Here is a 44,257-nt window from a genome sequence, read left to right on the forward strand (position 1 = left end):
GAACACATGGTCAATCTATTCCGGCCATTAGAGGTATCCTCCGGTTTCGAACAGATTCAGGAGTTGGCAGAGTTTATGGTTCGGTTCATAGCTTTCTATGTAATTGCTGATGCTGTACTCATTGTTTCCAGCGGTGCACTGAGAGGGGCCGGGGATACATTCTGGACTATGGTGATTTCTGTTTCCATGAATTTTATGTTCGCGTTAACGGCATTTTTGATGTTTAATGTTTTTGGTGCCTCTCCAAAGGTTGTCTGGATTATGATAATTACCCTGTTCATTATATTTGGACCATTGCTCTTTCTGCGTTTCAGGTCGGGTCACTGGAAGAAGAAACTGGTTTTTCTCAATCAGGTAGAGAGTGAAAGAGAAATAGGAGTGACAGCGGAAAGAGTGCAATGATTCTTTTTCTCCGGTTAAAATCAGGTAAATCATCTTAATCAGATTAATCATAGTTAAAGACATTTCTGATCATCTTACTCAACGGTCAAATGGCATCACGGTTGCATTATTTATCAGGTAAATCATCATAATCAGGTTAATCATAGTTTAAGACATTTCCTAAACATCTTAATCAGAGGTCTGGGATGACAAAAGAGACAACGGATGCCAATTTCAAGAATGATGTGATAGAGTCAGAAATTCCTGTGATAGTAGATTTCTGGGCTCCCTGGTGCGGGCCATGCAGGATGGTAAGTCCGATTATGGACAGAATAAGTGAAAAGATGGCAGGGAAGGTGAAGGTTTTCAAGATCAATGTTGATGAAAATCCGGTTACATCAAACGAGTACGGTATAACCGGAATTCCCACAGTAATAATATTTAAGGATGGGAAAATAGAGAGGGAGTTTGTAGGCGTGCAGCCTGAGGATGTTTATATTAGTGCCCTTGCCGCCTGAAAAACATTACACAAACGGTATCTCTTCGTGAAGGAAATACCATTGTTCGCAGGCTAACCTGACCATGTTTTCCAGATGATGGTACATCATATCGAGCATACCATCACGGTCAGGTGGAAGCTTGAACAGCTCAAGCTTATAGCTGTCATTGCCGTCTCTTATCATAAAAGCGGTAAAAAGATCCACAGTTGCATTAGTAAATGCCAGAAGCTTGTCAAGTCCCGAGCCACCGTATACTTTTTTCCCGAAAAGAAAAACCGGCTTTGAGTATGGTGTCTTCTCATCAAAAACCGAAACCAGCACCTCTTTGCGCCTGATTGCAGCCGCCATTTCAAGCGCTGCTGCTGTTCCGGGTTTGCCGATCTCTATGAATTTTATTGGCCCAAACAGCCCGCTTTCCTCCATGTGCCTTGACTGCTGCGCGGCCATTCTGGAAAACTGCTCTGTTGTAAAACGCAATGCGGCATTGAGCGGAACCTTGTAAGTAGAAAGAGATGGAACCAGAAACTCGACTGCTCCAAAATGCGCTATTGTCAGAAGAATCCCATTTCCACTCTCGATTGATTTACGCAGAATACCAGCGGCATCAGAGCAATCCACATGCTTTTTCAGAAATGAGTGGTAGAAGTCCGCTCCTCCGCACAACGGAAGGAGTTTTTCATAGTAGTGGAGTATAACATTGATCTTGATTTTCTCTACAAGCTCTGCGGTAAAAGGTATCTCCAGCTTGCGGAGATTCTCTGTTATTAATTCTACCTCACCGGGATTTTCAGAATACCAGCGTTTCCCCCTGTCCAATACTTCTCTTTTAAGCTCTTCGGGATTACTGCCGCTAATATTCCTGAGCAATTCAGGAGATTGTATGTACCTGCTAAGACTCATCAATGTGCCATTTCATTCAGGGACTTGGAAACTGAATCACTCAAAGAGAAAGACCTCAGGGTGTCACCATGCTGTTTGTCACTGTAAAAGGATTTCCACAGGTAATAAAAACCATCCATTAGTTCTTTTTCAGTGAAATTTTTTGGCTTGAAAACGATGTTGCCGTGGTTCCATCGCGAGTAATCCCTGTGAAGAATTCTGTTCTCAGCCTCACACTGTTTCCCGAAAGGTGTTCCCGGGAATGGTGTGATAATGTAGAATTCAGCAAGATCAATTTTACTTTCGTAGGCGAATCTGAGTATCTTGTCGAAAACCCCTGAATCCTGATTATCAAATCCAACACCGAAAGAGGCAAAGAAATGTATACCCGCATCTTCTATCATTCTGACAAGATCGATTCCTTTCTGCCACTCATCTTTTGTGCATTCCGGACTCAAAAGGCGGGATGATACTCTGTCGAATCCAAAGATCGTATAGATCGAACTGGCGCCGCCTTCCCTGAGCTTCCTGTAGAATTCCGGATCAGGCATCATCATCATCGTTGATGCAAGAAAGATGTTAACATTGAGATCTTTTGTCTGTTCCATCAGCTTCAGCAGGAAAATCGAGTACTTCTTTCCGGGCAGCATGATAGTGTCATCGGCGATGTAGAACTCCTTATAGGGCATCCCTTTTATATCTTCGATTATATTTTCAACAGGGCGTAAACGCACAGAAGTTCCCTCTTTTCCGGGAATAGGGCAACCTCCGCACTGCACCGGACATCCGCGGGTAGTCAACACAAGATGTGCATCCCACTTGTAAACATCACGGGGAAATATGTCCCGCTTGGGAACAGGGAATTGGTCAAGAGAATAGGGGATACTGTGGGTGTAGAACTTTTTAAGTGATCCTTTTGCGCAATCCTCCAGAATTTCATTCCACACCGGTTCAACTTCCCCGATACAGACTGAGTCGGCATGGGTAATTGCCTCATCTGGAAGAGCCGAAGGATGGATTCCTCCCAATATGACATTCTTTTTTCTCTTCCGGAATTCATCGGCGATTTCATAAGCGCGCTTTGCCTGGGGAGTAAAACAGCTTATGGCAACCAGATCGACATCCTCATCGTAATCTATTTCCTGGCGTATATTATCATCAGTTAAATTCAACTGGACTTCGGGAGGAGTAAGGGCAGCAATGATCGGGATCGCCAGTGAGGGAGGCATGGTATAATTGCCTACCAGGTATCTTTTCAGATGAGAATCAAGCTCATGATGACCTTCCAGAAACTTGCGGAAATGTGGATAAATACATCGTACTTTCAAATCACTGACCCGTTTTGCCATAAGAATCCTTGATGTCTTGTTTCAACCACTCTCAATAGCAGTGTTGTTGAGCACTGATGAGGTTATCTATAGATAGCATCTTAAAGGAGCAGATTTAAATAAAAATAGTATGGAGTACGGGAAATTGCGAGATTGTTGTTTTGAAAACCCGATTTTGGTTTGTTCTTGGACTCTATTGCACCGGTTCAGGAGTAGTGGCAGAGATTCTCCCGCAAGCGATTTTCTGACCGGCTGGCCCTGTCTGGAAATTGTCCGGCCCGGAGAAAATGATTATGGAACGACCCAGAACTGAGAAAGACGATCCCGGAACAACATCGAGACAGGGAACTTCAACCTCCACTTCTGCTTTGCCATCTCCATTGGCTGTTATGTTTGGAAGGATACCTGCCCGTTTCTGGCTTGGTGAGAGCCATGGCTGGCCATGGCTCTGTGCATTGCCTGGATCAAAATCGGTAAGGACACTGCCGGAGTCACAGGTTCCGTTCATGATATGCATGGCGTATGTACTCTCAGGAAGTAATCCCTCGATCTCTCCGGTGACTACAAGACCTCTCCCCTCAACCAGATTAAAGTAGAGTGTCCCCTTGATAGTGTTTGGAAGAAAACCGGTTATTTCTGCTCTTGCAAGTGCCTCATCAGGTGATGATCCCCCATTTCCGTCACGGCGCTGGAAGACAGTGCATTGAACTGCCAGTATCAAAGCTGTAAGCAGCATTACTCTGAAATGGTTCATAGTTTTCTCCCTGTAGAGAAGGCCTTTTTGATACAGAAATTAGAAATTGCAAATGGAGTGCCTGAGATTAATGCTCAGCCCTTGCCGGGGATAATAAAAACAGTCCATAATCGTAGTTGCTTTAGAATAAAAGGAACATTATATTAAGCACCTTACCTTGAAAAACAGGAGATACAGAGCAAATGAATACCTTGAAAACAACTGTTCTGCTGGGAGCTCTTACAGGCCTTCTGGTTGTCCTGGGTAATTACCTGGGAGGATCACATGGAGCAACAATGGCTCTTATTATTGCAGGAGTCATGAATTTTGGTTCCTGGTGGTTTTCCGATAAAATTGTGCTGGCAATGTACAGGGCAAAAGAGGTCTCGAAGGGTGATGCGCCGGTACTTTACAATGTCGTTGAGAGGCTGGCGGAACGCACCCGGATGCCAATGCCCAAAGTTTACATAATCAATAGTGAATCACCAAACGCTTTTGCAACTGGCCGCAACCCCAGTCACGCATCCGTGGCAGCGACTGTGGGGATCCTGCGCCTGCTGAGTGAGGATGAGCTGGAAGGGGTCATGGCTCACGAGCTTGCCCATGTTCAGAACCGGGATACTCTGACCAGCACTATTGCAGCCACAATAGCAGGTGCGATTACCTGGATTGCGCACATGGTGCAGTGGTCCGCAATGTGGGGCGGGATGCGCAGAGATGATAACGATCGCGGCGGAGCCCTGGGAGCGCTGGCTATGGCCATACTGGCGCCACTAGCCGCAATGCTGATCCAGATGGCAATCTCAAGATCCAGAGAGTATGCTGCAGATGAATCAGGGGCAAGGATCAGCGGGAAACCCCTCTCACTTGCAAACGCACTCTCCAAACTCCAGAGAGGCTCTCAGATGATTCCCATGGCCGGGGGAAGCCCCTCTACAGCCCACCTCTTTATAGTTAATCCGTTCCGTGGCGGGATAGCATCACTTTTCAGCACTCATCCGCCAATGGAAGAGAGAATTAAGAGGCTCCAGGCCCTTGCGAGGCAGATCTGAGCATTTCTGTGTGCCGGCCATTCCGGCACACTTGAGTTCCCTCATAAAAATTCCTTGAGACGAATGCAATTTTTTACTGCGAACCCGCCGATGTCATTGTTGAAATAGGCATAGACAGATAATTCCTTTTTTAATTGCTCCCGTATCCATTCCGCCCAGGAACTCAGGCGATCATCCGGATAGTCTCCTCCATATCGGGAATCGTGCCCGTGAAACCGGATGTAAACAGTATCAGCAGTGATGATTTTATCGGTGGCCAGACCAGACATATCATGAATACAGAAAGTATGTCCCCGCTCTCTTAACAGAGCGTAGGTTTCCTCTGAATACCAGGAGACATTACGGAACTCAAAGGCAAATGCCTGGTCTGATGGTAGCCGGGCTGTAAAATCATCGAGACGTTTTAGATCGCTCTTGAGATTGGGGGGGAGCTGGATAAGTATGATGCCTGTTTTCGGTTTTAAAGGTTCCATTGAAGAGAAAAACCATTCCAATTCCCGGTCACAATTTTTAAGTCTCCTGACATGTGAAACCAGACGTGACATCTTTACAGCGAATCGGAAATTTGCCGGTGAGCGGTTATACCAGCCAAGTGCTGTTTTTATTGTGGGGATCCGGTAAAAAGATGCATTGAGTTCTACAGTATCAAACCTGCTGCTGTAGTACTCGAACCAGCGTTTTTTGGGAACTGTATCCGGATAAAAGACTCCTTTCCAATGATCATAGGTCCATCCGGACGTGCCAAGATAGCAGGCCATGGAGATTAGTGGGGCAATTTGGGGACCACGAAATTTATGGGGAGGCTGAGTCCATAACTCCCCCACAGATGAAATCAGAAAAGAAGGAAAAAGGGTGGGTTTTTAGAACACTTCTGCCCCGGAAGAATCCAGAGCTGCTTTGTTTTTGGGGTTTCCCATGGCGTTCATAATCCACTTATACTCTTTATAGCCGCCTGGAAGCCCTGCACGGACACAGATCCTGTCCTGTGCTGCTGAGAAAACCTCCTGATACCGCATTCTTCTTTCCGGTTCCTCTATTTTGAAGGAATCAGAATACATCGTAGTCAATGAATCCAGAAGCGGGTTGCATGACAGCCAGATTTTTATCTTCTCTGCAGAGATGACAGAATCCCGGGGAGGAACGAAATTAACCGGCTTTGTTTCGCTCTGAACACTTAGAGTCTGGGGAGGAGTATCTGAAGAACTCTTCTTCTGCTTACATCCCGGAACTAACATAAGAACGACCAGGATGAGGGCTGCAGTAAAAGGCTTCATTCATCTCTCCTTTTGAGAACGGATGGTGCATATTAAAGAATTTTATTTAAATTTAATACTGGGAGTATCTGTATAACAATCATATCCTTTGATTTCGCAGCAGAACAATGGCAAAATTCACCCCTGGGGCTAATCTGTAATTGTTTCTGTTATGAAATGAATTTGGGAAACAGTTTTATGAGGCCAAAAAAACACCTTGGGCAGCACTTTCTGACCTCAACGAGGTATGCTGAAAGAATTGCTGAATCGGTTCCGGCCGGCTCCGGTGAAAATGTGCTGGAGATCGGGCCTGGACAGGGTGCACTGAGTGTTTACCTGAAAAAGCGTTTCCCGGATTTTCATCTGGTGGAAGTTGATCCTGAGGCGGTTGAGAGGCTCAGAGAGAAACTTGGTGAGGGCAGGCATGTCATTCATAATCAGGATATTATGGAATTCGATTACTCCACAGCCGGATTTCCGCTTCATGTTGTCGGAAATCTTCCATACTCAATCGCAGCGCTGATACTAAAGAAGACACTTTACTATGGAAATGATATTCTTTCCTGTACTTTCATGGTACAACGAGAAGTTGGTGAGAGGATCGCATCGGGACCACACAGTAAAACCAACGGGTTTCTGACAATTTTCTGTGCGTTTTTCGGAACCCCCAGGATCCTCTTTCATGTTCCACCCGGGGCTTTCTTCCCCAGACCTAATGTTGATTCAACTGTATTTCAGATAATAATCGATGAAGATCTTGAAACGAAACTTGAGAGAGACAAGTGGGAGACTTTCTTTGCATTCGTCAGCAGGGGATTTTCACAGCGAAGAAAGACCCTGGCCAAGGTTCTGGGAGATGGTCTGATATCAAAGCAGGATTACCGCCGGATTTTTGAGGAATCAGGAATAGATCCCCTGTCCCGTCCCGAGGACCTCGATGTTAATCTGTGGCTGAAACTGTTCAGGAAATCACTTTCATTAAAAAAGGAACCTGTCTGAGCATAAGGAACTGGTGCAGTTTTCATTTTCGCAAAAAACGATACCGGATTCCGGGTTTTCCGGCATTGTTTCTCTTTTTTGCCATCTCCTTTCCTGTATTGTCGCAAAGCAATTACTGGCCTCTCATGTTTGCTGTTCCGGAAAACGAACCACCACAAGAAGATTCTTCATATCTGAAGCTGTCGGATCAATTTTCATACTATGAGATACTCACAAACAGGAGCACAATAAATTTTCAGAGAACCGGCAACAATTCTCAATTAACACAACTCAGTGATTTCCTCTTTACTTACTATAATAGTAATACAAAAATCCAGTCCTACGATTTTTCAGGAAAGATGCTCTGGCCCGGATATCCTTTCCCGGCTGACAGCTTTGGAATCGAGTGGACACCAGTGGCTTCATACAAGATCAGGGAAAAAAGTAGTTCTTTTCATTCCATGGTTGATGTGGGGCCTGTGCTTAAAACCAATTTTAAAGGAATTCCCGTTGAGACAAGGGCTGGAATCGCGGCTTATGGATGGAATGATAATATAAGGGGGGGGCTGCTGGGTACTGACTGGGAAGGGTATGACAGTGATCCGGGATACTTCTGCGGGGTTAGTCTGGGAGATCCATCCCGGCCTGTAGGAAACCTTCCGCTCTTTATAAGTTTTCAGGGAATAGGTAAACAAATCAGGAACAACGGTTTGGGTTTGATAATGGGATCTGCTCTTTACAAAAACACTCTGCCCAGTGGCGATTCCATTTTCATCTATGCAGGAGATTCCCTGCTAAATGGCAAAGATGTCTACCTGCGTACTAATCTGGGAAGCGGGGTTTATCAGAGCTCGCCCTGGCGTATCCGACACTCTCTGACAGCCTCAGGTGGGCTAAGGGCAGCACCCAGGTTTGGTTTTGCACCGGCGATGTACTATCTCTACGGGCTTAACACCGTGGATTATCCCAAGGAGCCAAAATCTCTCAATAATCTTCTCAATACTTCCCATACCCTGAACTTTCAGCTTTCCAGCCTTGATCATTATTTCTTTGACTATATCGGAGGGATTGAGTTAACATGGGGAAATCTGGACAAGTTATACAAAGATGACAATTCCAGCGCTTTACTCAATGCCGAGGAACTTCCCACTCACATCAATGATTACCGATATGATAAAGCATTTACGGATCATGAACTCACAATCAGACTGCCGGAAAACCTGTCAATTAGCTATGAGCTTCATGCTTCCAAAGATTCTAAAAAGTATAAGGTTTTACAGACGATCCTGACAAAAGACGGGGATACAAGCAACCAGGATGAGAGTGACCTTATCAGGATTATGCACAGGGCCGCATTCAATGCAGACAGCCTCTCATATTTTTCCCTCAGTGCCTGGGGTGAATATGCCAGAACTTATTTGTACTATTTCAGAGAGATGAACAGCGGTAACAGTAAATCTAAAGATGAATACCGGGTGGGGATGGATGCCGCCTTTGAGAAGGGAAGTATCAGGTTCCATGAGCGGCTGTTTGCTGAATCTGAAATTACCGATTTTAAATTCAAGCATGTTCATAAGAATGATCCGCCCCCTCTTTCCAGGAAATTTTCATCAACTTTGTCAGGGTGCTGGAAAATAAACCAGAAACTGCTGACACAAATTTCATGGAATCAGATCTACTATGATAATGGCGAATGGTACGGTGCGGCATATTTCGATGCAGATTCAATCGAGAGAGTGGATTATTATGCTGTCAAGAAAAAGAATAATGATTACAGTGTCCTGGCCCTGCTCAGAATGAATCACAGTATTATTGATTTGACTTTGGCAAGCTCTTTCAGTAACATTTCTCAATATGTATATCAGCATAGTTATGACAGATATATTGCTGAAGACCTGAGAACCATTGAACCATTTCTGGAATTCAGGTTTCACAACGGCTGTTTCGCTGCGCAAGGGAAGATTGGAAGGATATTCAGCACTCTTGATGGAAAAAAATATAATTTGAGGAGAAACTGGGATATTTCCTTGAATGCAATGGTGGAGTTCAGATGAGAATTGCGATCCAGATTACCTTTTTAACGGTTGTCATAGCTGGATGCGGTATATTCACACCCAGAAATCAGTTTGAGGAGCCGTTGTTCATCATTGAAACTGACCGTTTCAGCTTCTCAAAGCTGCTTGAGAACTCAGGTGAGAACTTTACAAGCCTGCATCTTGATGAGGTTTTCTCTGAATCATTTACATATAAAGATATAAACTCCAGAGGTGGGCTGCCCTATGATAAAAATCAGATAAAGGACAAGCTCAGGCAGATTGAGAGTGAATACCCTGAGATCCGTATCGAATGGGTTGACAGCAGTTTTACCAGAAAGGGAGACAGTATCTTCCTTGAACAGACCGGATACACTGTTTTCCTTGACAAGAGCAGTACTGTACCTGATTTTACCGGTAGTTCCAATTTTGCACTGGCAAGAAGTACGGGGTGGCAGATCTGCAGATGGATCGACATGCCATCGGGTAACGAAAAATCATTTTTTGCACCACAGGAATAGAGAAGAAATGGGCAGGAAAGTTTTCCGGATACTTCTTTTTCCGTTTTTAATTGTGATTCCAAAATGCTTCAACCCTTTCTTCCCGGAAACTGGAAAGCCTACTATGGAATTGTATAACAGATCTAAACCTGACGGTGTCATAAGTCAGTTGGTGGAATCTTATGAATCCAGGAGAATTGATCTTTTTGAGCAACTTCTGTCTGAATCATTCCGTTTCTATGTTGCCCCTTCCTTTAACACCGGCAGCTCCGTATTTGTGACAAAGTACAATATAGAACGTGAAGCTCCTGATATTAATTTGCAATATATTGATAATTCAGAAAGTTATTTTTTCTGGACCAAAGAACCGGAAAAAGAAAGCCACACAAAACTCTTTAAAAATGCAGAGCAGATTAAATTTGCAATAGAACCGATAATAACAAGGAAGAGATTTATCACTGATGAAAATGGTGACACTGTCAATGTTGAACTGATGGTAGAAGGCAGTGAAATGGAGATAAGGGTAAAGAACAGTGATACTGATGTTGAATTGTATACTGTTTCCATTGAACAACAGGTGTTTTATCTGGAGAGGGACAAGGAGCGGCTCTGGGTAATCGGAAAGTGGTATGATCTAAGCACTGCGCCAAATCTTGATTGATGATCACTCTTTCCCGCTTCCCTCTGATGTGCTTATCCCCTTGAATTGCATCATCAGATTGCAGAGATGTTCTACCAGTATTTTACTTTTTCCGGGCAGAACAGCCTTTGTGCTCTGAAGCAGTATCATATCCTCTTCTTCAAACGTTCCCAGCACAAGAGAACTGATCAGGTAAACTGCTGTACCGGTGAAAATTGATACTACAAATCCGGGTATTCCGCTGTTCTGATTGATTATAAGCTCCATCACTGTTCCCATTATTACAGTGGACAGGGTGATTTTTGCAACCGAAACTACAGGGTATTTTAGACTCATCAGTCTGCTGGTGTAAATCAGCCCGCCAACCGATGCCAGTACGGTGATAATCCCGAAACAGACCGCCGCACCCACTGCTCCGTAAGCCTTTATCAGAAGAAGGTCCAGTGCTATGTTTATCAGTGCCAGAACAAAACCGTATTTGTAAATAAAAGCCTGTTTCTCGAAACCATAAAGGATAGCTGATGCGGGGTTTGAGAGGCTTGAGAATATTGAAGCTGCGAACATTATCTGAAGCACACGCTGTGCTCCGATAAATTCGTGGCCGTAAAGGTAATGGATAATCTGATATGCGAGTATCATACCCGCAGCTCCAACCGGAAATGAAAAGAAAGCAAGATATCTTGTCGAGAGGAAAAAAAGACGCCTCATCTTTTCCTTATCACCGGAACCGAAATATGACGACATGGTGGGAAAGAGGACACGCCAGAATGTGGTGGGGAGTATGGAAACAAAGCGCTGGGCTACATTGTAACCCAGATTGTAATACCCAATCTCGGCAGCAGAACAGAAACGCCCCAGGAAAAAGTTTTCGCTCTTATCCCAGATTATCTTGTCACAAATCAATATCGCGATGACACTCTTGTTATAGGTCTGTATTCTCTTTTTGATCTCTGATGAAAGACTGTCAGGTCCCTTTTCAAGTGCACCTTCACGTTTAAGAACTATGTAATAGAAGATTGCGTTGATGAAAGAAAAAACAAGCATCACCATGAGCAGGCCCTCTATCCCTTTGCCCATAATAAGAACGATGATTTTAGAGATAAAGGAAAGTGGTGTAAGGATGAGGTTGGAGTATGTGAAATACTCAAATTTCTGAATACCCTCTATTGCAGCCGAAAGAATTGCTGTCACCATTCCCGGCAGAAGGCCCAGGGCAGCAAGAAAAAACAGGAACGATTCCTCCGGAGAGAAGAAAAAATCGGCGATTTTTGAACGGAAAAACACAAGAACCACTGTGGTGATTACAGTAATGACAATCTCGATTTTTAGGACATAGTAAATTATAGGTCGAAGGTTCTTTGTCTCGCCCCGCCCGTCGTACTCGGCTACAAACTTTGTAATAGCATGAATAAGCCCCATCCCCAGCACCCACGTCATGGTACCGGAAATCCAGAGCACAAGATTGAAGATACCGTAATTTACAGGCCCGAGCTGACGGGCTATCCAGATGGAGATGATCCATGATGTAAACATCATGAATACAGTGTTAAACAGTATAAAAAAAGAGTTTTTTATGAGCTTTGAACCATGTCCCATCTATCTGTCCCTTAATGCCTTTTCGTAAATTCTTTCCAGAGATTCGCAAATTGTGGAGGTGTTAAAATGGCTCTGGACTCTTTTTCTGGTAGTGTCACCCAGTTCTTTTGCCATTTCCTTGTTATCCAGTATCTTTTTGAGCACTTCAGACAGATCTCTTCTGCTGCCTGACTTTACAAGTAAACCACTCTTCCCATGCTGGATCATCTCCGGATACCCTCCGCAGTCAGAAGCCACAACCGTTAACCCGCAAGCCATAGCCTCAAGTGCAGCATATGGAAAATTCTCCCATAATGAAGGGAAGATTGCAACCGATGATGCAAGAAGATGGCCCTTTACATCGGAAAGTGGCAGCCCCTCTATCCATTCTACTCTGCCGTTAAGCGGCGCACTGTTGATCCGCTTTCCGATCAGTTCTCCGTAAGATGTGCCGTCTTTCATTGTCCCGTATGCTCTGCCTATTATTTTCAAAGCAGGAAGAGAACTGCGGCTTTTGCAGAGCTCTTCATAAGCATCCAGAAGTATATGAACACCCTTCCTCATCTCAACTCTGCCGGTATAGATCCACCCTCCGCCACTTGTTTTGTCATACTGATCTGCTGGGAGAGAGTTTGGAATAACTTCTATGTCCCGCAGTTTCCAGCGTTTCTTCATAATATTAGCAAGCGCACACGAAGGACTGGTTACCAGTTGAGCTTTGCGGGTTGAGTGTTTTTCCATCAGCGTAAGCAGTATCGGATCACCCGGGGCTTCTTTGATCTGATCAAACTCACTGATCAGCTGCCAGGGGGTGTGGAGTCTTGTTACCAACACTCCTTTTTGCCCTCTTATGTGGAATCCCTCGGCTCCGCATTCGGGATGCTCGATGATATCAAAACTATGACCATTTCCCTGAAGCTTCTGAAGGGCTTTTGCAACTGATTCTGCCCATGCAAGGCGTTCAAGAGAGTGGGGTATCATTTTATAGCATAATTTCCGGAATGGAAAGAATGCTTTTCCACGGGGGAGATTAAAATCCAGGAGAGGAATACGATGCACAATGACTTCATTTGCAAGAGTGCGGGAGTACTCTCCGGTGATGCTCCTTGACATTACATGAACAGTGTGACCCCTGGCTGTCATTCCCTCGGCAGTGTGTTTTGTGTAAGTGCCTATGCCGCCAAATCCGGTCTGAGGAGGATATTCATTTGAAATGTAAAGTATCTGCATCCTTCTTATCGTCTCGCTTTTCTTAGGCCTTTTTTTCTATCAATCAAAGATTGATAGAAATCGATGGTTTCGGCGGCTATTTTTTCAGGTGAGCAGATACTTTTTATCTCCTTATACGCTCTTTCCGCCATCTCTCTGCTCTGTTGCGGGTTTTCCATAAATGATTTCACACACCCCAGAAGTTCATCGATACTGTCAGGAGAGAAAAGCAGGCCGGTATCCTTGTGCCGGATTATCTCCCGGACACCACCTGAATCGGATGCGATTACAGGAAGTCTCGCCGAGATCGCTTCGAAGAGCCCATAGGGCGCATTCTCGAAAAGTGAAGGGAACAGAAAACATGAGGAACGGCAGTAAAGAGCACTGAGTTTTTTTATTGGGAGTGGTCCCAGAAACCACACCCTCTTGCGCTCTGAATCCCTGAGAGTTCTCTCAATGGCCTGTCTGTAACTGTACGCATCACCAAGCTCTGTTTCCCCGGCAAATGTCACATTGATTCGGTTATCGATCCGGAGAATTTTATTCAAACTTCTTAACAGAAGTTCGGCGCCTTTTCTGAATTCCAGACGCCCGGCAAAGAGGAAATCAAAACGGTCGGTTCTATGTGATTTTTCGATACGGTCGAAAATTTCCGTTGATACGGGATTGCGGATGATCCTTATCTGATTTGAGGGTATTTCAAAGTCCCTGCTGATTACCTGTGCCAATGCCTCACTGGGACATCTGTACCCATCTGCCTTTGTAAAAGCTTCCCTTTCGAAACGGTGCCATTTTATCCGCTCTTCGGTAATTATCATATTATTAAGCTTGTCAACCACCTCCGACGGAGTATGAAAATTAATGACAACCGGGAAAGGAAGAGAGCCTCTGCATTGGCAGGAAAGTCCGCTGTAGTCGGGAAATTCCGCTATATCCAGGCCGAATCTTTTGTGGATCGAAAGCAGGGTGTTCTTTATATGTCTCGACTGCCCCTGTTCCCAGACTATTTTGCCGGTTCTGAATCTGTCTGTAATACGTCTCAGACCGGGTGCAGGAATAAATCCGAAATAACACAGACGCACTGAGTCAAGCAATGGATCTGTAGCTGTGCTTTCTCTGACAAGTACATAAACTGTGTGCCCCATCGAAGCCAGAGTGTTTGCCATCAGATATGTGTATGTGGCGATACCTCCATGACCTGCTTGCGATGGAGAGGGGTATTCCGAATTTACAAGCGCGATGCGCATCTTTGATTGACTCCAGAGGTATTCATCCCGGATGAAACCGAAGGATAATATAACAACAGACACTCTGATAAGATATCATGACCTGGAGGCCAGAATAATATATTCTATAATTACTTATCCTGAGAGTCGAGTGTACGAGGGTACGACATTACGACATTATGACGCTACGACAAACATGACACTACGACAATATGACACTACTGGGTACGACAATAGGAGTATACGGTACCGATACCAATACCAACCTCAAATTTCGCAAGTTGGGTAAGTTAATCTGGCTTTAATTTTACTGGTGGAGAATGTATTCCGGATTTCCATTTCGTTTCTGTGCTTGTAATCGTAAATAAGTAAAACCGCAGGGTGGACTGATACGTTCACAGTAATGTCGTTCTGTCGTACGCTCGTGTTGTCGTACTTTCAGAGTCTGACCTTTATTCCTCGAGATCTCAGGTATTCCTTTATCTGCCTGATACTGTACTCTCCATAGTGCAGTATCGATGCTATGAGTGCAGCGTCAGCATGACCCTCGGTGAGCACTTCGTAAATGTGTTCCGGTCTGCCGCCTCCACCAGAAGCTATGACAGGTATGGACACAGCATCAGCTATCATTCTGGTAAGTTTTATTTCATAGCCCTGTTTTGTCCCATCTGCATCGATTGAATTGACAACCAGTTCTCCTGCGCCCCGCCTCTGGCCCTCCACTGCCCACTTAACAGCATCTAAACCGGTTCTGTAACGGCCCCCGTGGGTCACAATCTCATATCCGGAGGGGATCTGCGCAGTAACAGGTACTGCCAATACATCCATTGAGAGCACCACTGCCTGAGCACCCAGGGCAACAGATGCCTCATTGATCAGGTCTGGATTGGCTACAGCAGATGTATTCACATTGATCTTCTCTGCCCCGGCCAGACGCACCTTTGTGCAGTCCTCCACAGTCCTCAGGCCTCCTCCTACTGAAAACGGGATAAAGATGCAGGATGCAACCCTGTCTACTACATCTATCATGATATCCCGGTTGTCGCTGGAGGCAGTGATATCATAAAACACCAGTTCATCGATACCCTCTTCATAGTACTTCTGGGCAGTTGCGACCGGATCACCTATATCCTGAGTGTTTACAAACTTAATACTCTTCGCAAGCTTGCCCCCCCGGACATCAAGGCAGGAGATCACTCTTTTACTTAACATGGTGAACCATCCCAGGATGAAAATGATTTGAGAATCTCCAACCCTGCGGGACCGCTTTTTTCCGGATGGAACTGAGTGGCGATCAGATTCCTGGTGCCGATAACAACCGGAAACTCTGTCCCGTACTCACAGAGCGCAATGATTGTACTTTTATCCGCTGGCTGAGGGTAATAGGAGTGTACGAAATAGAACTCATCCTGCGGTTTTACATTTCTAAATACCGGATGATCTCTTAAGATCCTGATTGAATCCCATCCCATGTGGGGAATTTTCAATGATTTGTCTTTGAGGTCGAACCGGGGACAGTTCCCTTCAATAAGTCCGATACACTCTGTATCACCCTCATCGGAGTGTCCCAGAATAATCTGAGTTCCAAGACAGATTCCCAGCAGAGGGATTCCTGAGAGAAACGCATTTTTCAGAGCAGTGTCCAATCCGCGTTCTATGAGTGTTTTCATGGCCGAAGAGGCATGACCCACCCCTGGAAAAATGATGCGTTCAGCGGTAAGGAGTTCCTTCGGATCGGCGGTTATTTGGGATTTGATACCGGAATAATCGAGAGCTCTTTTTACTGAGGTAAGATTTCCTGCCCCGTAGTCAACAATAGATATCATAGTGTCCTTATGGATAATAGTGAGAAGAAAAATAAATTTTGGTGGTTGGGGGAAAGAATACGAACCTGGGGGAATACTATATCTCAGATATGAAAAAGTGAATTAATCCGCTAAATCACAGATTCGACTCCGGGGTGAAAGAGTGACTTAAGTTTAAAGTCTGAGAACCATAATCACGGTAATTCTTTAATCAGGTAAATCAGGGTCAATTGTACTACCGATGTGAAACCTTTTATTTTTACCCTTTATTGTTACTTATTCAAATACTCTCCGCTTCCGGGAAAAGACGAGCAGATGAAACAATATCGATACTACCTCTTTGATGCAGACGGGACACTCTTTGATACCACGGGTATGATCTGCAGTTGTTTTAAACACACAGCGGAATTCCTGGGAAGTGCCCCTCTCTCCGACACGCAGATTATCTCCAATATCGGTTTGACACTTCGGGACCAGATGGAGATTTATTTCGGCAAAATGACAGACCAGAAATTTGAATTTCTCAGGAAATATCATATGGAATACCAGCTCTCAATTTACAAACAGTATCTGAGGCTTTTCCCCGGGGTTGGAGAGGGGTTAAAAGAACTGAAGGAAAGGGGAAAAAGATGCGCGGTTGTCACATCGAGAATGAAAAACACCCTGGAACTCTATCTCTCTGAAACAGGGATACTTCACTTTTTCGAGTATCTCATTACCCCCGAGGACACATCGAGACACAAACCTCAACCCGATCCGGCAGTAAAAGCACTGGAACTTCTGGGGGGCAGGCCGGAGGAAGCTCTCTTTGTTGGTGATTCTATATATGATATCGAGTGTGGTAAAAACGCCGGGACCGATACTGCTTTTGTTAAGTGGAGTCTGACAGAAATCTCGGATCTGACCATAAAACCGACTCACATTATCAGTGATATGAGGGACCTATGCCTGATATCGTGAAAAAGCTCTTCAAACCAGTATCAGTTCTTTTTATTCCATTGATTTTTTCCTGCGGCATTCTGCCTTTTGGTGCTGAAAAGGATGATATTCCGGAACAGTATCGATTTGCTGCCTGGGTATTAAGGAATTATTTCATTTTCCAGGAGAGACTGCCAACTGACCTGTATGGTTTCTCTTCTCCGGAGGAACTTTATCTTTTCGTAAATGAACCATACACCAGATTTTATTCAACAGAATTGGCTGAGAGACTCAGGAATTTGATAAATTCCGAAAGTGAGGTGGCGGGAATAGGTCTACTCATGGATTCGGTTTACAATGGTTATGTTATAAAAGATGTCTTTCCCGATGCTCCGGGAGAAAGAGCCGGACTGCTTAGACGGGATACTGTTATTGAAGTCAGCGGGCAGAGTACAGTCGGAATGACCTGGTATAGTGTTCAGAATCTCATCAGCGGTGATATCGGTGCAGAGGTAACTCTTGGGATTAAACGCGGGGATACCATTATTAATAAAGATATCATTTTAGATTTTTTCAAAAGCCCTACAGTATTTGTAGATACCATTGATTCAGCAATAGCATTCATGCACCTGAGCATGTTTATAAGTGAATCCAATACACCGGGAGGATCGGCGCAGGAGTTTAAAAATGCACTTCGTGCCACTGAGTGGGCTCAGTACACCATTCTTGACCTCAGGGGAAATCCCGGAGGTCTGGTAGATCAGTGTCTTGAGATTGCCGGAGAGATGGTTTTGACTAATTCTCCGGTGATAAGATCGCAGGAGCGTAAAATGGATGACAGGTATAATTCTTATGCAGTTGATACAGTCTATTCAACCAGTGGTGGTGGCTCAGCAGCAAACAGGCATTTAATAATCCTTGCTGACAGCCTCTCTGCCAGTGCATCGGAGATATTAATCTCCTGTATCAAGGTAAACCGCCCGGAGGTTATACTTATTGGAGATACCACATACGGTAAAGCCAGAATGCAGGTCTGGGTTGACGGTCCTGACCGTGTAATTGCGATAGTCACAAGCGGTCTTCTGTCACCATCTCTTAACGGAATTCCTTATGATACGGTCGGGATTCCTCCCGATATCCCGGTCGAACCTGGTCAGGATGCCTTTGATGTGGCGTTGACAGTTATAAACGGTACTCTGGCAAAGTCAAAACGAATGGGTAAACCCGGCAGGTATTATACAGACGGGAAAAAACCCGTCTCTGTTCCTCTTTGTATATTACAAAAATAGTGTTCTTAAACAGGTACAACCGACCTATATCAATTCGGAATTTGTGGCGGACAGAATGATTAAACTGGAATCTGTGACAAAGAGATACGGGAAACTTACCGCGCTTGAAAATGTTTCTCTGGATGTCAGTAAAGGAGAATACCTGGCACTGTTAGGGCCAAACGGTGCCGGAAAAACCACGATCATAAGAATTCTTCTGGATTTCACCAGACCCGATTCCGGAAGAGCATTTATAAAGAAAATCAGTTGCCGTCTGCCGGAGGCCAGACAGGGTGTGGGGTATCTGCCTGAAAATATCAGAATCCCTCTTTACCTGAGCGGAAGGGATTTTCTCAGAAGACAGGCTTACCTGTGTTCTTTACATGGGAAAGCTGCTGAGAGCGCAATCGACCGGGCGCTTGAGCTGACCGGTATGAGAGTGCACCAGAAAAATCGTGCCGGCACCTATTCCAAGGGAATGATACAGAGAATCGGTCTCAGTGCTACGCTTCTCTGTTCTCCGGACCTTCTTATACTCGATGAACCTGTCAATGGTCTCGATCCCATTGGAATAAGAGAGTTCAGGGTAATACTGGAAGACCTGAAAAGCCAGAAAATGACTCTGCTTCTGAACTCACATATACTTTCGGAAGTAGAGAGACTGTGCAGCTCAGCAATGATCCTTAACCACGGGAAAGTTCTTGCCAGCGGGTCCATTTCCAGCCTTGTCAGAGACGGTGAAACTCTGGAGGATGTCTTTGTGAGGCTGGTCAAGTAAAGTTTGACAGGCATTTTACTGATCTTTTTGGTCGGTATCGACATCGGTATCGGTATCGAATACTGTGCACTACCTGATCTATCCACCAGATACTACATAATCCCTGGCTTTACTTTACAACTATTCTGATTCCGATACCAATACAGGGTTAAACTGTGCTACCTGATAAATCTCTCACAGTATCGAAGACACCCAGGCTCCAATTGCTACTATATAAAAGACCCCGTCGGCAAGCAGATTGAACAGGGCCGGACGGCTGTGGCGGATACGGGGATTCCACCTGATAAAAGATGAGGCGTAGAAAAGCGTTGGGATCTGAAGAAAAAACCTGATGGTATTCTGGTGTCTGTAAGTGCTGGGACCGATAAACGCCGGAAAGACCAGCAGGGAGACAAGACAGCACCAGATCATAAGGTGGATTGTTTTGCGTGCCCTCTTCTCTCCGAAAATAGTTATCAGAGTTTCTCTTCCCATAATCCTGTCTCCCTCGATATCTCTCAGGTCAAAGATCAGAGAACGGAAAAAACCCAGTATGAAAATCCAGATAAAGGTGGCAATAGATACTGGCCGCAATTGGATGTTTCCATTCAATACCTGTGGGATGAAAGTCAAAACCGTTGCCCAGGCAATGGCCACAAAAATATCCCTGGAGGTAGGAATATCTTTGAGTTTTTTATAATGCAGTATACTCCTGAACTTTGCAGGCACAATTGTCAAGTGGTAAACCGAACCGGCAAAGCAGGCGAAAAACATCAGATAAAACAGAATCGGACTGATAAGAAGACTCATAACCAGAAGAGAAAGGATGCTTATCCCTGAGAGCAGCAGGAGAGATTTTTTGTGCAGTTGATAAAAGTTGTATCTTGAGAGTCCATGATGCTGGGTTGACTCTATGCTTGCAAGGCTGTTCCAGAGATACATCGATAAAAAGTAAAGAAAAGACAGTACTGCTCCGGGGAGGCTGAAAGAGATTCCCTGCAGTGTGCATGAGGCGTAGTACACAGCAACCGCACCAAATGCTACAAAGATATTCATGTTGGCAATAACATCGAGAGAATTCCAGATCATGTTGTGGATATTGTGCTTTCTGGTTCGGTCCATAAGCTGCAGGTAATCCGTAACCTGTTTTATCATCCAGTTCGGCGTTGATGCTCCTGCTGCAACACCCACTATCTCACAATCCTGAATTGCCTCCCAGTTTATCTCCTCCTCGTTTTCCACCAGTTGAGTCGGTGTTCCGCAGGAGCTAGCTATTTTTGCCAGTCTCTGGGTGTTTGCGCTGTTTTTTCCCCCGACCACTATCATTGCGTCAACATGGCCGGCCAGGTCGGCCACTTCAGCCTGTCTCTGGTCTGTGGCTGCGCAGATTGTCTTCTTTATGACAACTTCAGATGCAGGAAATCTATCTTTTATACCCGATGCGATTCTGTCAAAGAGTGATCGGTCAAATGTTGTTTGTGAAACAAGACAGATTTTTTCACTTTCGGGAATCCTTTCTATGTCTTCAACACTCTGGATCAGAAACCCTGCATCTCCGGCATAACCTGATAACCCGATTACCTCCGCATGACCTTTATCACCGGTGATCACAATTAGGAAGCCCAGTTCACGAAACCTGGAGATCACCTTGTGTACTGTTTTTACTTTTGGACATGTTCCATCGATTATTGTATGTCCGACTTTTTCATACCTGGACTGGATTTCCGGGGGAACCCCGTGAGCCCTGATCAGGAGTTTTGACTTTTCCCCTGGTTCCTGATTCTCCTCCAGTGCAGTTACTCCGCGCTGGCGCAGCATCTCAATCGTCTGGGAATTGTGGATCAGTGGGCCTAAAGTCTTTATCTCTTTGGATGATCCTGATGAATTCTCCAGAGCAAGATCAACAGCTCTTTTAACTCCCATGCAGAACCCTGCAGTTTTCGCAACTATTATCTTCATCTATCTGTCTTCTTCTCCGGAGTAGTCCGATTCTAAACAGAAATTACTAATTTGTTAAAAATAAAACAGGAATCATGAAAGTAATCTTCTAATCTAATCTAATATTCAAATTCAGAACTCAACCAAGGTAATTCCTTAAAGGCTTCTTCTTCCAAATTTCAATACATCCTTTAATCAAGAAAATCATGGTTTAAGACTTGCCATTTGCCATTTTTACATTATGCCCCCAATCATAACAGCAGAAAATATCTGGAAATCCTTTGGTAAGTATTCGATTCTTGAAGACCTTTCATTGCAGGTCGATGAGGGCCTTGTGTATGGACTTGTAGGTCTCAATGGGGCGGGAAAGACCACGCTTCTGCGGCTGCTGCTTGGAAATCTGAGAGCCGACAGTGGAAATATCTCGGTAAGGGGGTTTAACCCCTGGGAACACAGGGAGGAGTTTTACCGTGGTATTGGAGTGGTGCTGGAGCATGATGGTTTCTGGGGGAATCTGACAGTCCGTGAGAATCTCTCCATCTATGCGGCGGCAAAAGGCATTTCAGCCGCAGAAGCAGAAAGTTACTTTGCTGAGTACTGGAAAGACACCGATATCTTTAACAGCAAAAAGAAAGTCAAATATCTTTCAAGAGGTCAGAAAATGCAGTGTGCCATCTGCAGAGCCTTCCTGGGGTGGCCAAAGGTTTTATTTCTCGATGAGCCGGTGGTGGCTCTTGATATCACCGCATACGATCACTTTTGCCGGATGGTCAGGGAGGCTCGTGACCGCGGGGCAGCGATGATTATCAGTTCTCATCAACTGGAGATTATCGATAAACTGTGCGGAAGAATCGGAGTCCTCCGCGACAAACACCTGGTTGAACTCAACAGGGAGATTTGTTCCCAATGGGCTGTGGTAACTGATGACTCGCCGCAATGGAAGTCTCTTATAGAAAAGGCCGGGGGACTCAATATCATCTATGATGGGTATTGGCGTTTTGAAATCGATCATCCTGATACAGCTATTCCTGAACTGATCAGCTCTCTTGTGAGTGCAGGATGCCGGATCAGGGAGGTGCGGCAGGAAAGAGACAGTGCTATTGGGGATGCTGTGAGGGGTATTTGCGGAAACGGTGGAATATCTGCATGAAAAGCATATTGCAAGTATTAAGGAAAGAATGGATGTGCTTTATAGGGTCGGATCGGGGAGTCTTTGGCCTCTATGCAATCCTGGTGCTCTCCTGGAGTTTTCTGCTTGGATCCGGAGATGATTCCGGTATCAGATTAGGGGCGTTGTGGCTGGTTTTTTTCTCTGTAGTTGTATCTGCGAACTTTTCCAGCACGGTTTTTATTTCCGAAAGGATCACCGGCGCACTTGAGATACTTATTACATCCGGGCTGTCCAGAAGCAGTATTCTTTTCGGGAAGATGCTCTTTGTGATCATGATGAGTCTGATAATTGGGGGTATATGCCTGTTACTGGGGCTTCTATGGCCACGCTTTCTGTTTAATAGCAGCGGGGGAAGTGTAAATGCCGCTGATTTTCTGATCTATGCCGCCTCAGTATTTCTGAATGTATCTAACAGTGCTTATCTCTCTGTCAGAATATCAAACCCCAGACTGCTTCATTTTGCAAATCTTTTTCTTCTGGCGGTGATCGTATCTGTTTACATGGCAGTGAACTCGGTTTTTCCTCTTTCACCTGTTATACTGATACTGGTTCTTCTGGTAATGGGTGTGTTTACCTCTATTCTGGCCAGGCGTGAGTTCAATGGTGAGCGGATACTGCAGCAGGTGATTTTGTAAGTAGTAGCTGAAGTAAAATGGTATGCTATTTGCATTTTGTTATTGTGCAAAGCATCTTCGGGTGCAGTTTAAAGGAGGAAAGTTATGCCTAAAAGAAAGATAAATATCAACACAGCCAGTAAAGAGGAGTTGATGTCTCTAAGGATGATGGGGGATACCAGGGCTGAATATCTTGTGGAAAATCGTCCTTACAGGAACTGGGATGATGTGAAAGAGAAGGTACCCAGTTTCTCAGATCAGATGATTGATGATTTAAAAAGGAGCGGAGCAACACTGGACTAAGATCGCAAAAATTTTTCAAAGCAAAGGGGGCAGCAATTGCCCCTTTCCTATTTATTAGACAACTTTAGATTAAAAACACTTTCCTTTCTCCTGTTTTATACACCTTCCATCAGAACAGTGATAACAGATCTCGTTTGGAAGTTTATCCTCGGCGAAAAAGAGGCGTATGTTTTCCAGGGTGGTCTCTGCAATAGAGGTAAGCGCTTCTTTGGTAAAGAACGCCTGATGAGCAGTGATAAGGACATTGGGGAAGGTAAGGAGCCTTGCCAGGACATCGTCACTGATAGCTTCTGCAGAGAAATCCTCGAAGAAATAATCTCCCTCTTCCTCGTAGACATCAAGACCGGCTGAACCGATTTTACGGCTTTTAAGCCCTTCTATCAGGTCACGCGTATTTATCAGCTTTCCTCTCCCGGTATTTATAATCATTACCCCATCTTTCATTCTGGAGATAGTATCGGTATTGATCATGTGTACATTTTCAGGGGTTAATGGGCAATGGAGTGTAATGATATTGGAATTTCTGTACAATGTATCCAGGTCAACGTATTTTGCCCCGTTCTTTTCCGCAAAATCATTATCAGGATAAACATCATGACAGAGAACCTGCATTCCGAAGCCTTTGAGGATTTGTATCACTATTTTGCCGATCTTTCCTGTACCTATCACTCCGGCTGTTTTCCCGTGCATATCGAACCCAAGCAGATTATTAATTGTGAAATTACTGTCACGAGTTCGGAAATAGGCCTTGTGAGTTTTGCGGTTAAGAGAGAGCATCAGCGCTACAGCGTGTTCTGCTACTGCATAGGGGGAATAAGCAGGAACCCTCACTACGTGGATCTTCCCGAATGTTGCTTTAAGGTCTACATTGTTGAATCCGGCTGAGCGGAGCGCAAGCAGTCGTATTTTGTGCTCCATGAGGCTGTTAATGATAAGTTCATCGATGATGTCGTTGACAAACACACAAACCACGTCGAATCCGCTGGAGAGGGTGACAGTATCTTTGGTTAGATGCCCGGGGATGTAGTGGATTTCGTATCCATACCTGGGATCTTTGTTTATGCGATCAAAAAACTCCTTGTCGTAAGGCTTGGCATCAAACATGGCTATGCGAAGTTTTGCCATCTTTTTCTCCTCCGGTTGTCTGAAATTGATTAAAAGAAAAAAGATACATTGCAAAAACCGTACACAACCGTAAAAATTGATCTGCCCTGATGTAGAATTAATTTATTAAGCGTTTAATCAGGGGGTTGCGCTGAGATAGATATTTTAAACATTTTAAATTTCTGTAACAACTATATTTGGATTTACCGGGCATTTGCAATGATTCCTTTTTTTTCGATGAATTTTAAATAATTTGATGATATCCTATTTGCACGATTAAATGCCTTTGAAAGGAGCAGTCGTGAAAAACCTGAAAGTAATTCATCTTTCCTGGGCCCTTTGTGGCCTTTTTCTGTTTTATTGCGCTAATCCGGTGGATTATCCGCTTAAATGGCGCACAAAGTTTGAGATTCCTGTCACCAATGAATCTTTTGTAATAGGGGAGGAGATGCCCGGACTCTTTGAGTTCGACAGCACTATGGACATCCTCAAGGTCCTGAAAACTTATTCTACAAATATCAAAGATCTTGTTCCTGATACGATTATTGGCGATACAGTTGTCTTTTCAACTATCCGAAGTGATACCTCCAGTTTTGAAAACCACCAGGATTCACTTGGGGAAAAGCTTTACCATGCCTCTATTGGTCCTATTCCTGTTTCCGGAGCAAGAGAGCTTGGTGTCACATTTCCAATCCCTGCAGCAGCAGGAGCATTTTCGGTTCCGGTAACGATTGATATTGATAGTGTTTACCGCATAGTCTTCTATGATACTTCAGTGAATATATTGAACATCACTCTTAAAAACCCCTCAGCATCATCTATCAGCAATGTTTCTATAGCAATAGCCGGGTTGGGATCTGATAACGTGGGATTGATTCCAGCAGGAGGAACCCGCACTGCACAGATCGATGTCAGCGGCAAAACTTTGTACGATACGGCTGTTGTAACAATATCCGGCAGTACAGATGGAGCAGCAGGAAAGTCTCTTGATATAGAGATGTCTCTGAATGGGCTTCTGGCTTCCAGTTTGACGGTTAATGATCACCTTATCAACCTTTCAATGAAATTTTCAAATGCTTACAGATTGACAGACACGGTTGATATTGACTATATAGACGTATCTGAAGGTGCTTTTGCATACTCTCTCACTAATCATACTAATCTGGAACTGAGGCTTAAGATGATCCATGAAAATGTGTGGATCAGATCTCATGTGGAATCCAGAGGAATAATCAGTGTAGAAGACCTTGTGAGAGCCGATTCGAATTACTTCTGGGGGGATTTAAACCAGAACGAGACAGTAGTTCCGGCCAGACAGAAAACCAGTTTCAAAAACCTGGATCTCTCGGCTAAACGACTTTTTCCAGAATGGGATAGAGAAAAGAAAGAATCGGTCACTATTGTAAATTATCATGTAAGTACTTCCACTCCCAGGGGCGACAAGATTACCCTGAACTCATCCGATTCACTCATATTTTCTATCAGCGCACGATCTTTCAAATTTGAAGATTTTGAAGGCACAGTAATGGAATCCTTCAATAAGGACGGTGATACGGTAATGATCCCGATTGAACTATCCTTTTTAGGTAATGCAATCAAAGATTCATTGCGTGGAAAATTTGTACTTCATGAGGTCATTGGAGATGTACAGGTACAAGCCGGGATGCCGGATGAAGCGTTTGTTGACACAATGGTAATTGATTTCCTGTGGTACTGTCCTGATTCAGTTCAGGTTGCAGATTCCACAAGAACCATTTTTAAAAATGTCAACACTGACTCTTCCTTCATAAGATCGATCAATATCACCAGAGTAACAAATCTCTACCCCGACAGTATCGCAATATCTACCAGACTTCGTATACCTGCAGGTACAAGGATGAGGGTAGTCAATGATTTGAAGGTTACTGATCCTGATTTCAACAGTTTCATTGGACGGATGATAATACGCATAAATACCGATTACCGTCTCAATGCCAAGCTGGACTGGGAGGTGTTGGATACAGTAAACATGGACCTGGGGAGCGGAAGGTTTGAAGTTCCTGAGGTGCTCGATTATGTAGGCAGACTTGAGGATCGCCTCGCAAGCTTTAATATGTATGTTTCCAACAATTCCAATCTGAATCTTTACATATTTGCGCTTGTCGCACCAGAAATACTCATCGATTCCCTTGACTCCATGGAAACCAACCGGTTCTACAGCCTGTTATTCGATGAAGGAAAAGCGGAAGAAGAGGGATATGTAAATCTTTTAGGCACTAAGGGCATTTATATTCCACCCAGAAATGCAGATTCAGTTTTTAATTCGATCATCTTGAATGATAAACAGCTTGAGACCATTCTGAGTTCAGATTCATGCGGATGGCGCTGGATGGTGAGATTTATGGAACAGGAAAGGGATGCAATGGTTGATACAGATTTCATAAGGATCAATTCCTGGCTCCATGTTGAGGGAATAAACAACGCAGACTCATTACTGATATGGTAAATTCAAACAGAGAGGCTGAAAATAAATGAAACCGTCTATTTTATCATTAATAATAGTCCTTCTTTTCAGTGTAGCAGTCCTGTCTGATGTGGATAATAATCCGATCAGTAATGGAAACACGCAGACCCGTAATGCGCTGGGACGTACGTTTGAGGGTGCGATTCACAACCCGGCAGTTCTTGGGGTGGAGAGAATCCCGAAAGGCGGTATGCCATTTCCCGCGTCGAACTTCGGAATAGGGGTCTGGAGTGATAAACTGTGTCTTACACCTTTAATTGGTGCTGATTTTAACAAATACTCCATCCTTACCAGTGAAGTGCTTACAAGAAGTTTTGACTTGTACGGACTCAGCGAGTCGGAAGTTTCTGAAAAATTGACAGAAGAACTCAAAGGCGGAACCCGCGCCTACGCAGGAGCCAGAGCATCACTGCTCAGCTATGCCTGGAACCGGTTTGCTTTTGATATCACTACGCACATGGATGCTGAAATAAAGATACCGGAAGGTTTCTTTTATACGATTTTTTCCGAAACTAAGGGTTTACTGCAGGGTAACAAGCTCGATTTCAGCGGACTTCGGGAGGAAGCAATCTGGGCAACAGATTTTACTTTCAGCATAGGATTACCTGTTTATGTCCCGGCTCTGCATAACTTCTTCAAACTTAGATACGGGGCCGGAGGTTTGAGTGTCAAATATATCATGGGCCATTCAATTTTGAAATCTGAAACAGAAATGGGGTCCGTAGAGTATAGTGAGATTACAAATGACATCGATTTTAACGGTAACATCAAAATCAAGTCTGCAGGTACAGGTTTCTATGGCAACTGGGATTGGGACAGCCCTTTTTCACAATCCATTCTCCCTGTGTCAGGTCACGGTATTGGTGTAGATCTGGGAGGTATTCTTTACGACGAGCATGGGACAATGGTCATAAATTTCCATAATATCGGAGTCTTGTTCTGGATGAAAGGTGTAAAGGAAGTCTCTTATGAAATAGATAAAGATCATTACACCGCCTATGACTATTTAGAGAAAGACGATGATGATTTTATTGAGAGTGATGATTCCCTGAAAACCGGTAATGGTTTTGCCACTCTTCTTCCTTTCTCAGTTAACATAGGGTATGCCTACTCCTGGGATCTTTCCAGACAAAAGAACCAGAAGCTGAGATATCTTGCTGAATACGCAAACGCCAGCGCCAACTACGAGCAGCAGCTCTCAAGAAGTCCGGGACGCAGGATGATTCCCAGGCTCTCAATTGGTGGTGAAGCTGGTACCCTGAGAGGGTATTTGCCTGTAAGGCTCGGTCTTATTTTTGGAGGACCGGAACTCATCGCTTCTGCAGTAGGTGCTGGTATCGATTTCAAGTACGTCTCCGCAAATGCCTCATACAAGGCAGTTGGATCTCCGTTTCTCATCCCTAAAAGGGGTATGGAGCTTGCCGTCGGGCTCAACTTCGCCTGGGGAATGGAAGTTGACACAGACAAGGATGGTATACCGGATAATGTCGATAAGTGTCCCAGAAATCCTGAGGACCCCGACGGGTTTGAGGATAAAGACGGGTGTCCGGATTATGACAATGATAACGACGGTATACCGGATTCTCTTGACAATTGTCCCAATGTCCCTGAAGACAAGGACAATTTCCAGGATGATGATGGATGTCCGGAGTATGACAATGATGGAGATGGTGTTCCGGATTCTCTTGACAAATGTCCTAATCTGCCGGAGGATATAGACCTGTTTGAAGATGACGATGGGTGTCCGGATTACGATAATGACAAGGATGGAATCCCGGACACAGTTGATAACTGCATCTCGGAACCGGAAACATATAACGGATACAAAGACGATGACGGATGTCCCGATACTCTTATCAGGCCGTCTGAGAAAGAAACAAAGGTGCTCAACACAAAACTGCGTGCAATCAATTTCAAAACAGGAAGTGCTGAGTTGCTGCCTGTTTCTTTCGCCGCTCTGGATTACATCGCGGATTTCCTCAAGCAGTATTCTCACCTGCGCTATGAGATTCAGGGGCATACAGATGATCAGGGTTCCGATGAGTACAACCTGGTGCTTTCTGCCGCCCGCGCCGGTACTGTCCGTGCCTATCTGTTGTCAAAAGGTATCCCGGAAAGCAGTATCCTGGCTATCGGCTATGGTGAAACAATGCCCATAGCGGATAACAAAACCGCCAACGGACGAGCCCTTAACAGACGTGTTGAGTTCAAGATAATCGAGAGTGAGGAAGATTATCAGATGCTCAAGACAAGGGAAGAGGTGTTTAGAGACAAAGTGAAAAATTCTAAAATAAAAGGCACCCGCTTCTAAAACACTCTGTGCGGTACAGGAGAGAATGATCCTGTGCCGCATCTATTCCTTAAATACAAAATTGTGCAGGGAAAATTATCTGTAAACAGAGGAATTACACCGGATTGCCCGGGTCAGTCCGGGCTTGAACTCTTGCTGAGGTGGGTATACCAGTAATCGTAAATATCATCCAGAGTTTTTTCAAAAGGGATTCTGCTTCTCCATCCCGTCTGCCCGGTTAACCTGCTGTTGTCACCAATTACCTGGCCACGAGTCCCGTGTATCTGAAGTTTTTTCTCCTCGGTGCGGATTTCAATTTTTACCCGGCTTTTCCCTGTCAGGTATTCAAGAATCCAGTTAAGGGTATAGCCTTTTCCGCTGCAGACGTTGTATACTTCTCCCTTTATACCCCTGTCAAGTATCTGATGATAAGCTCTCACCACATCCCTTACATCTGAAAAGTCGATTGTGGACTGAAGATTACCGACAAAGATAACAGGCTCCGATAAACCAAGAGAGATCCCGGCAACCTGTTTTGCCCAGTCGGAACATACAAAGAGGGAAGACTGCCCCGGACCGGTATGATTGAATGATCTGGTAAAGCGGATATCCATTCCGAAGCGCTTTACATATTGCATCCCGATCAACTCCGCGCAATATTTTGATACTCCGTAGAAATCCACCGGATCGGGGTTGGATTCTTCCGTAAATCGCTCAGTGATTGATTCACGGCTGTACTCCTTTGAAGACCCGATAAGCAGAGTCCTCACATCAGGATTGCCCCTTCTTACGGCGTCAAGTACAGAAACCGTCCCTGTAATATTGACTTCGAGAGAACTCCTGGGAGATTTGTCCGCTTCCGGAGGAAAACTGATTGCAGCCAGGTGATATACTTCGTCAGGCTTGATACTGGAGAGGTAGTCGCCCAGTCTGTCTGAATCGAGAATGCTAATCTGACTGTAGTTGACTCCTGTGATGGAACAGGATGGATCCTTGTCGATACCGTAGACCTCATAACCGTATTCGATCAGGTACTCCGAAAGCCATTTGCCTGCAAAGCCGGTGATTCCGGTGATCATTGCTTTTTTATTCATTATCATTTTTTATCTGCTCTTCTCAGGAAAACTTAATTTTTTTTGAATACCTAAAAATAAATGTAACTTTCACATCATCAAAATTTCAGTCCGAAAAGCTTGCCCCATCACCTTTTCCAATTCTTTCAGAACTGTTTCCACTTTATGAGACCGAATGCAGGAGTGATCACAACTTCTGTCAAATCTTTCAGATGGATGGCAGGGAGAACAGGAATGAGAATTGGATAAAACTGATACACTCCTGCCTTTTGGACTCCACACCAGAGGGTCTGAAGGTCCGAACAGAGCCACAACAGGACATCCTGAAATTGCAGCGAGATGTGTGATACCGCTGTCATTTCCAAGATATCCATTACATACTGAAAAAAGACATGCCAGAGAGAGAAGGTCCCGATTGGCTATGATAGAATCCTGTTCAGGTAAACAATAACCCTCTTCAGCAGGCCCTGATATCCAGATAATAGAATACCCAAGCTTCCTGAGCCTGGATGCGCAATCCAGAAAATTCTCCAGAGGCCAGTTTTTTATTCTGCTGCCGCTCCCGGGACCTATGGCTATTGCAGGCCTGTTTGCATCCAGGAGGTTGCGGGCTCTTCTCAAGCCATCTGATGGAAGTTCAAGCCTGAACTGATTACCGGGCTCTGTGAGACCCGGAAACAATGATGAATGAAAATCTGAAATGTGAATGCGAGAGTCAGGGAAAGGGTCCTGACGAAGGAGGAGCCTGGGTGCAGCTTTGATTGCGTGACTAACAATAGGGGAATCGGCTTTTGCAAACAGTACGATTCTGTTAAACATCTTTAAAAAACTGACTGTTTCTTCGCTGCAGGTTTCCAAAAACAATGAGATGAAACTGCTGCTTCCGGCATCCATGGTTTCATCAAAAATACCACAGGCTTTTCCCAGTTCTCCGAAAGGCACTCTCCCCAGAAGAGTGATTCTCTGAATCTTTTCTTGCCTTTTCCAGAGATAGACTGATGGCAGAATGTTAAGAAAATCACCAAGGCCGCCGTTGTGATAAATCAGAGATGGCATTTCTACATTCCCGCGTGGTATTCAGTGATTATACCTGCTATCTCTCCGGGCAGAATTCCAAGCGAAACGTCTTTCAGATAAATTCGCTTGGAACCAGCTTCAGGATCTCCCAGAAGCATACAGAATGCCATGTTGAACCTGATAAGATTCAGTGTGACAGAATCAGTGTCCAGAATAAAGCGACTGCTGATTTTGAGTGGCTGCTTGTAATTGTGCATACAATTGACTGCCGCAGAATTGGTTTGATCATTACTTTTCAGAAGAAGACCGTGTGTACGGCAGATAATGGGTCTGCTGGAATATATCCGGCATTTGTTATCTGTGAGAAACACACACCCGGAGCGGTTTGTCTCCTGGGAACCGTTGGAAATATGGAGTACGGTTGAGATCGCAAATGCTTCCAGGTAATTCACTGAATCAAGTTCACAGCAGGAACTGCACCCTGCTTTATAGTTGATATGCTCGGGGTGATCTCTGAGTGCAGCATCCAAGAATCTGTCACAGTAAAGGCACCAAGTTCTGTAGTTTCGAAGGATCTCCGACAGCATGCCCAGAAATACCCTGTTCAATCCAGACCCATTGTAATCTTTCCGTCCATAATTACAAGTCCCCGGAAAAACTCTCCGGCTGATCCGGCGGACTTGAAAGGCCTGGGGCCTTTTCCGGTGCCGATATAAAATCCGACCTGATAAAACAGATCACCAGGTTCAACTGACTGCTGCTCCACATGCACTGCCAGCATGTCAACTCTGCAGTTTTTCCAGAACGGTGGGGCGTTTTTCTCACCACCGGGCAGGTAATAGATCCCTTTGGAACGTCCCCATACAAATTGAAAAACAAACTGGCTTTCGACACTGGCCCAGAAAGACGGGCCGTTTACTTCCCTGAATTTTCTCTGGAATGAACTGAAAGACTCCCTGAGTGAGCCGCTGAGGAACTCAAGATTGTTGTTTGTCCAGTGATCATTTACAAGGTATACAGGTGAGAGGTACTGCTCATGGATGAAGGCTGGGGAATCGGCTGCTATCCTGTCAAGAACGATCATCCCGTCCTCACCCCAGGTAAGCACCCGTATATCTCTGTGAAAAATCTTTTTTCCATGCAAATCGAAATAGTTGATCCTTCCCCAGGTGTCAAAACCATCACGAAGAAGTTTGTCCTCGTGAAAAGCAACTTCCCAGGATTTTATTGCATTTTCCGCGGATGGGACACCGAGAAGTGATGCTTTGAACTGGGCTATCAGTTCGGGTTTGCTGTGGATATTGAACCCGATGAGGGGGTGGTTACCGATGGCTTTCCAGGCAACAGAGCGGATCGAACGAATATTTCGCCTGTAACAGACCTCTACATAGGGGTAGATATGACGTGTATCGACCGCATTCTCGATCTGCCCTGGAGAGAAATTGCGCTGCTCTTTTGAAAGGGGAAGGCATGCCAGTAAAGAGAGTTCAAGCCCGACCTGGCTCTGGAACAGTAGTTCCCATCCTTCATGATTCTGTTCGAGTCCGAAAACCCAGGGACCCTGATTTTCCTGGTCATTCAGAAGACATGTATCCATCCATGAAAGAAGCCGCCCTGTAAGATGCAGTGCGCGGGGATCGTTGTGCCATAGTCCCCAGGCCTGGGCGAATGGTCTGGGCATGAACATGGGCATGTCATGCCCGCCAGGGGTAAAGATTACTCCGGTTGGAAGACAGAACCTCATCAGTATGTCAAAGGTTCGTTGATGGCTCTTGCGACAGAAGTATTCCGGCCACTCTCTGTTTTGTATAGAATATGCTGCCATCGCAAGGATTACCCAGGAACTGTAAACCAGAACTTCAGGATGAAAAAAACCGTGATTCTCAGCAGTCATATCAGGGAAGAGGTTCTGTGTGGTTACTGTTTTTGAGATGGAACTTCCGAAAAAATGGCTGTGGTCGGTTTTATCATGTATGCTCGATGCAATGTTCAGGGACCATACTTTTTGAGCTTCTTCCCATTCAGGAAGATTCGGGTGTTCGGGGTTGAGATTGATTGCCCATGCAAGTACCATCGTATCCTGAGCGTTCTCCTCTACCTTGGTGTCAAATTCACATCCGCTTGGAGGAAGGGTGCCGATGAACCGGTCTGCTTCAAAAGCCAAAATCTCCTTAATTCTTACAGTATGCTCCTCATCGAGAATATCGCGGCACAAAACACCGATAAGTCCCAGAAGAGTAGCCCATAGACTGCTTCTCCAGTTTTCTCCCCATCTTTTCCGGTCCAGAAACTCTTCAACATCCAGTGTACCGGTCAGATGAGTGTCGCATGCCCATTTGACACCTTTACGGATTCTGGAGATGAGTTCTTCTCTGGAAAGGATTGCGTTAATCAAATCACATTCGTTCAGGTAAATGTAGCTGCCAAGGAGGCATAATACATTCAGATGAGGACGGATGACGTATTCGATAACCGGCGATGATGATCTCACAGAGCGCATGTTGAAATTTTGCGGATCCGTGCTGCCGAAAATACCCCTGCTTTCATCCAGATCGTGCCATGACTTAAGGTAATATGGAACGCTTCGGGATAAAAGACGCAGTATCTTTCTGGGTTCTATTTTGTCTGTAAAGTTAAGCATTGTCTTCTGTCATTATTCTTCAGGCTTTTAACGGCCTTTCCATTGGATAAACAGTGATGGAGTTATCCGTTGCGGTCTGCCTGATTTTTCTGGCGAATTCTCTTGCAGTGTTGGAATCGTAAAGAACAAGGAATGAGTCACCGAAAAAACGCGGAAGTCTGTCGCCTTTAAGCCAGTTGAGATGGATGTTTACCTGTTCACGTAGAAACGACGAATCGGAACCTGAATAACCTATGCCTAAATATGCCACCTTGATTATCCTGATTAGAGGATTTCCTTGATTTTAACTAGAGAAAAAGAATTACTAATGTCTGGTATCCGGAATTTCTACCAATAGAGTGCAGTTTAATTCAGATACTAACTCTAATTACCTCAAGGGCTAGAAAACAAAATTAATAAAAAAAATGGCGATTTGAAAGAATTGGACTTCTTGTAATCCGCTTTATCCGGAACAGGTATTACGGATCGGATGCTCTGAGATTGTTCTGGAATTCAAGCTGTTTTTTCAGGCACTCTAACTCTATCTCTTCATCGGGGCCGGTATTGGAATCGGAATCGATACTTTTGCTCTGTATTACGGTGTGATTTCACTGGAAAAACACAGAAGTTTTTAAGGGTGGGGATTTCCCATCATTTTCAGGGGAAATGCAGCATCTTCAAAAGCTCTTTCTGTACCGAATATGGGAATGAAGTCTTCAAGATTGTATTTCAAAAGTAATGGTTCTACGGTACTTGAGGGATCGAGAATAGCAAAGAATTTGTTTCCCTCTGTGAACTTTTTATTGTAGAGCAGAAGATTCTGACTTGCCGCTTCATCAATGGCAACAATATCCGTCATTTTGACTGCTATTGCCTTCCAATGGCCCACATAAATCTTATCCAGTTCTTTATCCAGGTATCCGATAGTCTTTTGATTGAGTGTACCTACCAGTTGCAGCACAGCGAATCTGGTCTTGGAGTAAATATACGCATCCAGAAACCCAGTTTCCGGTGCGGGTTTTTCTTTTACACTGGCATTTCTGGGTTTATGATCAGGACTTTTTCCGGTTTTATTTATTCTGGTGCTGACTGTAATTACTGTTTTTAAAGGCAGGTGCAATGTTGCAGCAATGCAATGAGGATCAACCTTTTTTTTGATCATCCTGTAGAGCCGATGATATATCTCGTCGGAAAATTCATTATGCCTGCTGGACACAGAGCCCCCGTAAGAGTAAAAAGCATCTTATTTATCTTACATTTTAATCTGGATATCGTCAATACTGCTTTCATGCAGGAAAAATGAAAATAGAGATAAAATAATGAGATGGCTGTCTGTTCTTGACAGGTTGAGCCTGACAGTGTATTTTCTCATGGAGTTTTTCGAGGGGCTGTAGCTCAGCTGGGAGAGCGCGACGTTCGCAATGTCGAGGCCAGGGGTTCGATCCCCCTCAGCTCCACTTTTCTTACATGGTTTATTCCTGAATCCCTCAGGTTTTCTGAAAGCCTCCTGCGCGAACCAATTCACTTCTTTTTCAAAGCATTTGATACCGCATTCAGAATCGCCTTACTGCTGTAGGTTGCCCCTGAGATGGCATCGACCCGAAGGCTCTGAGCTTCGATTACACTCTCCCGTATCTTCTCTGCAGGTGCTCCATTGCCGCTTTTATGCTCTATGTATTCGATGGAGGTAATCTTGTGGTCCTTGATAGTTACTTTTACTTTCACAGAGATGGGAAATGCCTTGAATTTTCCCTCATAGGTGCCATCTGCTACAACTGTCAGGTCTACATCCTCAACCGGTGTGGCCAGAAGCTTTATGAGGTTTTTCTGCACCGATCTTTTAAACAGCTTCATGCCTACAAATGAACCTGCGAGAACCACAACCAATGATATGAGGACAATGAACAGGGCTTTATCTTTCATAAAAGGCCTCCAGACCTGTAATGAGTTGTAGTTTTAACCGGAGTCTTTTATCCCGGCGTTTTTTCATTGTCAGGAAAACAACTGACTTTAACAATCTACTCTTTTTTTCCGGTCTCTTCAATGGCTCCTTTGTTGTTCCCGGAAAATTCAGGTCTGAAGTGATCACATAAACGGAGGAATTCTATTCATCCGCTCGGCTATTACATCGTAAACATATCCACGAGCTACTCTTCTGACCCGTATCTGTATGCCGTGGAATTCAAATCCGAAAAATTCCTTCGGTTCTGAGCCGTTGAAATGTGATTTTACCAGTTCATCTATTGTCTGTTCAGACTCTGGCAGTTCACTGAAGGCTTTCTCTCTTATTTTACTTATGTGAACCGCGCCGCCGATCCTCCACCTGTTCTCCGACAGCATCACCATCATTTCAGGAGGCCGGTCATACTCGTCTTCAATCTCTCCAACCAGTGACTCGATTACATCCTCAAGTGTAACCAGCCCGGTCGTATTCCCTTTGCTGTTCTGGACTATTGCGATATGCTGATACTCCCTTATCATCCTCCTTAATATTGCATTGACATGCATCGATTCCGGAATGAACATTATCGGCCTGCAGATTCCCTTCAGAGTCGGGTTTTCCGGTGTAGCATGGAGAACTGTCACCAGGTCTTTGAAATTGATATATCCCAGAATTGAACCTGTTTTATCGGCAGACAGAAGAGGGTAGCGTGTGTGCCTGTGGACATGTGATGAAAGGAAAGCATCTGTCAGGCTCATGGATTCATCCAGAAACACAACATGATCCTTTTCAACCATGATATCCCTGGCTGTCGATTTACTCATCTGAAGGCTTCTTGATATTAATGATGCCTGTTCCTGGGAGAGCTTGTTCTCCAGTGCTGCGGCGCTGGCGAGAAGCGAAATCTCAGTTGCTGCAGAGTCGGGCCTTTCTTTTTGCATTTTCCGGGCAAATGGTCGGTTCGCCATTTCAGAGAGCAGTATAAAAGGATGGAACACCTTCACCAGCACGAAAAGCGGCAATGCACTTATCCTGGCAAGCAGGGTGTTATACCTCACACCAAGGGTTTTTGGCAGAATCTCGGTGTACTGTATCATTGCTACAGAATAACACAGAGAAAACAGAATGATCCATCTGGAGTCAAAAAGCTCGCTGAATTTGGCTCCTGATACTGCAGCACCTATGGTGTGAGCCAGTGTGTTGATGATCAGAATCACTGCTATGGGTTTTTGAATATCGAGCTTGAACTTTCGCCAGATATCAGCGGTTTTAGGGGACTTCTGGCCGATTTCCGCTATATCTGCATTGGAAAGACTCAGGAGACATGCTTCCATCAGGGAACAGAAAAAAGAGACACTGAGAGATAAGAGAATCGCCAGGACGAGAATTAACAATTTTCCTCCGGATTTCTATGGTTGAGATTACAATAAATAAAAAATATCAAAATTGTGGTAAATGTATGAATATAAGAATTCGGGGACGGTTTGATGTTATCCACTTGATTTCAGCAGGCTGTCAGCGTTGTGTTCAGTTTTCCAGTAAATTTTACAATTAATAACCCGGTGTGTCCAGGGAATTTTTTGAGTCTGGTCTCTGTATCTTGATTATCTGCCCTTTTGATCCGGGTTAGCTTGCTCAGGTTTAATATACATCAAACCCGCGAATCATTTGATACCATATATAAACGGATTAATCCTCTGATTATTGCCGTGTTATCAACTGCTTTCAAGTTCTGAGGAGATAATTCAGAACAGAAACTGTAAAAAAATGCTATTTTACTATATACACCTGTTTAGTAAGGAGTCGGTCGGTTTTATGCGTGAATTGTACCGCTTTGGAATCTCTCTTGAGAAAAGTTTGATCGATGCTTTTGATAAGCACATCAAATCCCGGAAATACCATAACAGGTCTGAGGCCATACGTGACCTGATTCGTGAAGAACTGGTACAGAAAAAGTGGACCGAGGGCGGTGTTGTGGCCGGCGCCATCGTCATGACTTATGATCATCATAAAAGAGAACTGGTTACTAAGATGCTGGATATCCAGCATGACTTTCAGGGTACCATCCTTTCTACTCAGCATGTGCACCTCGACCATCACCACTGCCTCGAAATTATTGCGGTCAGAGGGAAAGCCAGAGATGTCGAGCGGCTTTCAACCAGCCTTAAAGCGCTTGTGGGTGTAAAACACCTCAGTCTCAGTATTTCCCAGTCAGGCGATGAGGCTGATTGATACAAGGAGAATAAGGGGTCTGATTGTCAATCCAGAAAAGAATGGAAATCCGAAATGCTTTCAAGATTGTGTTCTGAGGCGTACTGCCGTATTCCGTCAAAAACTCTTGATGCGATTTTGGGATCGATAAAGTTACCTGTGCCTATCTGAACTGCGGAGGCCCCGGCAAGAAGGTACTGGATCGCATCATCGGCGTTGAGAATTCCACCCATACCGATGACCGGAATTGTCACCGCGCGGCTGACTTTGTATGTCATTGCTACTCCTATGGGTCGAATGGCCGGCCCGGAGAGTCCTCCGGTTTTCATGGGAAGGACCGGACGTTTCCTCTTAGTGTCTATTACCATTCCGACCAGTGTGTTAATGCATGATACGGCATCAGCCCCGCCATCCTGGGCAGCTCTGGCGATTATTGTAATATCTGTGACATTCGGGGATAATTTCAGGATAAGGGGTTTTGAGGTTAGTTTTCTGAGGCTGTTGGTAAGTTTATAGGTCTGGTCTGGATCAGTCCCGAACGCCATTCCTCCATGTTTCACATTCGGGCAGGAGATGTTTACCTCATATCCCCAGATTGAATCGCAGGTTTCCAGCCTCGAAATAACCTCACAGTACTCATCCTGTGTCGATCCGGCAACGTTTGTCACCAGGGCGCATGGAAGTTTTTCAAGGAAAGGGACCTTCTCACTGAGGAAACGTTCTACTCCGACATTGGCCAATCCGATGGAGTTGAGGATGCCGGCAGGAGTCTCTACGATCCGGGGAATGTCATTGCCTCCGCGCGGATTGAGTGTGACTGCTTTTGTGTAAATTGCACCTATACAGGAGAGATCAATTAACTCCTCATACTCACTGCCATATCCGAAAGTACCCGATGCCACTCCCACCGGATTGGGTAAACGCTTATTACCGATTTCTACGCCGAAATTCATTGATTTATCGCTCATGTTAGCTGCCAGTCCAGTTCCAGGCTGTTAAAAACCGGGCCCTCTTTGCAGGCGCGTTTATATCCCGGAGGATCGATGGTTTTGACCGCACAACCCATACATGCTCCTACACCACAGGCCATGATCTGCTCAACTGAAACAAAACAAGGAATCTGCTTTTTTAACGCGAAAAGATGGCAGGCAGCCAGCATCGGGTGTGGTCCGCAACAAAAAACAGCCGAATCCGGGTCAATCTCATTGGCAATGGAGTTTAAATAGTCTGCTGTGGTGCCATGAAAACCCTCGCTGCCGTCATCTGTGCAGATAATCGGATTCTCTCTGGTGAAAGAAACAGATTGTGGTATAAGAGTTTTTGAGCGGCATCCGAAGATAAATCTGGTGTTTATTGCGGAGTTTCTAAGTGTGGCAGACAAAAAGAGGATAGGTCCCAGGCCTGTTCCACCTGCTATAAGGAGTGCTTTGCTGCCGGAAAATGGGGGAAAACCGTTTCCCATTGGGCCAATAACATCGATAACTTCACCAGCTTTTTTTGCGGACAGGATTTCGGTTGCACACCCGCGTACCTGATAGATTATCGAGCAGGTTCTTTTCAGTGGATCAAATGATGAGATTGCGAAGGGTCTGCGAAGCAATGGTATGGCAATATCAGAAACCCGAATAGTGAGAAATTGACCCGGACTGGGAATCTCTGCTGCTTCCCAGGCCATTTCCATTTCCAGAAAAGCATCATTTACAGGATGATTTTTGATGATTTTAGCTGAAAACTGCTCCATACAGAATCTTTATGGGTTATAAAAAATGGGAATTGAAGTGCTTGAATATTGCGGAAGTGATGATGCAATATTTTCGCTTTCAATGTTTACTGAAATATAAATCAGGGAGGTAAGGATAGAGCTTGTAAAAAGGATGATTTGCCGGTTGGGTAATACCTTCCAACCGGCAGGATGGTTAAGTCTTTTTAGGCTGATAAGTGCCGCAATCGGCATGGTTGGCGTGTGTGATAACGTGGATTCCGGACGCGGTGCATTCAAAGGCGTCATTATACTCACAGTTTGATATTTTACATGCGCCTACTCCGCCGTTTATGTCGGTAAAACCTCCCTTGTTCTCTGCCGGAAAGAAGGTGTCACATGAGGCCTCCAATTCATCACCTACTGTAATTGCAAGTGTGTGACACTTTTTACCTTTGTTGTACACACAGTTGATAGCTTCACAATCAATTATTCTGGACATTTCTGTAGGCATAATGCTCCTTTCTGCTGAATGGATCCTGAGTTTAAGAAAGATGCAAAACTCATGCCGGAATAGATTGTCTAAGCGGTTCAATTGGCATCAGGAAAGAAAAAAAGCCCATTATAAAAGTCTTAAGGCAGGGATTTATATGCTTAAAATCTATTTTATTAGTTAAAAAAGGTTTTCCTAGGATAAAGATAGCATGTATATTTCTTTCAGTCCTGAAATTTCCAGATTCATAAATTGAGTTTTGGAGTGAAAACAACCTGTTCGGGTGTTTCTAAAAATTCCGGACTTGATATTGATTATTGTTAAAAAAAAAGGCAAATAGCTTTGAAACCGGAGGCTTACAGATGAGAAACGGTGGAGTATCAGCGTCACTCTTTTCAGTTCCTGCTTTCCTGGTATTGTTGGTAGCCGGGTTGCATGCTGATGAAACGTTTAACAAACTGTTTGATGAAGGCAAGTATGCTGAGGTGATCAAGTATGCTGATGAAAAACTGCCGATTGCAGACAGGAATGCCTCGGTTTGGGCAAAGCTTGGAGTGGCACATGAAGAGCAGAAACTCGATGAGAAGGCCTTAGCCTGTTATCTGGTGGCCATTAGAAACGATGCCAAAAATTATGAGGCACACCTGGGTGCTGCCCGTATCTATAACAACATTGGCCAGCCTTCAAGTGCTGCTGATCTGGCTAAAAAAGCCATGGAACTCAAATCCACTGGTGAAGCCAGTTGGGAGTACGCGCGCTCCTGTATAGCTCAGAACAAAACCAAAGAGGCAAAGGCCGCACTGGAAAAGGTTGTTGAGACCGACAAATCAAATATCGTTGCAAACAGGGAACTGGGCAGCATTTTCTACGGAGAAAAGAATTATGAAAAAGCCCTGCCCCTTATGAAACTTGCTTATCATGCCAAACCTGATGGAGAAACCGCCTACAAAATAGCGCAGATCTTCACGACACAGAAATCGCCCGATTCGGCTATCGTCTATTACAAGGAAGCACTGAAAGACAAAAAACTGGAAAAACCCGAAGCTGGTCTGGAACTGGCCCGGCTCTATTTTCAGGCAGGAAAGCACAAACAGGCTGCCGAGGAGTATGAAAAGGTCGATCAGAAGCTCTTGACAACCGATGATCTTTACGACCATGCGTTCTGTGCCGAAAAAGCGGGAAAGGACAAGAATGAAACGGGAAAACTGTACGAAGCTGCTGTGCAGAAGTTCGGTGCATCAAATGCCAAAAAGGCTCTTCTGGCAAAAGAGAAAGTTGCCAGGTGGAAGCTGGATAAAAAAGAGTATAAGGATGCTCTTCTGCTTCTTCAGGCAATTTCCAAAGCCGATCCCGGCAGCAAAGTTGTCAAGGGTGTCACATTTCTTATGGCTGAAGCCTATGATGGTTCAGGCGAACGCTCAAAAGCCATTCCGCTGCTGGAAGCTGTAATCGCCAAAGAACCTGATAATGTTGAAGCTGTTGCCAGGCTGGCTGATCTCTACAATAAACAGAAAATGTCCGATAAAGCCCAGGCACTTTATTCCAAGCTTCTCTCTCTCCAGCCTAATAATCCTAATGTTTATCTGGCTCTGGGAGAATACAGCCTTAAATCAAAGAAGTACGAGGATGCGCTCAGGCATTTCCAGAAAAGCTTTACACTTGAAAAAACTGCACGTGCCGCTGAGGGCATGATGCTTTCTGCGTGGGAACTGAAAGATTATCAGTTGGCCAGCGATGCTGCTGAATCAGCTCTCCGTATCGATGGATCGATGCGCCAGCCACAGATCACCCTCTCAAATATCCATATTCAGGAGAAGAACTATTCAGCTGCTATCAAAATTCTCGAAAAATTGCTGAAAGATAAACCTTCAGATTTGGATATTCTGAAAAAGCTGGCTCTGTGTTTTGAGAAATCCGGAAAAGCGGATAAACTGGCAGAGATCGATAAAACAATTGCCGCCGCTGATAAGAAAGACACTGTCTCCAGACTTCGTTATGCCAAATACCTTCAGTCCACAGGTGATAATGAAGCGGCTCTTGGAATGTATAAAGAGCTTTCCACGCTTCTGCCAAAAGATCCTGAAATCCCATACAACTTGTATCAGATCACTCTGAAGATGGGAAAGAAAGATGATGCAGTTGTTCATCTTACAAAGTATGTACGGCTTAAACCTCAGGATGCAAAAGCTCAGCGTGATCTGGGTAACATGCTTTATGACAAAAAGGATTCTGATGGGGCCCTTGCTGCATATCGTGCTGCCCTGAAACATGACCCGGCCATCAAAGGGTTTTACAAAAAATATGCTGACCTGATTCTGGCCCAGAAACCCAAAGCACCGGTGAAAGGACAGAAAAGTGCGGAAGATGAGGTCATAGATGTACTCAATTCTGCTGTAAAGGCAGGTGAGGCTGATGAGGAGATCTATTCCACCCTGGCTGAAATCTACCAGAAAAAGGGAAACTTCGAACAGGCCTCCCAGATGTATCATAAAGCCCTTCAGTTGAAGCCTCAGAATCCTGAAATGCTTGCTGCTCTGGCCTTCTGCCAGGAGAAAGCGGGCAAGGTTTCTGATGCGATTATCTCTTATGAACAGGTGATCGCAATGAACACCTCCAGTACAAAAGAGATGAAAGCTCTCGGTGATCTGTATATGAAATCCGGGAAAAAGGAAAACGCCATCTCTACCTATAAGAAATTCCTGGGGGTATCTCAGGATTCCAGAATTGCTTCATTGGTGGGAAAATCGGAGTTTCAACGGAAAAATTACAAGGAAGCTGTCAAGTACCTGGGAATGGTCACTGGTGCGGATGCCAGAAAAGCGGATCATCTTTCAGATTACGCTATGTCAGCTTACAATGCTGGTGATACCAAAAAGGCTGAAGAACTCTTTACTGCTCTTATGGCTGTGTCTCCGAAAGACCCTGAGCCGGTAAAGATGCTCTATGAAATTGCCCAGAAAGCTAATGACACAACCAAAGCTGTCGAACATCTTAAAAAGTACACAGTTCTTAAGCCCTCAGATGCAAAAATGCTTCAGACACTGGGAGATCTGCTTTATATACAAAAGGATCGCCCTGGTGCTCTTGCCGCCTACAAGGGAGCCCTCAAGGCAGATCCTTCTGCAAAAGGTTTCTTAAGGCGATATGTCGAACTGGTAAATGCAAGCGGTAAACCAGAAGAAAAATCAGAGGCTTTAAACAAAGCAATTGCAGCAGGAGAAGCAGATGCTGCCATGTATGAGCAGCTTGGTGAAAGCTACAAAAAAGCAGGCAATCTTCCCAGAGCCATTCAGAATCTGGAGAAAGCCTCCCAACTCGATCCCAAAAATGCAGGCTTGCTCATTTCACTTGCTGAGTGTCAGGCTCAAAGTGGTGCCATCGATGCCGCTATTCTGACTTATGAGCAGGGAATTGCGATAAACCCCAGAGCGGATAAGGAATACAAAGCCCTGGGAAAACTTTACATGCAGCAGAAAAAGACCGAATCTGCCATAAAGAACTTTAAAAAATTCCTCGAAAATAACAAAGATAATGAGCTTGCCAAAATTGTAGGTCAGGAAGCTTTCAAAGCGAAGAACTACACTGAGGCAGTGAAATATCTTTCGATGGTAAGCGGTGCAGATGCCTCCGCTCCTTCACATCTGAAGATGTACGCCGAAGCCTGCAGCCAGACAAAAGACGACCAGAAGGCTTTTCAGCTCTACAAGGAATTGTCGGTAAAGACTCCCCAGGATGCTGAGGTAATGAAGAAGCTTTATGAGATCGCCGGCAAGGCAGGCACAAAGGAAGAGGTGCTGACCTATCTTAAGAAATACACGGCTCTCAAGCCCGGAGATGTCGAGGCACAGAAAGTTCTTGCCGACAATCTTTACGAGAGAAAAGACAACGCAGGCGCTCTTGCCGCTTATCGTGCCATTGTCAAAGCAGATTCTTCTGCGAAGGGTATTTACAAGAAATATGCAGAACTTGCCCTGGCGGCCGGGAACGAAGCTGAAATCGTCAGCGTGCTTAACGGTGCTATAGCAGCCGGAGAAGCCGATGGGAAGATGTACAAAAAGCTGGCTGAAATCTACAGCAAGCAGGGTAATCACGCAAAGGCGGTTGCCATGTATGAGAAGGCCAGCCAGAGTGATCCTAAAGATGTGTCACTCCTTACTGACCTTGCTGAAGCTCAGGCAAAGAGTGGAAACAAGAGCGCTGCGATTTTGACCTACGAGCAGGCCGTAGCGATGAATCCTCAGGCC

General features: G+C 44.7%; 40 protein-coding genes and 1 tRNA gene. 18 read left to right on the plus strand and 23 right to left on the minus strand.

All coding sequences use genetic code 11. The features are described from left to right. Both GX089_11625 and trxA read left to right on the plus strand, forming a co-directional pair. Positions 1 to 402 (plus strand): hypothetical protein (locus GX089_11625; GenBank protein NLP03137.1); only part of this gene is annotated, 402 nt, incomplete at its 5' end. A 185-nt stretch (positions 403 to 587) separates the two neighbouring features. Then, positions 588 to 899: a thioredoxin gene (gene trxA, locus GX089_11630; GenBank protein NLP03138.1), complete on the plus strand. Its 312-nt coding sequence runs from the start codon at positions 588 to 590 to the stop codon at positions 897 to 899. A gap of 6 nt (positions 900 to 905) precedes the next feature. Here trxA and GX089_11635 read toward each other — a convergent pair whose 3' ends face one another. The 3 genes from GX089_11635 to GX089_11645 form a co-directional block, all read right to left on the minus strand. Then, positions 906 to 1,781: a hypothetical protein gene (locus GX089_11635; GenBank protein NLP03139.1), complete on the minus strand. Its 876-nt coding sequence runs from the start codon at positions 1,779 to 1,781 to the stop codon at positions 906 to 908. Then, positions 1,781 to 3,109 (minus strand): hypothetical protein, encoded by a 1,329-nt coding sequence (locus GX089_11640; GenBank protein NLP03140.1) that lies wholly within the window; start codon positions 3,107 to 3,109, stop codon positions 1,781 to 1,783. The genes GX089_11635 and GX089_11640 overlap by 1 nt, the downstream gene beginning before the upstream one ends. A 172-nt stretch (positions 3,110 to 3,281) precedes the next feature. Beyond that, positions 3,282 to 3,842, minus strand: a complete 561-nt coding sequence (locus GX089_11645) for a superoxide dismutase family protein (protein NLP03141.1) — start codon at positions 3,840 to 3,842, stop codon at positions 3,282 to 3,284. A gap of 182 nt (positions 3,843 to 4,024) precedes the next feature. Between GX089_11645 and htpX the strand changes: the two genes are divergently transcribed. Further along, positions 4,025 to 4,873 (plus strand): zinc metalloprotease HtpX, encoded by an 849-nt coding sequence (gene htpX, locus GX089_11650; protein ID NLP03142.1) that lies wholly within the window; start codon positions 4,025 to 4,027, stop codon positions 4,871 to 4,873. Positions 4,874 to 4,914: 41 nt separating this feature from the next. On the opposite strand, the gene GX089_11655 is transcribed toward htpX, so the two are convergent. Then, entirely contained in the window at positions 4,915 to 5,631 is a 717-nt protein-coding gene (locus GX089_11655) for a DUF72 domain-containing protein (GenBank protein ID NLP03143.1), read from the minus strand. 102 nt (positions 5,632 to 5,733) lie between these two features. Beyond that, complete coding sequence (locus GX089_11660; GenBank protein ID NLP03144.1) at positions 5,734 to 6,147, minus strand: hypothetical protein; 414 nt, start codon at positions 6,145 to 6,147, stop codon at positions 5,734 to 5,736. A 177-nt stretch (positions 6,148 to 6,324) separates the two neighbouring features. Between GX089_11660 and rsmA the strand changes: the two genes are divergently transcribed. Genes rsmA through GX089_11680 form a run of 4 tightly spaced genes read left to right on the plus strand, consistent with a single transcriptional unit; the run spans position 6,325 to position 10,298 of the window. Next, positions 6,325 to 7,125, plus strand: a complete 801-nt coding sequence (gene rsmA, locus GX089_11665) for a ribosomal RNA small subunit methyltransferase A (protein ID NLP03145.1) — start codon at positions 6,325 to 6,327, stop codon at positions 7,123 to 7,125. Continuing rightward, positions 7,074 to 9,158 carry a hypothetical protein gene (locus GX089_11670; GenBank protein NLP03146.1) on the plus strand — a complete coding sequence of 695 codons (2,085 nt, stop codon included), beginning with the start codon at positions 7,074 to 7,076 and terminating at the stop codon, positions 9,156 to 9,158. Before rsmA ends, GX089_11670 begins: the two co-directional genes overlap by 52 nt. After that, positions 9,155 to 9,658 (plus strand): hypothetical protein, encoded by a 504-nt coding sequence (locus tag GX089_11675; GenBank protein NLP03147.1) that lies wholly within the window; start codon positions 9,155 to 9,157, stop codon positions 9,656 to 9,658. The genes GX089_11670 and GX089_11675 overlap by 4 nt, the downstream gene beginning before the upstream one ends. A gap of 7 nt (positions 9,659 to 9,665) precedes the next feature. Continuing rightward, entirely contained in the window at positions 9,666 to 10,298 is a 633-nt protein-coding gene (locus GX089_11680) for a hypothetical protein (GenBank protein ID NLP03148.1), read from the plus strand. Between the two features lie 3 nt (positions 10,299 to 10,301). Here GX089_11680 and GX089_11685 read toward each other — a convergent pair whose 3' ends face one another. From GX089_11685 to hisH, 5 genes are all read right to left on the minus strand, one after another. Further along, positions 10,302 to 11,873, minus strand: a complete 1,572-nt coding sequence (locus GX089_11685; protein ID NLP03149.1) for a flippase — start codon at positions 11,871 to 11,873, stop codon at positions 10,302 to 10,304. Then, positions 11,874 to 13,082, minus strand: coding sequence for a glycosyltransferase family 4 protein (locus GX089_11690; GenBank protein ID NLP03150.1), 1,209 nt, complete (start codon positions 13,080 to 13,082; stop codon positions 11,874 to 11,876). A gap of 5 nt (positions 13,083 to 13,087) precedes the next feature. Continuing rightward, entirely contained in the window at positions 13,088 to 14,308 is a 1,221-nt protein-coding gene (locus GX089_11695) for a glycosyltransferase family 4 protein (protein NLP03151.1), read from the minus strand. A gap of 417 nt (positions 14,309 to 14,725) precedes the next feature. After that, entirely contained in the window at positions 14,726 to 15,499 is a 774-nt protein-coding gene (gene hisF, locus GX089_11700) for an imidazole glycerol phosphate synthase subunit HisF (protein ID NLP03152.1), read from the minus strand. Continuing rightward, complete coding sequence (gene hisH, locus GX089_11705; protein ID NLP03153.1) at positions 15,493 to 16,113, minus strand: imidazole glycerol phosphate synthase subunit HisH; 621 nt, start codon at positions 16,111 to 16,113, stop codon at positions 15,493 to 15,495. The genes hisF and hisH overlap by 7 nt, the downstream gene beginning before the upstream one ends. Positions 16,114 to 16,407: 294 nt before the next feature. Between hisH and GX089_11710 the strand changes: the two genes are divergently transcribed. The 3 genes from GX089_11710 to GX089_11720 are packed head-to-tail and all read left to right on the plus strand — an operon-like array spanning position 16,408 to position 19,056. Then, entirely contained in the window at positions 16,408 to 17,052 is a 645-nt protein-coding gene (locus GX089_11710; GenBank protein ID NLP03154.1) for an HAD-IA family hydrolase, read from the plus strand. Beyond that, entirely contained in the window at positions 17,037 to 18,299 is a 1,263-nt protein-coding gene (locus tag GX089_11715; protein NLP03155.1) for a hypothetical protein, read from the plus strand. The genes GX089_11710 and GX089_11715 overlap by 16 nt, the downstream gene beginning before the upstream one ends. 55 nt (positions 18,300 to 18,354) lie before the next feature. Beyond that, positions 18,355 to 19,056, plus strand: a complete 702-nt coding sequence (locus GX089_11720) for an ABC transporter ATP-binding protein (protein NLP03156.1) — start codon at positions 18,355 to 18,357, stop codon at positions 19,054 to 19,056. A 174-nt stretch (positions 19,057 to 19,230) separates the two neighbouring features. Here the strand turns inward: GX089_11720 and ispH are convergent, their stop codons facing one another. Beyond that, positions 19,231 to 20,994, minus strand: coding sequence for a 4-hydroxy-3-methylbut-2-enyl diphosphate reductase (ispH, locus tag GX089_11725; GenBank protein ID NLP03157.1), 1,764 nt, complete (start codon positions 20,992 to 20,994; stop codon positions 19,231 to 19,233). Between the two features lie 220 nt (positions 20,995 to 21,214). On the opposite strand from ispH, the gene GX089_11730 reads away from it, so the two are divergent. The 3 genes from GX089_11730 to GX089_11740 all read left to right on the plus strand — a co-directional run bounded on the left by GX089_11730 (position 21,215) and on the right by GX089_11740 (position 23,061). After that, positions 21,215 to 22,123, plus strand: a complete 909-nt coding sequence (locus GX089_11730) for an ABC transporter ATP-binding protein (GenBank protein ID NLP03158.1) — start codon at positions 21,215 to 21,217, stop codon at positions 22,121 to 22,123. Positions 22,124 to 22,155: 32 nt separating this feature from the next. Then, positions 22,156 to 22,779 carry a hypothetical protein gene (locus GX089_11735; protein ID NLP03159.1) on the plus strand — a complete coding sequence of 208 codons (624 nt, stop codon included), beginning with the start codon at positions 22,156 to 22,158 and terminating at the stop codon, positions 22,777 to 22,779. A gap of 84 nt (positions 22,780 to 22,863) precedes the next feature. After that, positions 22,864 to 23,061, plus strand: a complete 198-nt coding sequence (locus GX089_11740) for a hypothetical protein (GenBank protein NLP03160.1) — start codon at positions 22,864 to 22,866, stop codon at positions 23,059 to 23,061. 69 nt (positions 23,062 to 23,130) lie between these two features. Here GX089_11740 and GX089_11745 read toward each other — a convergent pair whose 3' ends face one another. Beyond that, positions 23,131 to 24,186, minus strand: coding sequence for a 2-hydroxyacid dehydrogenase (locus GX089_11745; protein NLP03161.1), 1,056 nt, complete (start codon positions 24,184 to 24,186; stop codon positions 23,131 to 23,133). Positions 24,187 to 24,466: 280 nt separating this feature from the next. On the opposite strand from GX089_11745, the gene GX089_11750 reads away from it, so the two are divergent. Then, a complete protein-coding gene (locus tag GX089_11750; GenBank protein ID NLP03162.1) occupies positions 24,467 to 26,650 on the plus strand; it encodes a hypothetical protein in 2,184 nt (727 codons plus the stop codon). Positions 26,651 to 26,675: 25 nt separating this feature from the next. After that, positions 26,676 to 28,979 carry an OmpA family protein gene (locus tag GX089_11755; protein NLP03163.1) on the plus strand — a complete coding sequence of 768 codons (2,304 nt, stop codon included), beginning with the start codon at positions 26,676 to 26,678 and terminating at the stop codon, positions 28,977 to 28,979. A gap of 113 nt (positions 28,980 to 29,092) precedes the next feature. Here the strand turns inward: GX089_11755 and GX089_11760 are convergent, their stop codons facing one another. The 6 genes from GX089_11760 to GX089_11785 form a co-directional block, all read right to left on the minus strand. Next, positions 29,093 to 30,058, minus strand: a complete 966-nt coding sequence (locus tag GX089_11760; protein ID NLP03164.1) for an NAD-dependent epimerase/dehydratase family protein — start codon at positions 30,056 to 30,058, stop codon at positions 29,093 to 29,095. A 63-nt stretch (positions 30,059 to 30,121) separates the two neighbouring features. After that, positions 30,122 to 31,087 carry a glycosyltransferase family 9 protein gene (locus GX089_11765; protein ID NLP03165.1) on the minus strand — a complete coding sequence of 322 codons (966 nt, stop codon included), beginning with the start codon at positions 31,085 to 31,087 and terminating at the stop codon, positions 30,122 to 30,124. A gap of 2 nt (positions 31,088 to 31,089) precedes the next feature. Beyond that, the gene (locus tag GX089_11770; GenBank protein NLP03166.1) at positions 31,090 to 31,635 is read right to left on the minus strand and encodes a hypothetical protein; all 546 of its coding nucleotides are present in this window, start codon (positions 31,633 to 31,635) and stop codon (positions 31,090 to 31,092) included. 17 nt (positions 31,636 to 31,652) lie between these two features. Further along, entirely contained in the window at positions 31,653 to 33,689 is a 2,037-nt protein-coding gene (locus tag GX089_11775) for a hypothetical protein (protein ID NLP03167.1), read from the minus strand. Positions 33,690 to 33,708: 19 nt separating this feature from the next. Further along, a complete protein-coding gene (locus GX089_11780; GenBank protein ID NLP03168.1) occupies positions 33,709 to 33,939 on the minus strand; it encodes a hypothetical protein in 231 nt (76 codons plus the stop codon). 360 nt (positions 33,940 to 34,299) lie between these two features. After that, entirely contained in the window at positions 34,300 to 34,884 is a 585-nt protein-coding gene (locus GX089_11785) for a hypothetical protein (protein ID NLP03169.1), read from the minus strand. A gap of 168 nt (positions 34,885 to 35,052) precedes the next feature. Between GX089_11785 and GX089_11790 the strand changes: the two genes are divergently transcribed. Further along, positions 35,053 to 35,125, plus strand: a tRNA-Ala gene (locus GX089_11790). A 64-nt stretch (positions 35,126 to 35,189) separates the two neighbouring features. Here GX089_11790 and GX089_11795 read toward each other — a convergent pair. Beyond that, a complete protein-coding gene (locus GX089_11795) occupies positions 35,190 to 35,591 on the minus strand; it encodes an FMN-binding protein (GenBank protein NLP03170.1) in 402 nt (133 codons plus the stop codon). A 162-nt stretch (positions 35,592 to 35,753) separates the two neighbouring features. Further along, positions 35,754 to 37,004, minus strand: a complete 1,251-nt coding sequence (locus GX089_11800; GenBank protein NLP03171.1) for an HlyC/CorC family transporter — start codon at positions 37,002 to 37,004, stop codon at positions 35,754 to 35,756. 421 nt (positions 37,005 to 37,425) lie between these two features. Between GX089_11800 and nikR the strand changes: the two genes are divergently transcribed. Further along, positions 37,426 to 37,842: a nickel-responsive transcriptional regulator NikR gene (nikR, locus tag GX089_11805; GenBank protein ID NLP03172.1), complete on the plus strand. Its 417-nt coding sequence runs from the start codon at positions 37,426 to 37,428 to the stop codon at positions 37,840 to 37,842. Positions 37,843 to 37,868: 26 nt separating this feature from the next. Here nikR and GX089_11810 read toward each other — a convergent pair whose 3' ends face one another. From GX089_11810 to GX089_11820, 3 genes are all read right to left on the minus strand, one after another. Continuing rightward, positions 37,869 to 38,774 (minus strand): dihydroorotate dehydrogenase, encoded by a 906-nt coding sequence (locus GX089_11810; GenBank protein NLP03173.1) that lies wholly within the window; start codon positions 38,772 to 38,774, stop codon positions 37,869 to 37,871. Positions 38,775 to 38,785: 11 nt separating this feature from the next. Beyond that, the gene (locus tag GX089_11815) at positions 38,786 to 39,562 is read right to left on the minus strand and encodes a dihydroorotate dehydrogenase electron transfer subunit (GenBank protein NLP03174.1); all 777 of its coding nucleotides are present in this window, start codon (positions 39,560 to 39,562) and stop codon (positions 38,786 to 38,788) included. Between the two features lie 175 nt (positions 39,563 to 39,737). Beyond that, positions 39,738 to 40,022: a DUF1540 domain-containing protein gene (locus GX089_11820; protein ID NLP03175.1), complete on the minus strand. Its 285-nt coding sequence runs from the start codon at positions 40,020 to 40,022 to the stop codon at positions 39,738 to 39,740. A 353-nt stretch (positions 40,023 to 40,375) separates the two neighbouring features. On the opposite strand from GX089_11820, the gene GX089_11825 reads away from it, so the two are divergent. Beyond that, the coding region (locus tag GX089_11825) for a tetratricopeptide repeat protein (protein ID NLP03176.1) at positions 40,376 to 44,257 on the plus strand (3,882 nt) is incomplete at its 3' end.

This window comes from Fibrobacter sp. (assembly GCA_012523595.1).
Taxonomy (GTDB): domain Bacteria; phylum Fibrobacterota; class Chitinivibrionia; order Chitinivibrionales; family Chitinispirillaceae; genus JAAYIG01.

Bases quoted from the DNA above. Each gene is read 5' to 3' on its own strand.
- GX089_11775 (NLP03167.1), bottom strand. From the start codon at position 33,689: ATGCTTAACTTTACAGACAAAATAGAACCCAGAAAGATACTGCGTCTT.
- GX089_11690 (NLP03150.1), bottom strand. From the start codon at position 13,082: ATGCAGATACTTTACATTTCAAATGAATATCCTCCTCAGACCGGATTT.
- hisH (NLP03153.1), bottom strand. From the start codon at position 16,113: ATGATATCTATTGTTGACTACGGGGCAGGAAATCTTACCTCAGTAAAA.
- GX089_11715 (NLP03155.1), top strand. From the start codon at position 17,037: ATGCCTGATATCGTGAAAAAGCTCTTCAAACCAGTATCAGTTCTTTTT.
- GX089_11660 (NLP03144.1), bottom strand. From the start codon at position 6,147: ATGAAGCCTTTTACTGCAGCCCTCATCCTGGTCGTTCTTATGTTAGTT.
- GX089_11770 (NLP03166.1), bottom strand. From the start codon at position 31,635: ATGCTGTCGGAGATCCTTCGAAACTACAGAACTTGGTGCCTTTACTGT.
- ispH (NLP03157.1), bottom strand. From the start codon at position 20,994: ATGAAGATAATAGTTGCGAAAACTGCAGGGTTCTGCATGGGAGTTAAA.
- trxA (NLP03138.1), top strand. From the start codon at position 588: ATGACAAAAGAGACAACGGATGCCAATTTCAAGAATGATGTGATAGAG.
- GX089_11815 (NLP03174.1), bottom strand. From the start codon at position 39,562: ATGGAGCAGTTTTCAGCTAAAATCATCAAAAATCATCCTGTAAATGAT.
- GX089_11810 (NLP03173.1), bottom strand. From the start codon at position 38,774: ATGAATTTCGGCGTAGAAATCGGTAATAAGCGTTTACCCAATCCGGTG.
- GX089_11745 (NLP03161.1), bottom strand. From the start codon at position 24,186: ATGGCAAAACTTCGCATAGCCATGTTTGATGCCAAGCCTTACGACAAG.
- GX089_11720 (NLP03156.1), top strand. From the start codon at position 18,355: ATGATTAAACTGGAATCTGTGACAAAGAGATACGGGAAACTTACCGCG.
- GX089_11710 (NLP03154.1), top strand. From the start codon at position 16,408: ATGAAACAATATCGATACTACCTCTTTGATGCAGACGGGACACTCTTT.
- GX089_11735 (NLP03159.1), top strand. From the start codon at position 22,156: ATGTGCTTTATAGGGTCGGATCGGGGAGTCTTTGGCCTCTATGCAATC.
- GX089_11760 (NLP03164.1), bottom strand. From the start codon at position 30,058: ATGATAATGAATAAAAAAGCAATGATCACCGGAATCACCGGCTTTGCA.
- GX089_11640 (NLP03140.1), bottom strand. From the start codon at position 3,109: ATGGCAAAACGGGTCAGTGATTTGAAAGTACGATGTATTTATCCACAT.
- GX089_11765 (NLP03165.1), bottom strand. From the start codon at position 31,087: ATGCCATCTCTGATTTATCACAACGGCGGCCTTGGTGATTTTCTTAAC.
- GX089_11820 (NLP03175.1), bottom strand. From the start codon at position 40,022: ATGTCCAGAATAATTGATTGTGAAGCTATCAACTGTGTGTACAACAAA.
- GX089_11730 (NLP03158.1), top strand. From the start codon at position 21,215: ATGCCCCCAATCATAACAGCAGAAAATATCTGGAAATCCTTTGGTAAG.
- GX089_11695 (NLP03151.1), bottom strand. From the start codon at position 14,308: ATGCGCATCGCGCTTGTAAATTCGGAATACCCCTCTCCATCGCAAGCA.
- GX089_11795 (NLP03170.1), bottom strand. From the start codon at position 35,591: ATGAAAGATAAAGCCCTGTTCATTGTCCTCATATCATTGGTTGTGGTT.
- GX089_11675 (NLP03147.1), top strand. From the start codon at position 9,155: ATGAGAATTGCGATCCAGATTACCTTTTTAACGGTTGTCATAGCTGGA.
- nikR (NLP03172.1), top strand. From the start codon at position 37,426: ATGCGTGAATTGTACCGCTTTGGAATCTCTCTTGAGAAAAGTTTGATC.
- rsmA (NLP03145.1), top strand. From the start codon at position 6,325: ATGAGGCCAAAAAAACACCTTGGGCAGCACTTTCTGACCTCAACGAGG.
- GX089_11680 (NLP03148.1), top strand. From the start codon at position 9,666: ATGGGCAGGAAAGTTTTCCGGATACTTCTTTTTCCGTTTTTAATTGTG.
- GX089_11635 (NLP03139.1), bottom strand. From the start codon at position 1,781: ATGAGTCTTAGCAGGTACATACAATCTCCTGAATTGCTCAGGAATATT.
- GX089_11755 (NLP03163.1), top strand. From the start codon at position 26,676: ATGAAACCGTCTATTTTATCATTAATAATAGTCCTTCTTTTCAGTGTA.
- hisF (NLP03152.1), bottom strand. From the start codon at position 15,499: ATGTTAAGTAAAAGAGTGATCTCCTGCCTTGATGTCCGGGGGGGCAAG.
- GX089_11740 (NLP03160.1), top strand. From the start codon at position 22,864: ATGCCTAAAAGAAAGATAAATATCAACACAGCCAGTAAAGAGGAGTTG.
- GX089_11645 (NLP03141.1), bottom strand. From the start codon at position 3,842: ATGAACCATTTCAGAGTAATGCTGCTTACAGCTTTGATACTGGCAGTT.
- GX089_11685 (NLP03149.1), bottom strand. From the start codon at position 11,873: ATGGGACATGGTTCAAAGCTCATAAAAAACTCTTTTTTTATACTGTTT.
- htpX (NLP03142.1), top strand. From the start codon at position 4,025: ATGAATACCTTGAAAACAACTGTTCTGCTGGGAGCTCTTACAGGCCTT.
- GX089_11655 (NLP03143.1), bottom strand. From the start codon at position 5,631: ATGGCCTGCTATCTTGGCACGTCCGGATGGACCTATGATCATTGGAAA.